Source organism: Stenotrophomonas sp. 93052_Sma (assembly GCF_056481145.1).
Genome location: NZ_CM151134.1, coordinates 3,531,011 through 3,587,087, shown reverse-complemented (window position 1 = coordinate 3,587,087; position 56,077 = coordinate 3,531,011). Strand labels below are relative to the sequence as shown.

At 67.5% G+C, this 56,077-nt stretch carries 43 protein-coding genes, 1 tRNA gene and 12 pseudogenes (2 of these 56 cut by a window edge); 24 read left to right on the top strand and 32 right to left on the bottom strand.

The genetic code is table 11. From position 1 onward, the window contains the following. Positions 1 to 779: pseudogene (locus ACZK2V_RS16910) on the bottom strand (ATP-dependent DNA ligase); it reaches 827 nt to the left of the window's first position. Beyond that, positions 776 to 1,772, bottom strand: a pseudogene (locus ACZK2V_RS16905) (ligase-associated DNA damage response exonuclease). The pseudogenes ACZK2V_RS16910 and ACZK2V_RS16905 overlap by 4 nt, the downstream one beginning before the upstream one ends. Before the next feature lie 113 nt (positions 1,773 to 1,885). Between ACZK2V_RS16905 and ACZK2V_RS16900 the strand changes: the two are divergent. Next, positions 1,886 to 3,520, top strand: coding sequence for an acyl-CoA dehydrogenase family protein (locus tag ACZK2V_RS16900; protein ID WP_486322605.1), 1,635 nt, complete (start codon positions 1,886 to 1,888; stop codon positions 3,518 to 3,520). A gap of 293 nt (positions 3,521 to 3,813) precedes the next feature. On the opposite strand, the gene ACZK2V_RS16895 is transcribed toward ACZK2V_RS16900, so the two are convergent. The 3 genes and pseudogenes from ACZK2V_RS16895 to ACZK2V_RS16885 form a co-directional block, all read right to left on the bottom strand. Then, positions 3,814 to 4,224: a hypothetical protein gene (locus ACZK2V_RS16895; RefSeq protein ID WP_014647982.1), complete on the bottom strand. Its 411-nt coding sequence runs from the start codon at positions 4,222 to 4,224 to the stop codon at positions 3,814 to 3,816. Positions 4,225 to 4,381: 157 nt separating this feature from the next. Next, a complete protein-coding gene (locus ACZK2V_RS16890; protein WP_004153024.1) occupies positions 4,382 to 4,723 on the bottom strand; it encodes a hypothetical protein in 342 nt (113 codons plus the stop codon). Positions 4,724 to 4,847: 124 nt separating this feature from the next. After that, a pseudogene (locus ACZK2V_RS16885) lies at positions 4,848 to 6,021 on the bottom strand (thiolase family protein). Between the two features lie 183 nt (positions 6,022 to 6,204). Here ACZK2V_RS16885 and ACZK2V_RS16880 point away from each other — a divergent pair. Beyond that, positions 6,205 to 9,043, top strand: a pseudogene (locus ACZK2V_RS16880) (S8 family serine peptidase). Between the two features lie 44 nt (positions 9,044 to 9,087). On the opposite strand, the gene ACZK2V_RS16875 reads toward ACZK2V_RS16880, so the two are convergent. Then, positions 9,088 to 10,185, bottom strand: a complete 1,098-nt coding sequence (locus ACZK2V_RS16875) for a Glu/Leu/Phe/Val dehydrogenase dimerization domain-containing protein (RefSeq protein ID WP_010482852.1) — start codon at positions 10,183 to 10,185, stop codon at positions 9,088 to 9,090. Between the two features lie 278 nt (positions 10,186 to 10,463). Between ACZK2V_RS16875 and ACZK2V_RS16870 the strand changes: the two genes are divergently transcribed. Continuing rightward, positions 10,464 to 11,540, top strand: a complete 1,077-nt coding sequence (locus ACZK2V_RS16870; protein WP_049421268.1) for an HDOD domain-containing protein — start codon at positions 10,464 to 10,466, stop codon at positions 11,538 to 11,540. Between the two features lie 3 nt (positions 11,541 to 11,543). Here the strand turns inward: ACZK2V_RS16870 and ACZK2V_RS16865 are convergent. The 3 genes and pseudogenes from ACZK2V_RS16865 to ACZK2V_RS16855 form a co-directional block, all read right to left on the bottom strand. Then, positions 11,544 to 13,107, bottom strand: a pseudogene (locus ACZK2V_RS16865) (phospholipase D-like domain-containing protein). A gap of 93 nt (positions 13,108 to 13,200) precedes the next feature. Beyond that, positions 13,201 to 13,899, bottom strand: a complete 699-nt coding sequence (locus ACZK2V_RS16860; protein WP_154264151.1) for an RNA pseudouridine synthase — start codon at positions 13,897 to 13,899, stop codon at positions 13,201 to 13,203. A 47-nt stretch (positions 13,900 to 13,946) separates the two neighbouring features. Further along, positions 13,947 to 14,447 carry a M48 family metallopeptidase gene (locus ACZK2V_RS16855; protein ID WP_049421271.1) on the bottom strand — a complete coding sequence of 167 codons (501 nt, stop codon included), beginning with the start codon at positions 14,445 to 14,447 and terminating at the stop codon, positions 13,947 to 13,949. A gap of 62 nt (positions 14,448 to 14,509) precedes the next feature. Here ACZK2V_RS16855 and ACZK2V_RS16850 point away from each other — a divergent pair, with 62 nt between their 5' ends. Continuing rightward, a complete protein-coding gene (locus ACZK2V_RS16850) occupies positions 14,510 to 15,067 on the top strand; it encodes a DUF2058 domain-containing protein (protein ID WP_032129357.1) in 558 nt (185 codons plus the stop codon). A gap of 160 nt (positions 15,068 to 15,227) precedes the next feature. Further along, positions 15,228 to 15,494 carry a DksA/TraR family C4-type zinc finger protein gene (locus tag ACZK2V_RS16845; protein WP_032129365.1) on the top strand — a complete coding sequence of 89 codons (267 nt, stop codon included), beginning with the start codon at positions 15,228 to 15,230 and terminating at the stop codon, positions 15,492 to 15,494. Between the two features lie 429 nt (positions 15,495 to 15,923). On the opposite strand, the gene ACZK2V_RS16840 is transcribed toward ACZK2V_RS16845, so the two are convergent. From ACZK2V_RS16840 to ACZK2V_RS16830, 3 genes are all read right to left on the bottom strand, one after another. Beyond that, a protein-coding gene (locus ACZK2V_RS16840) for an IS3-like element ISStma2 family transposase (protein WP_486322604.1) occupies positions 15,924 to 17,275 on the bottom strand; the annotation gives its coding sequence in 2 pieces (ribosomal slippage) (positions 15,924 to 16,828 and positions 16,828 to 17,275; 1,353 coding nt in all). A 170-nt stretch (positions 17,276 to 17,445) separates the two neighbouring features. Further along, entirely contained in the window at positions 17,446 to 18,039 is a 594-nt protein-coding gene (locus ACZK2V_RS16835) for a mechanosensitive ion channel family protein (RefSeq protein ID WP_080291803.1), read from the bottom strand. 35 nt (positions 18,040 to 18,074) lie between these two features. Continuing rightward, positions 18,075 to 18,254 carry a hypothetical protein gene (locus tag ACZK2V_RS16830; protein WP_189720790.1) on the bottom strand — a complete coding sequence of 60 codons (180 nt, stop codon included), beginning with the start codon at positions 18,252 to 18,254 and terminating at the stop codon, positions 18,075 to 18,077. A gap of 127 nt (positions 18,255 to 18,381) precedes the next feature. On the opposite strand from ACZK2V_RS16830, the gene ACZK2V_RS16825 reads away from it, so the two are divergent. The 3 genes and pseudogenes from ACZK2V_RS16825 (at position 18,382) to ACZK2V_RS16815 (ending at position 20,380) form a co-directional block, all read left to right on the top strand. Then, positions 18,382 to 18,960, top strand: a complete 579-nt coding sequence (locus ACZK2V_RS16825; RefSeq protein ID WP_032129359.1) for an RNA polymerase sigma factor — start codon at positions 18,382 to 18,384, stop codon at positions 18,958 to 18,960. Next, positions 18,957 to 19,488: pseudogene (locus tag ACZK2V_RS16820) on the top strand (hypothetical protein). The gene ACZK2V_RS16825 and the pseudogene ACZK2V_RS16820 overlap by 4 nt, the downstream one beginning before the upstream one ends. Before the next feature lie 10 nt (positions 19,489 to 19,498). Further along, positions 19,499 to 20,380 (top strand): DUF4097 family beta strand repeat-containing protein, encoded by an 882-nt coding sequence (locus ACZK2V_RS16815; protein ID WP_032129361.1) that lies wholly within the window; start codon positions 19,499 to 19,501, stop codon positions 20,378 to 20,380. A gap of 49 nt (positions 20,381 to 20,429) precedes the next feature. On the opposite strand, the gene ACZK2V_RS16810 is transcribed toward ACZK2V_RS16815, so the two are convergent. The 3 genes and pseudogenes from ACZK2V_RS16810 to ACZK2V_RS16800 form a co-directional block, all read right to left on the bottom strand. Then, positions 20,430 to 20,612 carry a hypothetical protein gene (locus ACZK2V_RS16810; protein WP_005410566.1) on the bottom strand — a complete coding sequence of 61 codons (183 nt, stop codon included), beginning with the start codon at positions 20,610 to 20,612 and terminating at the stop codon, positions 20,430 to 20,432. Positions 20,613 to 20,623: 11 nt separating this feature from the next. Further along, on the bottom strand, positions 20,624 to 20,875 hold the full coding sequence (locus tag ACZK2V_RS16805; RefSeq protein ID WP_005410565.1) for a YkgJ family cysteine cluster protein: 252 nt from the start codon (positions 20,873 to 20,875) through the stop codon (positions 20,624 to 20,626). Between the two features lie 271 nt (positions 20,876 to 21,146). Beyond that, a pseudogene (locus tag ACZK2V_RS16800) lies at positions 21,147 to 22,507 on the bottom strand (Hsp70 family protein). 184 nt (positions 22,508 to 22,691) lie between these two features. Here ACZK2V_RS16800 and ACZK2V_RS16795 point away from each other — a divergent pair. Next, entirely contained in the window at positions 22,692 to 23,027 is a 336-nt protein-coding gene (locus tag ACZK2V_RS16795; protein ID WP_010482882.1) for a zinc ribbon domain-containing protein YjdM, read from the top strand. Positions 23,028 to 23,033: 6 nt separating this feature from the next. Here ACZK2V_RS16795 and ACZK2V_RS16790 read toward each other — a convergent pair. After that, a pseudogene (locus ACZK2V_RS16790) lies at positions 23,034 to 24,187 on the bottom strand (tetratricopeptide repeat protein). Between the two features lie 228 nt (positions 24,188 to 24,415). On the opposite strand from ACZK2V_RS16790, the gene ACZK2V_RS16785 reads away from it, so the two are divergent. The 4 genes from ACZK2V_RS16785 to ACZK2V_RS16770 all read left to right on the top strand — a co-directional run bounded on the left by ACZK2V_RS16785 (position 24,416) and on the right by ACZK2V_RS16770 (position 27,281). Beyond that, positions 24,416 to 25,018 (top strand): HD domain-containing protein, encoded by a 603-nt coding sequence (locus ACZK2V_RS16785; RefSeq protein ID WP_049421037.1) that lies wholly within the window; start codon positions 24,416 to 24,418, stop codon positions 25,016 to 25,018. Positions 25,019 to 25,068: 50 nt separating this feature from the next. Then, complete coding sequence (locus ACZK2V_RS16780; RefSeq protein WP_049398321.1) at positions 25,069 to 25,242, top strand: oxidoreductase-like domain-containing protein; 174 nt, start codon at positions 25,069 to 25,071, stop codon at positions 25,240 to 25,242. Further along, positions 25,239 to 25,856: a DUF998 domain-containing protein gene (locus ACZK2V_RS16775; protein ID WP_032130397.1), complete on the top strand. Its 618-nt coding sequence runs from the start codon at positions 25,239 to 25,241 to the stop codon at positions 25,854 to 25,856. Before ACZK2V_RS16780 ends, ACZK2V_RS16775 begins: the two co-directional genes overlap by 4 nt. A gap of 78 nt (positions 25,857 to 25,934) precedes the next feature. Then, entirely contained in the window at positions 25,935 to 27,281 is a 1,347-nt protein-coding gene (locus ACZK2V_RS16770; protein WP_486322603.1) for a virulence factor family protein, read from the top strand. Positions 27,282 to 28,203: 922 nt separating this feature from the next. On the opposite strand, the pseudogene mprF reads toward ACZK2V_RS16770, so the two are convergent. Continuing rightward, positions 28,204 to 30,766 (bottom strand): annotated as a pseudogene (gene mprF, locus ACZK2V_RS16765) (bifunctional lysylphosphatidylglycerol flippase/synthetase MprF). 192 nt (positions 30,767 to 30,958) lie between these two features. On the opposite strand from mprF, the gene ACZK2V_RS16760 reads away from it, so the two are divergent. After that, complete coding sequence (locus ACZK2V_RS16760; RefSeq protein ID WP_005410556.1) at positions 30,959 to 31,306, top strand: RidA family protein; 348 nt, start codon at positions 30,959 to 30,961, stop codon at positions 31,304 to 31,306. A 149-nt stretch (positions 31,307 to 31,455) separates the two neighbouring features. Here ACZK2V_RS16760 and rnfB read toward each other — a convergent pair. The 9 genes and pseudogenes from rnfB to ACZK2V_RS16715 form a co-directional block, all read right to left on the bottom strand. Continuing rightward, a pseudogene (rnfB, locus tag ACZK2V_RS16755) lies at positions 31,456 to 31,867 on the bottom strand (Rnf electron transport complex subunit RnfB). 25 nt (positions 31,868 to 31,892) lie between these two features. Then, positions 31,893 to 32,483 (bottom strand): HAD family hydrolase, encoded by a 591-nt coding sequence (locus ACZK2V_RS16750; RefSeq protein WP_049421042.1) that lies wholly within the window; start codon positions 32,481 to 32,483, stop codon positions 31,893 to 31,895. 76 nt (positions 32,484 to 32,559) lie between these two features. After that, positions 32,560 to 34,653 (bottom strand): methionine--tRNA ligase, encoded by a 2,094-nt coding sequence (gene metG / locus ACZK2V_RS16745; protein WP_486322602.1) that lies wholly within the window; start codon positions 34,651 to 34,653, stop codon positions 32,560 to 32,562. A 102-nt stretch (positions 34,654 to 34,755) separates the two neighbouring features. Then, the gene (locus ACZK2V_RS16740; protein ID WP_486322601.1) at positions 34,756 to 35,199 is read right to left on the bottom strand and encodes a DUF2147 domain-containing protein; all 444 of its coding nucleotides are present in this window, start codon (positions 35,197 to 35,199) and stop codon (positions 34,756 to 34,758) included. A 196-nt stretch (positions 35,200 to 35,395) separates the two neighbouring features. Next, the gene (gene gloA2, locus ACZK2V_RS16735) at positions 35,396 to 35,800 is read right to left on the bottom strand and encodes an SMU1112c/YaeR family gloxylase I-like metalloprotein (protein ID WP_049463208.1); all 405 of its coding nucleotides are present in this window, start codon (positions 35,798 to 35,800) and stop codon (positions 35,396 to 35,398) included. Continuing rightward, positions 35,797 to 36,867, bottom strand: coding sequence for a serine hydrolase domain-containing protein (locus ACZK2V_RS16730; RefSeq protein ID WP_486322600.1), 1,071 nt, complete (start codon positions 36,865 to 36,867; stop codon positions 35,797 to 35,799). The genes gloA2 and ACZK2V_RS16730 overlap by 4 nt, the downstream gene beginning before the upstream one ends. A 16-nt stretch (positions 36,868 to 36,883) precedes the next feature. After that, positions 36,884 to 38,824 carry a DUF885 domain-containing protein gene (locus tag ACZK2V_RS16725; RefSeq protein ID WP_049421047.1) on the bottom strand — a complete coding sequence of 647 codons (1,941 nt, stop codon included), beginning with the start codon at positions 38,822 to 38,824 and terminating at the stop codon, positions 36,884 to 36,886. Positions 38,825 to 38,918: 94 nt separating this feature from the next. Further along, a complete protein-coding gene (locus ACZK2V_RS16720; RefSeq protein WP_049421048.1) occupies positions 38,919 to 39,704 on the bottom strand; it encodes a queuosine precursor transporter in 786 nt (261 codons plus the stop codon). Then, positions 39,701 to 40,396 carry a DUF502 domain-containing protein gene (locus tag ACZK2V_RS16715; RefSeq protein ID WP_049421049.1) on the bottom strand — a complete coding sequence of 232 codons (696 nt, stop codon included), beginning with the start codon at positions 40,394 to 40,396 and terminating at the stop codon, positions 39,701 to 39,703. The genes ACZK2V_RS16720 and ACZK2V_RS16715 overlap by 4 nt, the downstream gene beginning before the upstream one ends. 76 nt (positions 40,397 to 40,472) lie before the next feature. Here ACZK2V_RS16715 and ACZK2V_RS16710 point away from each other — a divergent pair. Continuing rightward, positions 40,473 to 41,787, top strand: a pseudogene (locus tag ACZK2V_RS16710) (hypothetical protein). Between the two features lie 7 nt (positions 41,788 to 41,794). Here ACZK2V_RS16710 and ACZK2V_RS16705 read toward each other — a convergent pair. Then, positions 41,795 to 42,247 (bottom strand): DUF4442 domain-containing protein, encoded by a 453-nt coding sequence (locus ACZK2V_RS16705; RefSeq protein ID WP_032128978.1) that lies wholly within the window; start codon positions 42,245 to 42,247, stop codon positions 41,795 to 41,797. Between the two features lie 223 nt (positions 42,248 to 42,470). Between ACZK2V_RS16705 and ACZK2V_RS16700 the strand changes: the two genes are divergently transcribed. Next, positions 42,471 to 42,923, top strand: a complete 453-nt coding sequence (locus ACZK2V_RS16700) for an REP-associated tyrosine transposase (protein ID WP_486322599.1) — start codon at positions 42,471 to 42,473, stop codon at positions 42,921 to 42,923. Positions 42,924 to 42,975: 52 nt separating this feature from the next. On the opposite strand, the gene ACZK2V_RS16695 is transcribed toward ACZK2V_RS16700, so the two are convergent. The 3 genes from ACZK2V_RS16695 to trxA form a co-directional block, all read right to left on the bottom strand. Further along, a complete protein-coding gene (locus ACZK2V_RS16695; protein ID WP_277779249.1) occupies positions 42,976 to 44,598 on the bottom strand; it encodes a CHASE2 domain-containing protein in 1,623 nt (540 codons plus the stop codon). Further along, entirely contained in the window at positions 44,595 to 46,295 is a 1,701-nt protein-coding gene (locus ACZK2V_RS16690; protein ID WP_049421053.1) for a FecR family protein, read from the bottom strand. Before ACZK2V_RS16690 ends, ACZK2V_RS16695 begins: the two co-directional genes overlap by 4 nt. 107 nt (positions 46,296 to 46,402) lie before the next feature. Then, positions 46,403 to 47,260, bottom strand: coding sequence for a thioredoxin (trxA, locus tag ACZK2V_RS16685; RefSeq protein ID WP_049421054.1), 858 nt, complete (start codon positions 47,258 to 47,260; stop codon positions 46,403 to 46,405). Positions 47,261 to 47,385: 125 nt separating this feature from the next. Here trxA and ACZK2V_RS16680 point away from each other — a divergent pair, with 125 nt between their 5' ends. The 8 genes and pseudogenes from ACZK2V_RS16680 (at position 47,386) to ACZK2V_RS16645 (ending at position 54,274) form a co-directional block, all read left to right on the top strand. Then, positions 47,386 to 47,988, top strand: a complete 603-nt coding sequence (locus ACZK2V_RS16680) for a DUF998 domain-containing protein (protein ID WP_049421055.1) — start codon at positions 47,386 to 47,388, stop codon at positions 47,986 to 47,988. A 105-nt stretch (positions 47,989 to 48,093) separates the two neighbouring features. Continuing rightward, positions 48,094 to 50,736 carry a leucine--tRNA ligase gene (gene leuS, locus ACZK2V_RS16675; protein WP_032128983.1) on the top strand — a complete coding sequence of 881 codons (2,643 nt, stop codon included), beginning with the start codon at positions 48,094 to 48,096 and terminating at the stop codon, positions 50,734 to 50,736. Positions 50,737 to 50,872: 136 nt separating this feature from the next. Then, on the top strand, positions 50,873 to 51,457 hold the full coding sequence (locus ACZK2V_RS16670; protein ID WP_032128984.1) for an LPS-assembly lipoprotein LptE: 585 nt from the start codon (positions 50,873 to 50,875) through the stop codon (positions 51,455 to 51,457). A gap of 9 nt (positions 51,458 to 51,466) precedes the next feature. After that, positions 51,467 to 52,502, top strand: a pseudogene (gene holA / locus ACZK2V_RS16665) (DNA polymerase III subunit delta). Positions 52,503 to 52,505: 3 nt separating this feature from the next. Beyond that, on the top strand, positions 52,506 to 53,171 hold the full coding sequence (nadD, locus tag ACZK2V_RS16660; RefSeq protein WP_049421058.1) for a nicotinate-nucleotide adenylyltransferase: 666 nt from the start codon (positions 52,506 to 52,508) through the stop codon (positions 53,169 to 53,171). A gap of 58 nt (positions 53,172 to 53,229) precedes the next feature. Further along, positions 53,230 to 53,640, top strand: coding sequence for a ribosome silencing factor (gene rsfS / locus ACZK2V_RS16655; RefSeq protein WP_005418109.1), 411 nt, complete (start codon positions 53,230 to 53,232; stop codon positions 53,638 to 53,640). 64 nt (positions 53,641 to 53,704) lie between these two features. After that, positions 53,705 to 54,175, top strand: a complete 471-nt coding sequence (gene rlmH / locus ACZK2V_RS16650) for a 23S rRNA (pseudouridine(1915)-N(3))-methyltransferase RlmH (protein ID WP_005418108.1) — start codon at positions 53,705 to 53,707, stop codon at positions 54,173 to 54,175. A 22-nt stretch (positions 54,176 to 54,197) separates the two neighbouring features. Further along, positions 54,198 to 54,274, top strand: a tRNA-Asn gene (locus tag ACZK2V_RS16645). 132 nt (positions 54,275 to 54,406) lie between these two features. Here ACZK2V_RS16645 and ACZK2V_RS16640 read toward each other — a convergent pair. Together ACZK2V_RS16640 and ACZK2V_RS16635 are read right to left on the bottom strand one after the other, a co-directional pair. Further along, entirely contained in the window at positions 54,407 to 55,828 is a 1,422-nt protein-coding gene (locus tag ACZK2V_RS16640; RefSeq protein ID WP_486322598.1) for a basic amino acid/polyamine antiporter, read from the bottom strand. Positions 55,829 to 55,966: 138 nt separating this feature from the next. After that, positions 55,967 to 56,077 carry the 3' end of a TonB-dependent receptor gene (locus ACZK2V_RS16635; RefSeq protein ID WP_032128988.1) on the bottom strand. The gene runs 2,724 nt beyond the window's last position, so the window shows 111 of its 2,835 coding nt (coding positions 2,725-2,835); its start codon lies beyond the right edge, outside the window; the stop codon is at positions 55,967 to 55,969.

Below are 56,077 nucleotides of genomic sequence, written 5' to 3'. Positions count from 1 at the left end.
CCAGTCGTTCCTCGCCACGGGACCACAGCGCGACTTCGCCACGCCGGCGCAGCAGCTGCAGGCGTATGCCATCCCATTTCCATTCCAGCAGCCAGTCGTCGATCGCGCCGAGGCGTTTGGCAGGATCGCCTTCCAGAGGGGAGGCGAGGAAGAAGGGGTAGGGCTGCTGGCGGTCGGACGGCAGCTCGTCCGGTGACAGCAGTTGAGCCAGCAGCCCGGGCGAGGGGACCCACTCGCCGAGCATGCGCTGGGCGATGCGTGCGATGTCCAGGCCGGACCATTCCGCCAGTGCCTGCTGTACCAGTCGCTGCGAAACGCCAACGCGCAGGGCGCCGGTCAGCAGCTTGTTGAACACCAGGCGTTCGCTGCTGCACAGCTGCCGCCACCCGGCGACGACCGCAGCGCGGCGTACTGCCTCGGGTTGGTTGGCCACGGCCAGCAGATGCTGTTCGATCCAATCAGCCAACGGGCGGTCGGCGGCTGGCTGCGATGGATCATCCAGCAGCAGGGTCAGCGTTTCGGCCAGGTCACCCACCTGCGCATAGCTGTCTTCCACCAACCAGGGGGGCAAGCCGGATTCTTCGGCAATCCAGCCGCGCAGTTCGCCGCTGGCGGCGATCTTCCGGCGTGCGCCGCCCACCTTGCCACCGCTGAGCAGGTACATCGCCCATGCCGCATCGTGCGCGCGCCTGGCGGAAGTAGTCGACCAGGGCTGCACGCTTGTCCAGCGTAGCCGTGCTGCGGTCCAGGCGCTGGTAGAGCGCAGCGAAGGCCTTCATTCCTCGCTCCCGAAATCGGTGCGGAAGGCTTCGGCAGCCACGCCGCGTTCGCGCAGGAACGGAATCAACGCATCGGTATTGCCATGGGTAGCGATCACCCGCTGCGCGCCTGTCTGTTCGATGGTCTGCAGCAGTGCTGGCCAATCGGCGTGATCGGACATGACGAAACCGCGATCGACATTGCGGCGCCGCCGATTGCCGCGCAGCTGCATCCAGCCGGATGCGAAGCCCAGCTGGTGGCGGCCGAAGCGGCGCATCCAGGGCGTACCCGCAGCCGACGGCGGCGCGAGGATCAGCTGGCCGGCGGCATCAGGCTGGCGGCCCTGCTCGGCCACGGTGAGCGTCTCCAGCATCGGCACCCCGGCCTGCCGGTACACCGCCACGCCATTGGCGATGGCGCCGTGCAGCCAGGCTGGTCGATCGTCCAGCGGCAGCAGCTCGGCCAGCACCCGCTGTGCCTTGCCCAATGCGTAGCACAGCAGGATCGCGGCTTCGCCACGTTGTTCGCATTCGCGGCGCCACGCCACGATCTCTGCAGCCACCGCCGGCGTGTCCGGCCAGCGGTAGATCGGCAGTGCGAACGTAGCTTCAGTGATGAAGGTATCGCAGGGCACCACTTCGAACGGTGTGCAGGTCGGATCAGGCTGTCGCTTGTAGTCGCCGGAGGCTACCCATACCTGCTGCCCGTCGTCGATGCGTACCTGTGACGAACCGAGTACGTGGCCGGCCGGATGCAGCGATACCTGCACCTGCCCCAGGCGGAACGGCACACCCTCGGCATGCGCCTGCACCGGCACGTCACCCAGGCGCCAGCGCAGGATCGGCAGGCTGCCTTCGCTGCAGTGGTACTCCCCCATGCCCGGGCGGGCATGGTCGCCGTGGCCATGGGTGATGACCGCGCGCTACCGGTCGCCACGGGTCGATATGGAAATCGCCGGCGGCGCAGTACAGCCCCTCCGGGCGCAGCACCACCAGATCGTCGTTGCCTGCCATGCGGTCACTGTGGCCTGCGTCTCGTGCAGAGGGTGAGAACCGGCCTGAACACGGGCTTGGCAGGCGATGCGGCACAATCGGGCCGCAGACCTCTTGCCGCCAGGATGGACCGGATGAGTGGACCCAGCTTCAGCAGCAACGCACCGTATGAAACCCATGTGGTGTTGAACCAGCCGCCGCCGTTCGCAGGGCGACAGTTGTGGACCGACGACGTGGCGCTGATGGAGGCCGTACAGCGCGAAGGCGCCGCGAGCTTCGCGCCGCGACTGGGTGTCTATGGTGCACTCGCCGGTGATGAACTGTACCGGCTGGGCTTCGATGCCAACCGTGATCGTCCGCGACTGCGCACGCATGATGCACAGGGCCATCGCATCGACACCGTGGAGTTCCATCCGGCCTATCACCAGTTGATGGACACGGCAAAATCGCACGGCGTCGCTGGATTGTCCTGGCATGAGCCGCAGCCCGGCGCACACGTGGCACGTGCGGTGTTGAGCTACCTGCATCACCAGGCAGAGGCGGGCACCAGCTGCCCGTTGACCATGACCCATGCAGCGGTGGCGGTACTGCATTTGCAGCCGCATCTGGCCGAGTGGGCGCGCAAGGCCGCTGCGCCGGTCTATGACCCGCGCGACGTGCCGGTGGCGGACAAGGCCGGCATCACCCTGGGCATGGGCATGACCGAGAAGCAAGGCGGCTCGGATGTCCGTGCCAACAGTACGCGCGCCGAACCGATCGATGGCGAGCGTTACCGTCTGGTCGGCCACAAGTGGTTCTTTTCCGCACCGATGTGCGATGGCTTCCTGGTGCTGGCGCAGGCGCCGGGAGGCCTGACCTGCCTGCTGATGCCGCGCCGGCTGGCCGATGGTGACCGCAATGCGTTCCGGTTGATGCGGCTGAAGGACAAGCTCGGCGATTGGGCCAACGCTTCCAGTGAGGTCGAGTTCTGCGGCGCACAGGCATGGCGCGTGGGCGAAGAGGGGCGCGGCGTGGCCACCATCATCGGCATGGTGATGATGACCCGCCTGGACTGCATGCTGGGTGCAGCGGCGGAGATGCGCATGGCGCTGGCGCAGGCGCTGCACCACGCACGTCATCGACGTACCTTCGGCAAGCTGCTGGTCGAGCACCCGCTGATGACCAACGTGCTGGCTGATCTGGCGCTGGAGTCGGAAGCGGCCACGGTGTTGGCGATGCGGATCGCGCGGCGGTGGATCGCGCCGGTGTGGATGCCAATGAAGCCGCGATGGCGCGGTTGGGGACGGCACTGGGCAAGTACTGGCTGTGCAAGCGCGCCCGCCTTCGTCAATGAAGCGCAGGAATGCCTGGGCGGTGCGGGCTACGTGGAGGAGTCGATGCTGCCGCGCCTGTACCGGCAGGCACCGTTGAATTCGATCTGGGAGGGCAGCGGCAACATCCAGTGCCTGGATGTGCTGCGTGCGCTGGCGCGTGAACCGGAGGCGATGGCGGCGCTGCGCGGTGAGCTGGCATCGGTGGCTGACCGTGATGGGCGCTATGCAGCGGCATTGCAGCGTTGGGCAGCGGCACCGCCACCGGAGGAAGCGCAGGCGCGGCTGTTCTGCGAGCGCACTGCGCTGCTGCTGCAGGCGGCGCTGCTGCTGCGTGCGCGCAGCCCGATGGCGGAGGCATTCGTGCGTAGCCGGCTGGAAGGGGAGCACGGGCTGGCGTTCGGGACGCTGCCGGCGGGGGTGGAGCTGACGGCGATGCTGGCGCGCGCGCTGCCGTAGGAGGCGGCCAACGACGGAGCCCCTCGTGGTGGGCGCTGATACTGATGGGTGGGCCGCGCCGGTAGATCGCGCAGGGGGCGCTGCAAGTACGTCGCAAGTACGTCCATGTAAGCTCGGGCGCGCCATCCATGGCGCTTACGCCCCTGCGCAACCTACCCGCGCGTCCGTGGACACTTTCCGTACGCGTCCACCACGGAATCAACAGAAAGAGCAGAGAGCGAAAAGCAGAAAAGCCGCGGCAGTGCCGCGGCTTTTCCTGTAGCGCCGAGGCCATGCTCGGCTGCCGGTAGGGCTTAGTGCTTGGCTTCTTCCTTGGCGGCGTTGGCCTTGGCGTCATTGGCGACATCGCGGGCCTTGTCGGCGACCTTCTGTGCGGCGTTCGCAGTGGCGTCGCTGGCATGTGCGGCGGCATCGGTTGCGGCGTCCTTGGCCTTGTCGGCGGCGTTGGCGGTGGCGTCTGCAGCCTTGTCCAGCGCCTGCTGGGTATCGGCGGCGGCCTGCTCGGACGCGGCAGCGGTCTTGTCGGCGGCGTCGCGGGTGGCTTCGGCGGCCTTGTCCACGGCGTCACGGGCGGCAGCGCCTGCGCTGTCGGCAGCCTGCTGTGCGTCCTGCTTGGCCTGTTCGGCTTCCGGGCCCTTGCAGGCGGCCAGGGCCAGCAGCAGGGAGGCGGCCAGCAGGGTGGTGGTGATCGGACGAATCTTCATGGCGGTCTCCGGTACTGCAATGGATGGGGACGCCAGCCTATTCATGCCGTTGTGAAGACGGGGTCGCGATGCAGCGGCTCAGTCGCGCGCATTCGAAAAAAGAAAAAGCCGCTGGCGAACCAGCGGCTTTTCCAGAACAGCGTGAAGAAAGAAGTTATTACTTCTTGGCTTCTTCAGCAGCGTCCTTGGCCTTCTCAGCGGTGCCTTCAGCAGCCTTGGCAGCGTCAGCAGCGGCGCCGGCAGCGGCGTCGGTGGCAGCAGCGCCAGCCTGGGCAGCAGCGTCAACCGAAGCGTCAGCAGCGGTGGCGGCGGTGTCAGCGGCCTGCTGGGCAGCGTCGGCGGTCTGGGCGCCAGCAGCGGCGGCCTGGTCGGCAGCAGCCTGGGCTTCGGTGGCGGCTTCGTTGGCCGAAGCAGCGGCGTCCTGGGCAGCTTCCTGCTTCGAGCAGGCGGCCAGGGCCAGAGCCAGGGACATCGCGACCAGCAGCTTGTTGATGCTCATTGTGTGAATCCTCGTCGTTAGAATTAGGCAACGCGCATGCTGCGCGCCGACAACATGATGACAAGCCAAGATTGGGTGTCAAGCGATCCCGCATTCATTTTTGCGAAATCATCGTTAAACCCATTTAAATCAATTCGATGGCGATAGCCGTTGCTTCGCCACCGCCGATGCACAGGGTGGCAATGCCGCGCTTGCCACCGCGCGTGCGCAGGGCGTTGACCAAGGTCACCACCAGGCGTGCACCGGAGGCACCGATCGGATGGCCCAGCGCGCAGGCGCCGCCATTCACGTTGAGCTTGTCGTGCGGAATGCCCAGTTCGCGCATCGGCGCCATCGCCACCACGGCGAAGGCTTCATTGATCTCGAACAGATCGACCTGGTCCAGCGACCAGCCGGTCTTGTCCAGCAGTTTGTGCAGCGCGCCGATCGGGGCGGTGGTGAACCACTCCGGTTCCTGCGAATGGGTCGCGTGGCCGACGATGCGGGCCAGCGGGGTGATGCCGCGAGCGGCTGCATCTTCCTCGGTCAGCAGGACCACTGCAGCAGCGCCGTCGGAGATGCTGGAGGAACTGGCGGCGGTGACGCTGCCGTCCTTCTTGAAGGCCGGGCGCAGGGTCGGGATCTTGGCGATGTCCGAGCGGCCCGGCTGCTCGTCGGTGGCGACCTCGACCTCGCCCTTGCGGGTGGCGACCTTCACCGCGACGATTTCATCGGCGAACGCACCGTTGGCCTGCGCCGCCTGCGCGCTTGACCGATTCGATGGCGTAGGCGTCCTGCTCTTCGCGGCTGAACTGGTATTTGTCCACGGCGCATTCGGCGAATTCACCCATCGCCTTGCCGTCATAAGCGTTGACCAGGCCATCGTGGGCCATGTGATCGACCGCCTGGAAGTTGCCGAAGCGGTTGCCGGTGCGCGAGTTCGGCAGCATGTGCGGCGCGTTGGACATCGATTCCATGCCGCCGGCGACAACGATGCTGGCCGAACCGGCCTTGATCAGGTCATGACCGAGCATGATGGTCTTCATGCCCGAGCCGCACACCTTGTTCAGCGTGGTGGCACCGGTCGACAGCGGGATGCCGGCAGCGATCGCCGCCTGGCGGGCGGGCGCCTGGCCGAGGTTGGCCGGCAGCACGCAGCCCATGAGGACTTCGGAAACGTCGCTGGCCGGGATGCCCGACTGTTCCAGGGCGGCAGCGATGGCGGCCGCGCCGAGGGTCGGGGTCGGCACGCCGTTGAACTGGCCGAGGAAGGAGCCGATGGCGGTGCGCTTGGCGGCGGCGATGACGATGTTGGACATGGCAATCTCGTTGATGCGTAAGCAATGTTCGGAAAGGAGACCGGGGGCCGTTGGATGTGCCCCGGTTTCCCGGCAGACTGCGTGGGGGTCGACCCAAGTATAGAGGGTCGGGGAGGGCCGCCGCTGGGCGCGGCCGCACGCCTGCCGGGATGAAGGCAGGACAACGTTCATGGGAAGGAATCGATGGAACGCACGATGATGGTGAGGTCTGCCCTGGGAACCGCGCTGGCGGTAGCGCTGACGGCCTGTGGTGGAGGTGGCGGGGGCGGCAACGTGCGCATCGATACCCCGCCACCACCGCCGCCACCGACTACCCCGCCACCGACGACGCCGCCCCCGGTCAAACCGCAGGAGCCGGCCTTCGACGCGCATCTGTCAGTCACCAATGCGCGCCGCACAGGCTGCCGGCCTGACCGGCCAGAACGTGCGCATCGGCATCGTCGACTCCGGCGTGCAGCGCAATGCGGTGGCGTTGAATGGCCGGGTGCTGGCCAACCTCAACTACATCGATCCGGCCAGGAACAATCTGGGTGTCGATGATGTGGTCGGCCACGGCACCGCCGTGGCCAGCCTCGCCGCCGGCGCGGCAACGGGCTCCTGGCCGGGTGGCATCGCGCCAAAGGCGCAGATCGTGTCGGCACGGATCATTGCCGACAAGCCGCCCGTCGATGACGGCAGCGGCAAGGGCAATTCCTTCAGCGGCCCGCTGGGCGTGGCGCAGGTCCACCAGGACCTGATCAGCTACAACGTGAAGGTGATGAACAATTCGTGGGGCGGCCTGTACTGGACCGATCTGCCGACCACCGCGCAGGTGGCCGCCGAATATCGCCCCTTCGTGATCAGCCATGGCGGGCTGGTGGTGTTCGCCGCGGGCAATGATGGCCGCAGCGAGCCGAGCAGCCTGGCCGCACTGCCCAGCCAGCAGGGCGTGGCCGGCACGCTGCCGGCTGCCGACCTGGAGCGCGGCTGGCTGGTGGCCACCGCCGTGGATCCGTATGCGCCCGGTACGCTGGCCAGCTATGCCAATGCCTGTGGCCAGGCGGCCCGCTACTGCCTGGCGGCGCCCGGCAGCGCGGTCTACCCCGATGCCAACGGTGGCAGCTACTACTGGAACTACGGCACGTCATTCGCGGCGCCCTTGATTTCCGGTGCGGCGGCGCTGGTCTGGGAGCGCTTCCCGTACTTCAGCAACGATCTGGTGCGGCAGACCCTGCTGGGTACCGCCAAGGACATCGGTGCGCCGGGCGTGGATCCGGTGTTCGGCTACGGCCTGCTCGACATCGGTCGTGCGATCAACGGTCCGGGTCGTTTCGACTGGGGTGATGTGGTCGCCAACGTGGATCTGGCCTCGACCGGCTCGGCGTGGCGCAACGATATCGTCGGCAGCGGCGGGCTGGTCAAGCAGGGCGGGGGCACCCTGGTGCTGACCGGCAACAACAGCTACACCGGTGCCACCCGCATCGAACGCGGCATCCTGTCGCTGCAGAACGGTGGCGTGATCCGTTCCAACGTGACCATCCTCGGCCAGTCCGATCCGGATTCGACCGGCCTGCAGTTCAATGGCGGCACGCCCCGCGTGATCGGCAATGTGGTCAACGGCAGCAGCGTATTCCTCACCACCGGCAACACCACCGGCACCATCGAGGGCAACTACACCCAGCAGGCAGGTGGCCAGCTGATGATCGCGCTCGGTGCCAATGCGCTGCAGGTGACCGGCAATGCCGCCATCGACGGTGGCGTGCGCGTGCATGGCTTCGTTTCCGGCTACGTGCCACAGAACGGCAGCCGGCAGGACCTGATCCATGCGGCAGGCGGACTCAGCGGCACCTTCAGTACGCCGGCTACCTCCAGTGGCCTGCAGGGCCTGTCGTTGCTGCAGAGCAGCTACGGCTATGACAGCAACAACGCGTGGTTGAACCTGACCCAGGTCAGCGTCACCGCAGCGGCCAGCGGGCTGGGGGCGTCCGCCCAGGTGGCAGCACAGCGCCTGGAAGGTGCATTCGCAGCGCTGGACAAAAACACAGGCCTGCAGGGATCGGCCTTTGGTGCAGCGGCCGGTGCCCTGCAGTGGACCGGCGGTGGCCCGCAGGGCCTGGCCGCCAGCCTGCAGAGCCTGTCCGGTCAAGCGCATGCGCGAGCCGAAGCAGCGACCTTCGACAGCATCGACATGTCGCGGCGTGCGATCGCCGAGCGCTTTGATCGTGTACAGGCCGCACCGCGCCTGCGCGGGAGCTGGCAGAGCGCGCTGGGTGAGGCGGGGCAGGGCAGCTTTGCCGGCAACGCTGCCGACAGCCGGGGCTGGATGGCCGGCCAGGATCTGCCACTGGGCAGCAACGGCCTGATGGGCGTGGCGTTTGGTGAGACCCGCAGCAATGGTGGCAGCAGTTTCGGCGGCGATCGTGGGCGTGATCGCCAGGCGCAGGCGCAGCTGTACGCCGGCTGGAATCTGGGGCGTGGCTACGCGCTGGCCCAGGTGGGCAGCGGTCAGTTCACCCGCGCGCTGGATCGTCAGCTGCTGCTCGGTGCGGGTGCCTATGGCGTCTCCGCGCGGTACGGCGGCCGTTTCAGCAGTGCCAGCGTGGAGGGCGGGTACCGGCTGGGGCGTGCGGGCGCATCGATGACGCCCTACGTCGGTGCCAGCACCACGCGTGTGGAGACCGACGCCTTCAATGAACTCGGCGGCTTTGGTTTCGGCCTGCGGGGCGATGCCAACCGCGTGCAGCGCAGCCAGATGCTGGCCGGTATCCGCGGCGAGCGCGGCTGGGGGCGTTGGACGCTGCGTGGGCATGCCGAATGGCAGCAACGGCTTGATGGTGCGGATGCGGACTGGCAGGCCAGCTTCGTCGGCGTCGATGCCTGGGCGCCGTTGGCGGGCTGGAACGCGCCGCGCGGCAGTGCGCTGATCGGCGTGGCGCTGGAATCGTGGTGGGGCCGCAATGGCCGCCTGAGCCTGGGCTTCGACCAGCGTGTTGGTGGCGAAGGTGCGCGGCAGGCCGCCTTGCGCTACAGCACCGGCTTCTGAAGGACGGCTCGCGCCGGGTCATGCCCGGCGCGACATCGGCAGGTTCAACCGCCGCGCAGGTTGCCCAGGCGCGGGGTGCTGCGGCCCAGCGGCATCTTCAGCTTGCCGATCGACAGGATGCGGCTTTCGGCGATGCGGTCGGCGGCACGCTGCGGCGCGATGTTCTCGCGCTGCGACAGTTCGAAGATGCGGGTGAGGTTGTGGTAGATGCTGCGGATCAGGCGCATTGCGCGTTCGCGGTTGTAACCGTCGATCTCCAGCGACACGTTCATCACGCCACCGGCGTTGACTGCATAGTCCGGCGCATACAGGATGCCGCGCGCATGCAGCTCGTCGCCGATTTCCAGGCTCGACAGCTGGTTGTTGGCGGTGCCGCAGATGATCTTCGCCTTGATCCGCGGCAGCGTGTCGGCGTTGATCGCACCTTCCAGCGCGCACGGTGCGAACACGTCGGCGTTCACCTCGTGGATCTCATCCGGCTTGACTGCTTCGGCGCCGAAATCGCTGACCGCGCGATCAACCAGCGCGCTGTCCAGGTCGGTGACGTACAGCTTGGCACCGCGGTCGCGCAGCAGCTTCACCAGTTCCATGCCGATGTGGCCCAGGCCCTGCACGGCGATGCTGGTCTTGCCCACTTCCTCATGGCCGAACTTGAAGCGCATCGACGCCATCAGTGCCTGCAGCGCACCGTAGGCGGTGAACGGGGCGGGATCGCCGGAGCCACCATGGACCTGGTGCACGCCGGTCACGAACTGGCTTTCCAGGTAGATGTTCTCCATGTCGTTGACGTCGGTTCCGACGTCCTCGGCGGTGATGTAGCGCCCGCCCAGCGAATCGACATAGCGGCCGAAGGCACGGAACAGCACCTCGGTCTTGTCCACTTTGGGGTCGCCGATGATCACCGCCTTGCCGCCACCCACGTTCAGGCCGGCCAGTGCATTCTTGTAGGTCATCGTCCGGCTCAGCCGGAGCGCATCGGCCAGCGCCTCGTCGGTGCTGGCGTAGGGGCGCATGCGCACGCCGCCCAGGGCCGGGCCGAGGGTGGTGTTGTGGATGGCGATGATCGCCTTCAGGCCGGCGTCGTGGTTGTGGCAGAACACCACCTGTTCGTGGCCGGTGGTGGCGAGGGTTTCGAATAGCATGGCGTCTCCGATGGCGCGATCAGCGGCGAACTGCAGCGAACGGCCAGTGAACGGTAGGGTCCCAAAACAAAAAAAGCGACGTCGTCGGTGCAGGGGGACGGGTCGCGCGGCGCCATTCTAGTCCATTCCCCCGGCCGGTGCCGTCGACATCGGTGGCCTTCCGGTTAAAGAAGATGAAAGTTCGGCCGATGCTGCGACGACGGCGGGTGGCCGGATTCGCGTGAAGAGGCAGGGCGGTCAGTGACGGCAAGGGCACCACAACGACAGGGCGGGCGGCGATGACGCCGGCCTGGTGGCGATCACTGCGTGGCTGGCTGGCGCGCTCGACCGGGACGGCACCGTCCCGGTTGGCGGCGGCGTCGCGGCAGGCGGTGGCGGCGGCTGCGGCCAGCCTGCAGGGCGCGGCTCTGCCCTCGGCCGAGATCGCTGCACATCTGCAGCGTGGCCTGCATGCACTGGCCCTGTACCCGCGCCTGGCCGGTGAATCCACGGCGGTGCAGGCCGCGGGGTTGGGCGAGGCGGTGGCGCGCGCGCTGCAGGACCGGGACTGGGCGGCCCGTCAGCTGCCGCGCCGCCCGCAACTGCTGCCGCAGCTGATCCAGACGGTCAACGACGATGCTGCGTCGGCGCGGGTGATGGCGGCGATCATCGGCCAGGACCCGGTGCTGACCGGCAACCTGCTGCGCATCGCCAACAGCCCGGCCTACAAGGTGCACGAGCGCCCGGTGGAAAGCCTGCAGCGGGCGGTGACGCTGGTCGGAACCGAAGGCGTGCGACAGATCATCAGCGCAGTTCTGGTGCAGCCGGTGATGCAGGTGCAGTGCGAGGTGTTCCCGCAGTTCAGCACGATCATCTGGGAGCACGCACTGCTGGCCTCGCGCGCAGCCGCTGACCACGCGCGCACGGTCACTTTCGGCGATGCCTTCGCCGCCCAGTGGCTGGGCCTGGTACAGGGGCTGGGGGCCGCGCTGGTGATGCGCCAGCTGCTGCAGGAAGCGCAGGCACGAGATGAAACGGTGGAGCCGGCGCTGGCGCTGCAGCTGCTCCAGCAGTGGTCACTGCCGTTGGCGCAACGCGTGGCTGCGGCCTGGGAGCTGCCAGAGCCGGTGCACCAGGCGCTGGCGCCCGAGGCGGATGGCCCGCTGGCCGACAGCCTGCGCCTGGCCAGCGCGGCCGCAGCGGCCAGCCTGCTGTGCCGGCACGGACATGCCAGCCAGAGCCGCATGCTGGCCCTGCTTGAACAGTTGCCTTCGGCGCCGCCGCATGCCCTGCGCTGGATCTGGCGGCGCCTGCATGGGCGCAGCGTGGAAACACGGGATGACGCCGGACAGGAAGAGGCGGGTCCTGCGCCCTGAGCGCTACAGCTGCGATTCCACCGGCAGCCAGCTGATCACCCGCGCGGTCCAGCGCTTGCCCAGGCTGGCCCCGGGTTCGGCCTCCACCCAGTGCGGCGGTGGCTGCCGCTCCAGCCAGCGCAGGTCATCATCGCGCCCCAGCGCCAGCCACCAGCTGTGCTGCGGACCGGCCAGGCGCAGGTACTCGTCGCGCAGCTGTGCACCGAGCGCCGGGTCATCGAACAGCACGCCCATTTCGGTATTGAGGTAGGCCGAACGTGGGTCGAGGTTGAACGAACCGACGAAACCGCGGCGGTCATCGACCACGAATGCCTTGGTGTGCAGGCTGGCGCCGCTGCTGCCGAACAGGCTGGCATCCAGCTGGCCGTGTGCCTTCAGTTCGTACAGCTGCACGCCGGCCCTCAGCAGCGGCACCCGGTAGCCCATGTAACCGCCGTGTACCGCTGCCACATCGTTGGCGGCCAGTGAGTTGGTCACCACGCCCACCTGCGCGCCGCGTGCGGCCAGCGCCGACAGCGCCTCGACCCCATCGTTGCCGGGCACGAAGTAGGGCGAGATCAACAGCGCACTGCGCCGCGTGCTGCGCAACTCGTCGCTGAGACGGCTGACCAGCCAGCCGCGGCGATCGTCATCGCGGTGCTTCATCGGCGGATCGGAAGCGATGCGCACGTTCGCGCTCCAGTGCAGCGGTTCCGGGCTGGGCCGCTGCAGCGCGCGCGACTCGGCCACGCGTTGCAGGTAGGGCTGTGCCTTGGCATGCATGGCATCCAGGTCCGACTGCCGTACCAGCTGCTGCAACTGTGCATCGGTATACGAGGCCAGCGCGGAAATCGGGATCGCCGTGCTACTGTTCCAGTAGTCGTCGAAGATCTGGTTGGCCTGCTGCACGGCGGGGCCGGCCACCACCAGGTCCAGGTCCTGGAAGTTCACATCGTCGCGCGCTGAAGTATTCCTCGCCGATGTTGCGGCCACCGACGATCGCGATGCGGCCGTCGGCGATCCAGCTCTTGTTGTGCATGCGGTGGTTCACGCTGAAAGCGCGTTGCACCAGCTCCAGCGTGCGCGCGATGCCGCTGCGGTTGCGGAACGGGTTGTACAGGCGGATCTCGATGTTCGGATGCGCATCGAGTGCCATCATCAACGCGTCCTTGTCCTTGGCGTTCATGTCGTCAAGCAGGATGCGCACGCGCACGCCGCGCTCGGCGGCGTCGTACAGCGCCTTGGCCATCAGATGGCCGATCAGGTCGTCGTGCCAGATGTAGTACTGCAGGTCCAGGCTGCGGCCTGCGTGCGCGGTGATCATCGCGCGCGCGGCGAAGGCATCCATGCCATCACTGAGGAACGCCACGCCGGACTGCCCGGGGTGTGCGTCCTGCAGCGGCACGATCTGCTGGTCGATGCGGGTCTGCGCCGGCTGCAGTGGCAGCACATGCGAAGGTGCGCCCTGTGCCTGCGGGGTGAGGTGGTCGGCCAGCAGCAGCCCGGACAGGACCAGCAGCAACAGCGCGGCGAGGATGATCGCAGCGACGCGCAGCAGGCGTCGCCACAGGGGCTTGGGCAGGCTCATGCCCCGATGGTAGATCCACGCCGCGTGTGGATGAAAGCCAACAGACCTATCGCTGTAGATCCACGCCATGCGTGGATGGCAGGGACTTCGCGGTCAGAACCGCTCGTCGCTGCCCAGGTAACGCCACTGCCCCGCAGGCAGCGGTCCCAGTGCCACGCGGCCAATCCGCAGCCGACGCACGGCCGCGACCTGCAGGCCGGCAGCGGTGACCGCCACGCGCAGGCCCTTGGCCGTCAGACCCTTGCCGGCGAAGCGCAGGCGCTGCTCGCTCTGCCAGCTGACCTTGGCGCCGCCCGATTCCTGCTGCAGCCGCGCCATCAGCCACGGGCCGCGCTCGGGACCGCCTTCGGCCACTTCGATCAGGTATTCCTGTTCGGTGCGGCCCAGATTGCGCTGCAGATGGGCCAGCGTGGCCGGGTCCTGGCTGACCACCACCAGGCCGCTGTCGCTGGCCGGAAGCGAGGCGGCCAGCTGCAGGCCGTGGAAGTGACGCTGAAGCGGACGGATGTCGCTGGCATCAAGTTCGCTGCGGCTGTCACTGCTGACCAGCGCACACAGGGTTTCAGCGGCAACGCCTGCCGGCTTGTGCAGCAGCATGCTGGCCCGCTCGGCCTTTTCATCGCTGGCCTGCTCGGCCACGACGATCACCGCGCTGTCATCGACCGGGCGCTGCGGCTGCTCGACCACCTCGCCATTGACGCTGACCCAGCCGCCTTCGATGTAGCGCCGCGCTTCACCGCGCGGGATGCCGAGCAGGGCGGACAGGCGTTTGTCGAGACGGATCGGTTCCATGGCGGAAAGGTCAGGCAGGGGGCGCGCAGTGTAGCCGCTGCGGCCGGTCAGCGCTGGCCGCGGTTGGCCAGCTCGGTCAGGTACAGGCGGGTATCGAACTCAAGCTGCAGGTACTCCGGCTCCATGTGCTGGCACAGCTGGTAGAAGGCCTTGTTGTGATCGGCTTCCTTCAGGTGGGCCAGTTCATGCACCACGATCATGCGCAGGAACGCCGCTGGTGCTTGGCGGAACACGGTGGCGATGCGGATCTCGCGGCTGGCCCTGAGGCGGCCGCCGTGCACGCGGGAGATGGCGGTATGGGTGCCCAGCGCGTGCTTGATCACTTCCAGCGTGTTGTCGTAGCAGACCTTGTTGAGCGGCACCGACTTGCGCAGGTAGCGGTCCTTCAGCTCCTGCGTGTAGTCGTACAACTGGCGGTCGCTGCGCACCTCGTGCGGATCGGGATAGCGCTGCTGCAGCCAGGGGCCGAGCTTGCCCTGCGCCAGCAGTTCACTGACCTGGGCGACCAGGGGTTCGGGATAGCCGGTGAGGTACTTCAGGACTGCCATGCAGGGGCGGCGGGGCGTCGGTAGAATGGGGCATCCAAGATTACACGCGGTACGCATCGACCATGGCAAAGCCCAACGCGCTGCAGGAACAATTGCTCAAGGCCGGCCTGGCCAAGAAGTCGCAGGCCAGCGCTGCCGCGAGCGCGCAGGCCAAGGCCCGGCAGGGCAAGGCCGAATCGACCTCGGCCGATGTCCAGCGCGAGGCTGAACGGGCCCGCGCCGAGAAGGTCGAGCGCGACCGCGCACTGGCCGCCGAGCGCAATGCCCAGGCCAGGCAGGCTGAACAGAAGGCCCAGGCCCGGCAGATCATCACGGCCCACGCCGTGCCTCACAAGGGCGACGACGAGTACCGTTTCAGCGATGGCGCGGCGATCCGCACCCTGCTGATCGACCCCAAGCTGCGCAAGGCGCTGTCGGTGGGCGTGCTGGTCATCGTTGCCCACGGCGAGGGCTACGCCCTGCTGCCGCGCGCCGCTGCCGAAAAAGTGCGTGAACGCGCGCCCGAGGCGATCATCGTCGACCACGGCCAGCCGGGCTCGACCGCCGAGATCTCCACCGGCAATGCCGAGGACGACGCCTACTACGCGCAGTTCCAGGTGCCGGACGACCTGGTCTGGTAAGCCAAAAAGGGGACGGAGGGGATTAAGCCGCAAATGGCCTGCTCCGGCCCGTCTGCCTTCTGCTCAGCTTGCTGAAGGCCTGCCGGTCATGGCTCGGCGCTACCGTTTACTGCGCGGTGTATTGTCCCCATATCAGGCGACACACCTGCGGAGGATGGCCATGGCCACCGGTTGGGCGGGAGACGGCGCGGTCCAGGACCAGATCGACGCCACCGTCGACGATGCGATCGCCCGCGCGCGGCGCCAGCTGCGCGAGGGGCCTGGTCTGGAACATTGTGAGGAATGCGACGCGCCGATCCCGTTGGCGCGGCGCCAGGCCGTGCCCGGGGTACGGCTGTGCGTGGCGTGCCAGCAGGCGCATGACGACGAAGCGCAGGCGCATGCCGGCTACAACCGGCGTGGCAGCAAGGACAGCCAGTTGAGGTAAAGGTTGTTCGGCAGGGCTTGCAGCCCTGCACCTGCCGAAGCCTTCAAGCCAAGGCAACAGCAACAGCAAAAGCTGGCATTCCGTGGGGGGGGCGGGGCGGTGTCGGAGTGCGGGGACGCCGCAAGTACGTCCTTGTAGGCTTGGCAGCCGCATCCATGCGGCTGACACCCCGCAATCCGACACCGCCCCACCTCTGACAGATCCCCGCGATCGGGTAGATCCACGCCATGCGTGGATGAAATCTGTCAGATATCGATAGTCAAATTGGGGTCAGAGCCCGTTGCGCAGCAACGGGATCCGACCCAGTGCCGTTCCTGTAGATCGCGGAAATCTGTCGAAGGCGGGGTGGGTCCGGTGGCGGGAGTGTCAGCCGCATGGATGCGGCTGCCAAGCCCCCAGGGTGAAGTGCCCCCCGAGACTTGGACGGGGTCAGGCGGCCGATTGGGCCTGCTCCCGGTACTTTACCGGGCTCAGACCTTTCAGTTTCAGTTTGATGCGTTCTTCGTTGTAGTACTGGATGTATTCCACCAGCCCAGCCTCCAGACTCTCGAGGCTGTCAAAGCTGTTCAGGTAGAAGAATTCCGACTTCAGCGTTCCAAAGAAGCTCTCCATCGCCGCATTGTCCAGGCAGTTGCCGCGCCGGGACATGCTTTGCTTCAACGAGTGCTTTTCCAGCATGTGCCGGTAGTTTTCATGCTGGTACTGCCAGCCCTGGTCGGAGTGGATCATGGGGCGCTCATCCGGGGCAAGCTTCTTGATGGCCTCCTCCAGCATTTGACCCACCAGATCAAATACGGGCCGACGCTTGATCTGATAAGCCACGATTTCGCCGTTGTAGAGGTCCATGATCGGCGACAGGTACAGCTTCCTGCCCTGCACCTTGAACTCGGTCACGTCAGTCACCCACTTCTGGTTGGGCCGCTCGGCATGGAACTGGCGATTGAGGTCATTGCCAACCACAACATTGGCCGCCCCCTTGAAGGCCTGGTAGCGCTTCACACGCACCCGCGATTTCAGTCCCATCTCCCCCAACAGGCGCTGAACCCGCTTGTGATTGGTCCGATGACCCTGATTGGCCAATTCCAGCGTCACCGTGCGATAGCCATAGCGCCCTTGGCTTTGATCGTAGATTGCACGGATGCGCTCGCACAGGGCTGCCTCATCCTGATCCGGATGGGCCAGGACATGGTTCTGGTAATAGAACGTACTGCGTGACAGCTCAGCTGCTTCGAGCAGAAGCGACAGCGTATGAACCTGCCTCAATCCTTGGACGGCTTGCGCTTTGCGTCCTGCGCCGCCTGCTCTTCCCGGATCAAGGCATCGAGTTTTTTTAGGTAGTCGGTCTCCGCACGCAGATAGGCGACTTCCTTGAGCAGCTCATCGCGGCTCATATCTTCAGGCGGCTTGGACGAACGGGTCTTTTTCATCGGCTTTCGGGGCGGCGGCGGAGGGGGTGCCAACGCTTGGGCACCGCCTTGAGCATACAGGCGCCGCCATCGCCCCACCGCGCCGGCATCGCCAATTTGAAAGTAGGTGGTGGCCTCCCGCCCGGACATGCCGTCCTGGCTCATTTTCTCCAGGACAGCCAGCTTGAACGGGAGGTCATAGGACCGGGCCTGGCGATGAAATCCCCGCCAACCATGCAGCCGATAGGTCGCCACCCAGCGCCTGACCGTGGAGAACTCCAGGCCGTGGCGACGGGCAATGGCTTTGACCGATGTGGAGGTCTTGCAGGCCTCTTTGGCGACCTGCAGTTTGAAACGCGCGTCGTATTTGTTCATGTATCCTCGGGGTTGGATCTGGTGTCCAACTCCCGGGGGGCACTTCAAGGATGGGTTTACGGCGTCTCCCGCCACCGGACCCACCCCGCTATCCCACGGATAGCACGCTTTCGCCGTTGCCGTTGCTCCAAGCAGGTGCAGGGCTGCAAGCCCTGCCGAAACCCCCACCCTCAGCCGTCGCCCTGGATGCCGCCGGGGGCCTGCGCCGGGTCACGCCAGCGGCGCACCGTGCGCTGGAAGAACAGGTTGTTCGGCAGCTGCAGCACCGTGCCCTCGTGGCCGTCGCCGGTCTCCTGCAGCGTGGTGTAGATCAGGTTCACGTCGATCACCCGGCCCTTCAGGCCCGGCTTCTCGCCGTTTTCCAGCACCTCGATGTAGTCGTGCAGGCGGAACGGGCGGGTGGTGAAGATCAGCAGCGTGCAGAAGATGTTGGACAGCACGCTCCACGCCGCGAAGAAGGCCACCGCGCCCACGGCTGCAAAGCCGGTGAACGCGGTCCACAACACCGACGGCTTCGCGCCGAGCAGGCTGAGGATGTACAGCAGGGCACTGAAATAGACCACGAAACTGGTGATCCGGCGCGCACCCATCACCATCTCTGGCGGCAGCGTGTAGTGCTCGGCGAAGCGGCGGATCAGGCGACGGGCGAGCACGCGCAGGAGCCATGCGACCAGCAGCACCAGTACGATCTGCAGCGCCACGCCGGCGTAGTTCAACCACGGGTGGGTCCAGGCGGGCAGGTGATCCTTCAGCGACAACATCATGGGGCGAAAACAGGCGGCGGGAACGGCCCCTGATGTTACCCGGCGCGTGCGGGGGATTCGACCGCCGGGTTCCAGGCCACGCACAACAGCTCCTGGCGGTGCTGCTGCAGGCAGGCGCGGCCATTGTCGGGACGCAGCTGCAGTGACAGGCCCAGCGCCTGCAGCAGGACACAGGCGGTGATCACCAGCAGGGCGGCGCAGGATGGGCTGGACATGGCAGGACTCCTGGACGGCAATTTCGCGAAGGACCTTTCATGGATGCAGCAGCCACCCAAAAGGTTGCATGCCATCGATCATCGATCGGCTCTAAACCTTTTTCCCGGGTCGCCGCATCCAAGCGATATGCTCGACACCACCATGCCCGCGCCGCCTGCCGCCAACGACGCCGTCGATGAACCCGCCCTGGTGCGGGCGGCGGCCGCCGGTGATACCGCTGCCTATGAACTGCTGTACCGGCGCCACGCGCCCCGTGTATTCGCTGTGCTGTGGCGGCTGTGTGGCGGCCAGCAGGCACGCGCCGAGGACGCGCTGCAGGAAGCGTTCCTGCAGGCGTGGAAGGCGCTGCCGGGCTTCCGTTTCGAGAGCAGCCTGTCGACCTGGCTGCACCGGCTGGGCGTCAACGCGGCACTGATGGAGCTGCGCGGACGTGCGGGCGGGCAGGATCACGACAGCCTCGACGAAGTGGACGGAGGGTTGCAGGAGCTGGCAGTGCACGATCGTTGCGCCGGCACCGAACGCGACCTCGAACGGGCACTGTCGACACTGCCGCCACGGGCACGTGCGGTACTGGTACTGCACGACATCGAAGGCTGGAAACACCAGGAAATCGCCGAACAGCTGCAGATGGCCGTCGGCAGTTCCAAGGCACAGTTGCATCGTGCGCGCGGCCTGTTGCGCGCACGGCTGGGAGACATGACATGAGTACACACGACCACGATTCCGACCACGATCTGCTGGCCCGGCTGCGCGCTGCCGACCGAACGCGGCGTACCCACCGATGGCTGGGCACGCCTGTCGGCGCAGCTGCCGCCGCGTGAACCGCAGGCGGCACCTGCGCCGGGCGACAACGTGGTGGCCCTGCCGATCCGCTCGCGGCGTCGCTGGTGGCTGCCGGTCGGTGCGGCATTGGCGGCCAGCCTGGCGCTCTACGCGGTGGCACCGTGGCGGCATGCGCAGCCGGAGGTGCCGGTACCTTCAGCGCTGCAGCTGCAGGCGGCGGCGATGACCGAGCAGTACCAGCAGGCCGTCGCTTCGCTGCCCGATGGACGGGCGCCGGAATGGCAGCCGGCGCTGCACGAACTGGATGAAAGCGCAGCGCAGATCCGTGCCGCCCTGGCGCAGGACCCGCGTGCGCCGCACCTGCTTGGCCAGCTCAAGCGCACCTATGCGCTGCGGCTGGAACTGACCCGGCAGGCGGCCTATGCCGCCGAGTCCGGCTTGACGACCTGAGGAGACCCCCATGACCCGAACCCTGATTTCCTGCTGTGTCGCGCTGCTGCTGGCCCCTGCCGTGGCGCTGGCCGACACCCGCATTGACGAGCGCCACACTCTGGCCGCGGGCGGTCGCATCGAGCTGAGCAATGTGGCCGGCAAGGTGACCGTGCGTGGCTGGGACCGCAATGACGTGCAGCTCACCGGCACGCTCAGCGACGGCCTGCAGCTGCGTCAGGAGAAAAGTGCCAACCGTGTGCGCTGGGAGATCGAATACCCGCGCCGCAGCAGCAATGGTGGCGCGACGCTGGTACTGAACGTGCCGCGCTCGGTGGAGCTGCTGCTGAGCACGGTCAGCGCCAGTCAGGACATCAGTGGCATCGATGTGCGACGGCTGCAGGCCGACACGGTCAGCGGCAGCCTGAGCGCGGCTGGCCGCAGTGGCGACAGCAAGCTCAACACGGTCAGTGGCAGCGTCAGCGCACGCCTGCAGACGCCGAAGCTGGACGTGAACACGGTCAGTGGCCGGATCGAGGCCGGCGGCGGCGTGTCCGGTGATATCGGTGCGCAGACGGTGTCCGGCCGGGTCGAGGTGGACGCCGGGCGCGTGCAGCGGCTGGCGGTGGAGACCGTCTCGGGCAGCATCGATCTGGCAGCGGCCGGGTTGGCTCCCGGCGGCCGCATCAACGTCGAATCGGTCAGTGCCTCGGTCACGCTGAGCCTGCCGCGCACGGTGTCGGCACAGCTGTCGGTGAACAGCTTCAGTGGTTCGATCAACAGTGACGCCGGGCAGGTGGAGCGGCCGCGCTATGGGCCGGGCAGCCACCTCGATACGCGTCTGGGCGGCGGTGATGGTGACATCCGCATCCAGTCGCATTCGGGCAGTGTGCGGGTACGCCTGGACCGCTGAACGCGATCCGGCAGGCCGCGGCGGCAGCGCCGCCGCGGTCGGTACTGGGTCAGCTGGCTTTCTTCAGCGCCCAGGTGGTGCCGAGGACTTCGATCTTGCCACCGGCCTTGCGGAACGCTGCCAGGTCCGAAGCGATCGAATCGCTGCTGACCACAGTGCTGGCGGCCGCGCCCTTGCGTTCGCTGCGGATGCTGTTGCTGGCCTTCGCGGGGGTCTTTGCCTTGCGGGGCATGGTTGCTCCTGTCAGGTGGAAGGGGAGGAAAGCGCCCAGGCATCGGCCTGGCGCAGGTAGTCCTGCCGCTCGCGGCGGCAGTCATCGCCGCCCATCGAAAACTGGCGGCAGATCGCCGGGCGCTGCGAATAGATCGTGCAGCGCAGGTGATAGGGATCGATCGCCGCGCACCAGCCTTCCTCGTTGCGCGCCATCACGGCACGGCCGTGGGTGTCGCGTGACAGGAACTGGCCGGGCACGTGGTCGCCGGGCTGCAGCAGCACGGGCAGCCGGCAACAGACCGCGTCACAACGGCGGCAGTCGATGGGTGCAGGTGCTGCGTCAGGTTGTAAGGCCACAGGGGCCTGGCGGGTGCCCAAAGCGGGTCTCGATGGCGGCTCAGGTGCTGCGCGGACCATGAACGAGCCAGGAAGGCATGGCCGCTAGGCCCGCGGGGCGGGCCAGGCTGCACTGTGGACACACACCGGCGTGGCCGGCGGAAGGTGCAGCGTGGTTCTAGCCGACCAAGAGTAACTTAGACCGCGTAACGTTTTGTTAATCCTGGCTGGCTGCCGCCAGCGCAAGGCCCTGGACCACGCCCAGCGAGGGCTCGCCGTGGACCATGCGGGCCCCCGGGAAGGCCTCGGCCACGGCCTGGCGCAGGTAGCCGGCACGGGACATGCCACCGGTCAGGAACACCGCGTCCGGGTCGCCGCCGATGTCGCTGCGGACCTGGGCCAGCAGCTCGCGGATCTGCTCCAGGTAGCCATGGGCGGCGGCGGCCAGGCCGTCGGCGCTGCTGTCGGCATGCAGGTCGCGGGCGATGTAGTCCAGCGTGCTGCGGTGCTCGCTGGCGGCGCTGAGGGCAATCTTGGCGCGTTCGACATCGCGGTACAGGCGGGCGGTATTGCCGGTGTCCTGCAGGGCCTGCAGGCGGCGCGCCCCACGGGTCGTCGACGTGATCGTATTTGTGCTGGCGGAAGTCGCGCTGGCGCGTCATGTCCTGCACGGTGGCGGCTTCCACGTAGTGGTGGGCGGGCACGCGGGTGATGCCGCGGCCGAACAGCGGCATGTAGCTGGACAGGCTCAGCGCCAGATCGATGTCGGTACCGCCACGGGCGATACCCCAGGCGCGGTGGATGCGCGGCGCAGCATCGCCACCAACCTCGGCGTGGGCGATATCGGTGGTACCGCCGCCGATGTCAACGATCACCGCCTGGTGCCGCTCGCGGCTTTCGGCGTGGTAATGCATGGCCGCCGCGGCCGGTTCCTCGAGGAAATCGATCTGGTCGAAACCGGCCTGGGTGGCGGCTTCGCGCAGGATGTCCAGTGCCTGATCGTTGCCGGCCGCGCCGATCGAGCTGCGGAACTGCACCGGGCGGCCGAGCAGGGCGGCACGCAGCGGCTGGCCAAGCTGGGCGCTGGCGGTCAGGCGGATGTGCTCGAGGATGTGCGCGGCGATGCCGGTGATGGTCTGCTTCGCGCGCGGGTGCAGGTTGTAGCCCAGCATCGACTTCGGGCTCTGCACCAGGTTGCCTTCGTGTTCCTCGAAATAGGCTTCCAGCGCGTCGTCGCCGTAGACCGCGTTCTGCAGCAGGTCGCTGGCGCTGCGCTCCTTGCCGGCGCGGGCTTCCATCCATTCCCGGCGCAGTGCGCGCAGGGCTTCGCGGCGCAGCGCCTGCGGCGTGCGTTCCTGGCCGGCGGCGCGGGCCGCGCGCGGCGCTGTCGATCATCTGCTGCAGCTCGTGTTCCTGGCCGGCGTCGAGCTGGAAGTCGTCCGGGTCGGGCACCACGCCAGGGAAGTACACGCTGGTGCGGAACTGCTCGGCGTCGCCGAAGCGGATCGGCAGCAGTTTCCCCTCATGCACGATGGCGGCGGCGGAGTTGCTGGTACCGAAGTCGATGCCGAGGCGCATGGGGAGTTCCGGGGGCGATCAGGGGCCGCGCACTCTGCTGCAGTTCGTCGCCGACTGCAAGTTCCCGTCGCTTGCCGGTGTGGAACGAGTCAAGGAGTTTCCCGGGCACCACCCCCGAAAAGAGAGGGGGGAAGGGCTGGGCGGTTACAATGGCGGCTGTTGATTCACTTTGAGGTACTTGCTGATGTCTTCTGCCCCCGCCTGCCCGCAGTGCACCCTGGAAAACACCTACGCCGATGGTGCGCTGTGGATCTGCGCCGACTGCGGTTTCGAATGGACCGCCGAGGAAAGCGCCGGTTCCACCCTGGTCGTGCGTGACAGCAACGGCAACACCCTGCAGGCCGGCGACACCGTCACCGTGATCAAGGACCTGAAGGTCAAGGGCTCCTCGATCCCGCTCAAGCAGGGCACCGTGATCCGCAACATCCGCCTGGTCGAGGATGACGCCGAGCACATCGAAGGCAACTCGGACAAGATCAAGGGTCTGGTCCTGAAGACCTGCTTCCTCAAGAAGGCCTGATCGCCTTCAGCGCTTGGCCTGCTGCTGCGCGCGCCAGCGGGCCAGGCTGTCCAGCTTGGCCTGGTAGCGCGCCTGCTCCGGCGCGCCCCCAGTTCCTGCGCACGCAGCAGTTCGCGATCGGCGCGCTTGAGCTGGCCAGCCAGGAAATAGACGCGTGCCAGCCCGAAGTGGAACTGATGCGCGGTGTCATACAGGCGCACGGCCTGCCGGTAATAGCGGATCGCCTGGTCCAGCTGGCCGGCACGTTCGGCCTTGGCGCCGAACATGTACTGCGCGAACGGGTCTTCGCGCTGCACCGACTTCAATCGGCGCTCAAGTGACTGCGCCTGCGCGGTCAAGCCCAGGCTGCGGAACAGCGCGGAGGCATTGGTCAGTGCGGCATCCTGGCGGCCTTCCAGCTGCAGCGATCGGTCCAGCGCCTGCCGCGCCGCCTCGTTGTTGCCTTCGCGGTGGTCGAGCACGCCGAGGTTGTTCCACACCGGAGCGAACCCGCTGTCCTGAGCCAGGGACGCGTCGAAGAATGCACGCGCGCCGACGAAATCACCGTCGGCGAGGCGCTCTGCACCCCGGTTGTTGTAGAAGTGCGCCAACGCCCGCGCACGGCTGACGGGAACCGGGCCGCGGCGGTCATAGAGCACATTGCGGTCCAGATCGACGGTACCGAAACGCCCACCGACGTCGACACCGGCGTTGACGTGGCCGACGCTGTAGACCACGCCCGCGTCCTGGTCCTGGTACCAGGACACCACCTGCCCAACTTCCTGCACGCGGGCCTGGATGCCAGCCTCCCGCGCAAGCGTCACGAACAGCAGGGTGAAGGCCAGGCAGTTGGCGCGGCGGTGCTGCCAGATATCGCTGACGGTGTAGGTCGCATTGGCGTCGTACTGCAGGTCCAGCCCGTGCTGGTCGAAGATCATCTCCACGAGCGCCTGCAGCCGCTGGTCGCGGGAGTAGCTGCGCTGGATCACCTGCTTCTGGAGCATCGCACGCAGGTCCGCGGGAATGGCGAACACTTCTTCCGGGGTCGGCACACGTGCGGCCGACACGGTGATGGTCGGGGTCGTCACCACATCGGCGGGCGGTGCCTGGCCTGCGCTGAAGGCAGGAGCACAGAAGGCCAGCAGCGAAAGAGAGAGGCAATGGGCGGCAGAACGGTACATGACGGTTCCCGGCAGCGGCGGGCGCTCCCGCCTGTGGCGAGTGTATGCCCATGGATGTCCGGCTGCAGCGACTGTTGGTCGGCGCCGCGTTCATCCACAACCGGTGTGGACCAGCGCTCGACAAAGCTGTGGACAACTGGCTCCGGGCCCCGCCCGGCAAGCGTTGTGAGTGCGTGGTGAAAAAACCGCCAGCTTGCCCGGCGCCGGCACAGGCGGGATGATCCGGTCATGGACTTCTCACCGCTGACGCTTGCCCCGGCGCAGTGGCAGGCGCTGCAGGACAGCTATGCAACGCCGCCACGGGCCTACCACCACTTCGGCCATGTGCGCGCGGTGCTGCAGCATTGCCAGGATGTCGCCGACGGCCCCGGCTGGAAGCAGCCGGCCGAGATCTATCTGGCCGTGCTCTATCACGATGCGATCTACCAGGCGGGGCGCAAGGACAACGAGGCGCGTTCGGCGCAGCTGGCTTTGCAGGCGATCACACAGGCGCCAGAGCTTGCCACTGTCGACGCCGCTCGCGTGGAGCAATTGATCCTGCTGACCGCCCGCCACGGCGCGCTTGGTCCGGAGGATGTGGATGCCGAGGCGGCGCTGTTCCTGGACTGCGACATGGCGATCCTGGCCGCGCCGGAACCGGTGTTCGCTGCCTATGACCGTGGCGTGGCCGAAGAATACAAAGGGGTGGTGCCGGGCTTCCTGTACCGTGCCGGCCGTCGCCGCTTCCTGCAGGGCCTGCTGCGCGCTCCGCGGATCTTCCTCAGCGAGTTCTTCCACCAGCGCCTGGACGCGGCCGCCCGTGACAACCTGCGACGTCAGCTGGGCGTTTGAGCCGGCCCGGTACACTGGTGACCTGTTTCCAATGATTGCCGTTTCCGACCGTGTCCGTCCCTGATCCCGATCCCCGCCCGCTGCCACCGGAAGAACCCGGCCCCAACGAATGCTGCGGCAGTGGTTGCCCGCTGTGTGTGCTGGACCTGTATTCCGATGAGCTGCAGCGCTACCGCAAGGCGCTGGCCGAGTGGAAGACGCGGCATCCAGAGGCCGCACCATGAGCCGTGCACGCCCGGCGGCGGTGCTGGCGCTGGTGGCACTGGTGCTGTTCGTGGCCACCGCGCTGTGGACCCAGGTTGCGCGCAGTGATCTGGACTGGGTGCGGGCGACCTTGAGCCTGTACCTGCACGGGCCGTGGGGGCTGGCATTGCGCGCTGCCTACTGCCTGCTGGCGCTGGCCATTGCGGCGCTTGGCATTGCGCTGTATCGCGGCAGCATCGGCCCGCGGCGCAGTGCGGCGGCACCATTGCTGTTCACGGTTTCCGCGCTGGGGCTGGCGACGGTCGCCATCGGCGACAGCTGGCTGCCTGAAGCAACACCGCTGCTGGCACCGTTCATCCATGGGCTGGCAGCCAACACGGCGTTCCTGTGTGCCAGCGTCGGCATGCTGCTGCAGGCCTGGTATCTGCGCCGCGAACCGGGTTGGCAGTCCGCTGCGGGCCTGCTCTGGGGCTGGGCATGGCTGGCCTTTGTGCTGCTGTGGCTGCATGTGCTGTGGCGTGGTGGACCACCGCGTGGGCTGGGACAGAAAGTGGTGATCGCGGTGATCGTTGGCTGGCTGCTGTATCTGGCGATGGCGCTGTACCGTCGCAGCCGTCGGGCCGCAGCCCACTGAATCCCCAACGGCCTGCGCCGGTACGTGCCGTGCACGCGGCGGCGGCGTATCGTGTGCGCATTCCATCGGGGATGCGATATGAAGCGTGCAGGGCTGGGCAGGGCAATGGGTGTGGTACTGGCGCTGGCCGCGCTGCCGGCAACGGCGGCCGTGACCCCGCAGCAGTTCAGCCATGGGCGGTTCGAGCAGATTCCGGTGCACATGCCATCCGGCACGCCGCAACGGGTGGTGATCTGGTTCCACGAACCCACGGCCGGTGGTGACACCAGCCGCCTGCCGATCGAGGCCCTGCGTGCCGATGGCGCGCTGGTCGCGGCAGTGGACATTGCGCACCTGCGCGGTGTGCTCAAGCGCGAGGGGGACCTGACCTGTTCGTTCGGTTCCGGTGACGTCGAGAATTTCTCACGTTGGCTGCAGGCCTCGCTGCATCTGCCCGGCTACCACCTGCCGCTGGTCGGCGGTGATGGCGAAGGTGCCGAGATGGCCTATTCGCTGGCAGCGCAGGCCGATACCCAGGTGTTTGCCGGTGTACTGACCACCGGCTTCTGCCCGGACCACAACCACCAGCGCATGGTCTGCGGCGATGGTGTGAAGCACGACAGGCTGCAGCCGGCCGAACTGAATTTTCCGTGGTTGAGCGCGGCCGGTGACCGCGGCTGCAAGGTCGGCCAGGCCAGCGCGTTCGTGCAGCAGGTCGCGATGGCACGCGAGTTCAAGCGCACCGCGCGCGGTGATGCGTCACCGGGCCTGGTGGCTGCGGCACGGGTGATCGGCGCGCAGGCCGGCGTCAGCCTGGCACCGCCGCCTGCTGCACTGAAGGGCCTGCCCGTGGTGGAAATGCCGGCGACCGGCAGCGGCGATACGCTGGCGGTGTTCGTCTCCGGTGACGGTGGCTGGGCTGGCCTGGACAAGAACGTGGCGTCGTCACTCAACGAGCATGGCGTGGCGGTCGTCGGCATCGATTCGCTGCGCTACTTCTGGAGCGAGCGCACACCGAAGGGCTTTGCGGGCGACCTGCAGAAGATCATCGACCACTACCGCCAGCAATGGCACCGCGACAAGGTGATGTTGATCGGTTTCTCGCAGGGCGCCGACGTGCTGCCGGCCACCATAAACCAGCTCGACGTCGGCACCCGTGAGGCGCTGGAGCGCATCGTGCTGCTGTCGGTGGGCAGGAAGGCCGACTTCGAATTCCATGTCAGCAACTGGCTGGGCGGTGGCGGCGACGGCCTGCCGATCGCACCGGAAGTGGCCAGGCTGCCGGCGGAAAAAACGCTGTGCGTGTACGGCGACAAGGATGAGGACGCGCTGTGCCCGGATCTGCCGGCCAATGACGGCGTGAGGAAGGTGAAGCTGCCGGGCGATCACCATTTCGGTGGCGATTACGACCGCCTCGCCGAAGTGATCCTGAAGGGCGGGGTGTAGCGTTTGGTAGACGCCGATCTTGGTCGGCGCTGGGGCTGAAGGCGCCGCGGGATGAGCGTGTCGACCAGGGTCGACACCTACCAGGCGCATGTAGCGTCGAGCCACGCTCGACGGCTGTTGGTAGACGCCGACCTTGGTCGGCGCCGGGGCTGAAGGCGCCGCGGGATGAGCGTGTCGACCAAGGTCGGCACCTACCAGGCGCATGTAGCGTCGAGCCACGCCCGACGGCTGTCGGTAGACGCCGACCTTGGTCGGCGCCGGGGCTGAAGGCACCGCGGGATGAGCGTGTCGACCAAGGTCGACACCTACCGGGCGCATGTAGCGTCGAGCCACGCTCGACGGCTGCTGGTAGACGCCGACCTTGGTCGGCGCTGGGGCTGAAGGTGCCGTGGAATGAGCGTGTCCACCAAGGTCGACACCTACCAGGCGCATGTAGCGTCGAGCCATGCTCGACGGCTGTTGGTAGACGCCGACCTTGGTCGGCGCCGGGGCTGAAGGCACCGCGGGATGAGCGTGTCGACCAAGGTCGACACCTACCAGGCGCATGTAGCGTCGAGCCACGCTCGACGGCTGTTGGTAGACGCCGAACTTGGTCGGCGCTGGGGCTGAAGGCGCCGCGGGATGAGCGTGTCGACCAAGGTCGACACCTACCAGGCGCATGTAGCGTCGAGCCACGCTCGACGGCTGTTGGTAGACGCCGATCTTGGTCGGCGCCGGGGCTGAAGGTGCCGTGGAATGAGCGTGTCGACCAAGGTCGACACCTACCAGGCGCATGTAGCGTCGAGCCACGCTCGACGGCTGTTGGTAGACGCCGACCTTGGTCGGCGCCGGGGCTGAAGGTGCCGTGGAATGAGCGTGTCGACCAAGGTCGACACCTACCGGGTGGCAGGTAGCGCCGGGCCATGCCCGGCGGATCGCGGCTTCAATTCCGCCGCGGATCCAGCGAGATCAGGCGCGTGGCATCCAGCAGCGCGGCCGGCAGATGCATGCCGCCGGGCGCGGCGAGATAGCGCGGCCGCCACTGCGGATCGAACTTCGATTTGAAGCGGCGCAGGCCACTGAATCCGTAGAAGCGTTCGCCGTGCCGCGCCAGCAGTCCGGCCAGTCGGTTCCAGCGACCGGCCAGCCGATGCTGTGCCAGCCCGGACAACGGTGCCATGCCAAGCGAGAAACGCGCATAGCCCTGCGCGCGGCCCCACAGGAACAGTTCGATGAAGAGGAAGTCCATCGTGCCCTTCGGTGCTTCGTTGACGTGGCGCATCAGGTCGACCGACAGCTCGGCGCCGGCCGGTGCCTGCCACAGGTTGGCGAACGCCACGATCTGGCCCTCGGCCTCAACCAGCGCCACCGGGAAGCGCACCAGGTAATCCGGGTCGTAGCTGCCCAGCGAGAAGCCCTTCTCATCGCCGGCCTTGTCTTCCAGCCATGCGTTGGAAATTGCGTGCAGGCGCGGCAGCAGGCTGGGAATTTCCTCCACCGGTGCCACGCGGAAGGTCAGGCCACCGCGCTTGCCCCGGTTCCAGGCTTGGCGCAGATCGGCGCGTTCGCGGCCTTCCAGGCCGAAGTCATGCAGCGGCACCATCGCTTCCTCGCCCAGCTTGACCAGGCCCAGGCCCAGGTCGAGGTAGGTCTGCCAGTAGGTCTCGCCCACCTGGTAGAACACCGGGCGCAGGCCCAGCCGGTCGGCTTCCTCGCGGAAGCGCCAGATCAACGCGCGCCACGTCAGGCGGGCCGACCGGATCGCCCATCGCGATCAGCGAACCGCCGTAGCGCTGCATCATCACGAAGCCCTGTTTCGCGTCATCGCGCAGCACCGCCTTGTCGGCGGTCAGTACCAGGCAGGCCTGGGTATCGGTGGCACCGGCCAATACCGGCGCCAGCGACTGCAGCGTGGCTTCGTCGGCGGGTTGCAGCGGGCTGCGCGTGCTGTGCAGCAGCCGCGCCAGGCCGAACATCACCAGCGCGATGGCGACCACCAGCAACGCACGCAGTGCGCGCGGTGCATTGCCCGACACCGCGAACTGCCACCACAGCTCGTTCTGGTATTCGACATGACTGTAGGTGAAGAACAGCAGCCAGGTGACCGCCACCAGCACCAGGCCGAGATTGCGCAGCCACGGCCACGACCAGGCTTCGTCCAGCAGGGCACCCTGGCGGTAGAACTCGCGGCGTGCGGCCCACAGTGCCATCGCCACCAGCACTGCGGAAACTGCGATCAGCCATTGGCCACCACGCAGCCACAACGGCAACGGGGTGACCACGCACACCACCATCGCCAGCATCCACGCCGCATGGCTGCGCCGGGCCAGGCCCTGGCCGATCAGCAGCAGCGCGACCCCGCTGAGGCTGCCGATCAGGTGCGAGGTTTCCAGGATCGGCAGCGAGGCGTTGACCAGGTGACGGCGCGGCGTCGGCAGCGTGCCGTCGATGACCAGCGCGGCGCCGATGCTGAACACCGCCAGCGCGATGATCTGCGGCAGCCACGGGCGCAGCGCGTTCCAGCCGGCGCGGGTTGCGCCGGCACTGGCCTGTAGCGGCTGACGCAGTGCCGGCGCGAGCGCGAGGAGCGTGGCCAGCACCAGCGGCAGTACGTAGTAGGTGACGCGGTAGATCAGTGCAGCCGCCAGCACCGCAGCCGGTGCCACCTGTGGCAACAGCTTCAACAGGCTCCATTCGAATACGCCCAGGCCCGCGGGAACCGTCGAGACCAAGCCGGCCAGCACTGCCACCAGGTACAGGCCGACGAAGCCCGGCAGGCCGGTCGGCGTGGAGTCCGGCAGCAGCACGTAGAACGCGGCACTGGCCAGCACCAGTTCGATCACGCTGAGTACGGTGACACCCAGCATGGTGCGGCGGTCGGGCAACCAGAGTGCATGGCCGAACACGCTGAACTGCCGTCCCTCGCGGCCGACCAGCAACACGGTGCCCACAAATGCGAGCAGGGCGGCCACGCCGACCACGCGCACCGCGTCTGGATTCAACGGCAACGCCAATGCCGCCGCTGCAGGCTCCATGCACAGTGCCACGCTGATCAACAGCCACGCACCGAACACGAAACCGAGCGTACTCATCAGCACCACCTGGCCGATCTGCGCCAGGTCCAGGCCGGCGCTGCGGTAGCCGCGCAGACGCACGGCGCCGCCGGTCAGTGCGGCAAAGCCCACGGTCTGGCCGAGGGTGTGCGCGAGGAAGGCGGTGATGCCGATGCGCGCGGGGTGCACGCGGATGCCGCTGCGACGCAGGCCGATGGCATCGAAACCGATCAGGCAGGCGTAGCTGGCCAGGCCGAGTACCACGGTGAGCGCGATCTGCGTGCCGCTGAGCTGCCGGAACGCCTGGCGGATGGCGCGATAGCCGTGCTCGTCGAACTCGTTGGCCAGGCCGTGCAGGGCCAGGGCGAGGATCAGCAGGGGGATGACGATGGTGGCAACCCGCTTCCAGGTTGGCGTGGAAGAGGCAGTGGTGGAATCGACGGGGGCGGTCATCGGCGCAAGGGTGCGGCAGGAGGGGCGAGGGCGGTGTCAACGCGGGCGTGGCGCATCGTGCGCCTGTCATCGTCATTTGACCAGTGGGACCGTCCGAGTCCGGTAGTGACGTGTCGCGGAGGACGCCCGTGCACCCACCGTCGACCGGTTTGGAGGACAATGCAGGCCTGATCAACCGCAGGAGCCACGCCCATGATGGAGCGTTACGACGTCGGACCGCGCATGTCCGAAATGACCGTATACAACAAGGTCGCCTATCTCTCCGGCCAGATTCCGGAAGACACCAGCCAGGACATCACCGGCCAGACCCGGCAGGTGCTGGCAGAAATCGACAAGCTGCTGGCGTTGGTCGCCAGTGACCGCCAGCACGTGCTGCGCGCCGAGGTGTTCCTGGCCGACATGGCTGACTTCGACGGCATGAACAAGGCGTGGGATGAGTGGGTGGTCGAGGGTGCGACCCCGGCGCGTGCCACGGTCGAGGCCAAGCTGGCCCACGCTGACTGGAAGGTCGAGATCGTAGTGACGGCGGCGGTACCGTAACGGCAGGCAAGGTCAGGTCCCACCAGCGGAGGGTAGAGTCGACGGTTAGTCGACTATCGCGCGCAGCGCGGGGTTTTGCGCCGCCGGAACGAAGAGCAGTCGCAACCGTCGACTCTACCCCGCCGCTCGACTGCCGGTTGGTCTGGTGGCTACGTTGGCACCAGCTCGATGCAGTCCACCGGGCACGGTGGAATGCACAGCTCGCAACCGGTGCACAGATCGGCAATGACCGTGTGCATGTACTTGGCGCCACCGACGATGGCATCCACCGGGCAGGCCTGGATGCACTTGGTGCAGCCGATGCAGTCGGCTTCCACGATCAATGCCACCTGCGGCGCCTTGTGCTCGCCGCGCGAACGATCAAACGGAATGGCGGGTACGTCCAGTACCTGCGCCAGTGCGCGCGCCAGCGTCGCCGCCCGGCGGGCAGCGGTCCACGCCTGCCTCGCCGCGCGCCATGGCCTGCGCGTACGGGCGGCAGCCGTCGTAGCCGCATTGCCCGCATTGGGTCTGCGGCAGCAGGCGGTCGAGGCGTTCGGTCAGGGGAGGAATCAGGCTCATGCGTGGCGAAGGCTGCGCGTTGGGGTTACTTCAAGGGTTTGCCACGGAACCAGCGCTCGTGGGCCAGCGCCAGCATCGGCTTGTCCTCGGAACTGTCACCGTAGGCATGGATGCGCACGTAGCGTGACAGATCGAACTGGCGGCGGATGTGCTCGACCTTGCGCGGGCCACAGTCGCCACCGGCATAGCGACCTGTGAGACGGCCGTCCTGGCTCTCCAGCCGGTTGCAGATCAACTGCAGGTCCAGCTGTTCGCACCACGGCCGCAGGTACAGGTCCAGCGAGCCGGACACGATCACCACGGTGTGCTGCTGTTCCTTGTGCCAGCGGATCTGCTCCAGCATTTCCGGGCGCACCACGTCGGGCAGGAACTCACGCGAGAAGCCGGCGGCCAGCGTGGCGATGTCATCGCTGTGGCGGTCGCTGAAGGTCAAACGGGTGACGTGCGCGCGGATGCGCTCGGCCGAGATCAGTTTCAGCTTGTATGCGGCCAGCCACGGGCCGACTTTCCACCACGCCTGCGCCAGCTGTTCGGCCGTGGCCACGCGGCGCAGGAATCGGCCATAGGTATCGCAGGTGGTCACGGTGTGGTCGAAGTCGAACAGCGCCAGTTCCATTCCGTTGCCTCCCATCGCGTTGCCCCGAGGCCGGTGCTGCCGGCGGGCGTGGCCGCAACCACGCCCGCTGCGGGCATCAGCGGACCGGCATGCCCGGCTGCGCGCCGCCGTCGGCGTCCAGCAGCGCCAGCGCGCCGCCGTCGAAACCGGCCGACAGGATCATGCCTTCGCTCAGGCCGAAACGCATCTTGCGCGGGGCCAGGTTGGCGATGAACACCACACTGCGGCCGACCAGCTTCTCCGGCTCGCCGTAGCTGGCGCGGATACCGGAGAAGATCTGGCGCTTGCCCAGCTCGCCGGCGTCCAGTTCGAAGCGCAGCAGCTTGTCAGAACCTTCCACGAACTCGCAGACCAGCACCTTGCCGATGCGCAGGTCGAGCTTGGCGAAATCGTCGATGCCGATGTAGGCCGGAGCATCGGCACCCTTGGCTTCGTCCTTGGCCGGTGCCGGTGCCGGTGCCGGTGCGGCCGGCTTGGCGGCGTCGCTCTTGGCGGCGGGGGCGGCAGCGGCGGCCGGCTGCAGGGTGTCCTTGGAGGCGTCGATCATGGCGTCAATCTTCTTCGGGTCGATACGGGTGAACAGCGGGGTGTAATCGGTGATGCGATGGCTCAGCAGCGGCTGCGCCAGTTCGGTCCAGTCGTTCACCGGTGCGGCCAGGAAGGCTTCGGCCTGTGCGGCGGTGGCCGGCAGCACCGGCTTCAGTGCGGTGACCAGCACGCGGAACAGGTTCAGGCCCTGGCTGCACACCGCCTGCAGCTGCGCGTCGGCGCCTTCCTGCTTGGCGATCACCCACGGCTTGACGTCGTCGATGTAGCGGTTGGCTTCATCGGCCAGGGTCATGGTCAGGCGGATCGCCGCGGCCGGATCGTTGCGCTCGTAGGCTTCACGGATCGGCGCCAGGCCGTCGACGAAGCGCTGGTACTGCGCCGCATCGGGCAGCTGTGCGGCCAGCTGGCCGTCGAAACGCTTGCTGATGAAGCCGGCACAGCGGCTGGCCAGGTTGACGAACTTGCCGACCAGGTCTGCGTTGACGCGGGCGATGAAGTCACCCAGGTTCAGGTCGAGATCGTCGACGCCACCGCCGGACTTGGCGGCGTAGTAGTAGCGCAGCGCTTCCGGCTCCAGGCCGGCGTCGAGGAAGGTACGCGCCATCACGAAGGTGCCGCGCGATTTGCTCATCTTGGCGCCGTCTACGGTCAGGTAGCCGTTGACGTGCAGGCGGGTCGGCGCGCGGTGGCCGGTGCCATGCAGCACCGCCGGCCAGAACAGGCCGTGGAAGTTGACGATGTCCTTGCCGATGAAGTGGTGCAGCTCGGTGGCGGTGCCGGCGCGCAGGTGCGCTTCGAAGTCTTCGCCGAGCTTGCTGCACAGGGTCTGGAAGCTGGACAGGTAGCCGATCGGCGCGTCCAGCCAGACGTAGAAGTACTTGCCCGGCTGGCCGGGAATCTCGAAGCCGAAGTAGGGTGCATCGCGCGAGATGTCCCACGCGCGCAGGCCACCTTCGGCATTGAGCCACTCACCCAGCTTGGCCTTCACGCCCGGGAGGGCGACATCGCCGGCCAGCCATTCGCGCAGGAATGCATCGAAGTGGCCCACCTCGAAGAAGAAGTGCTCCGAATCGCGCATTTCCGGCGTGGCACCGGAGATGACCGAACGCGGCTCCTTCAGGTCGGTCGGCGCATAGGTGGCGCCGCAGACTTCGCAGTTGTCGCCGTACTGGTCGGGGCTGCCGCAGTTCGGGCAGATGCCCTTGACGTAGCGGTCGGGCAGGAACATGCCCTTGGCCGGGTCGTAGAACTGCGCCACCGAGCGACGGCTGATGTGGCCGGCCGCTTCCAGCTTCAGGTAGAACTGCTCGGTCAGCGCCTTGTTGGCCGCCGAGTTGGTCGAGTCGTAGTGGTCGAAGGCCACGCCGAAGGCGGCGAAGTCACGTTCGTGGCTGGCCTGGATGTTGGCGATGAAGGTTTCCGGGGTGACCCCGGCCTTTTCCGCAGCCAGCATGATCGGCGTGCCGTGGGTGTCGTCGGCGCAGACGAACCAGGCCTTGCCGCCGCTCATTCGCCGCGCGCGCACCCAGATGTCAGCCTGGATGTAGCCGACCAGATGGCCCAGGTGCAGGGGGCCGTTGGCGTAGGGCAGGGCGGTGGTGACGAGCGCGGTACGGGTCATGGTCGCGGGGTGCAGCCGAGGGGAACCGCAGAGTATCGCATGCCTGCAACGAGGTGACCCGGCCGGGGCCGGGTCACGGGGATGAAGCGGGGGCCGGGGCGCTTACTCGCGCTGCCAGGTCTGCGCGCGGCAGATGAAGGCAATGCAGCCGGACACATCCAGCTTGGTACCGCCGGGCTGCAGTTCCATCTTCGACTTGTAGGTCTTGCCGTTGGCCGGGTCGAGGATGGTGCCGCCGGACCACTTGTTGGTGCCGTCGGCCTTCAGGTTCCAGAGGATGGTCATGCCCTTCACGGGCTTGTTCCTGTTGGCGCCTTCACAGCCGTCGCAGACCGGGTTCGGGCCCTTGTCCGAGTGCAGGATGTCGACCACCTTGCCGGTCAGCGTGCCGTTGGCGGCCTGGCTGATCTCGACGATCGACTTCACCTTGCCGGTTTTGTCGTCGATGGTCTTCCAGCGGCCGGCGGCGCCGTCGGCGGCCTGTGCCGACAGGGCGGCCAGGCACAGCGGCAGTGCCAGCAGCAGGGTCTTGAAGGTCTTGCGCATGGTCCCCTCCCAGGGTTCATTCCGGCACGATGCCGGTACGGGTCGACTGTATACCCATTCGGCGGGGTATGGGGAAGGGGGGCTTTGCAGGGCTGCGCCCCGCCTCTGACAGATTTCTGCGGCTGTTGGTAGGTGTCGACCTTGGTCGACACGGTAGATCCACGCCATGCGTGGATGAATCTCGATTGAAGAACGCTCAACCGACTTCGTACAGCTCCAGCGGCAGGTCGTCGGGGTCGGCGAAGAAGGTGAAGCGGCGGCCGGTGTATTCGTCCACGCGGATCGGTTCGCACACCACGCCATGCGCAGCCAGACGCTGGATGAAGGGTTCCAGCCGGGCGACGCGGAACGCGAGGTGGCGCAGGCCCTGGGCTTCCGGGCGGCTGGGACGGGGCGGCGGCGAGGGGAAGGAGAACAGTTCCAGCTGGCCACCGTCGGGCAGGGCCAGGTCCAGCTTCCAGGAATCGCGCGCGGCACGGTGGTTCTCGGCCAGCACGCGCAGGCCGAGGATGCGCACGTAGAAGTCCTTCGAGCGTGCGTAGTCGCTGCAGATCAGTGCGGCGTGGTGGATGCCCAGCAGGGCGTCGGCATCGCGGGTCATTGCAGGGTGTCCAGCCAGCGCCGGGCGATCTTCAGCGCCAGCGGATAGGGTTCGGGGTCGTTGCGGTTGGTCAGCACGATCACGGTCAGGTGCTTCTCCGGGTGGCGCACGATCACGTTGCGGAAGCCGATGCTCTCGCCGCTGTGCCATTGCACCGGGCCATTCAGGCGCCAACCGAAGCCGTAGTGCGGCGCGTCCGGCTCAGTGGTTGCGGTGGACGGGCTGAACATGGCGCGGCGCGAGGCCTTCGACAGCAGGCGGTCGTCGTACAGCGCCGCATCCCAGCGGGCCAGGTCGTCCAGCGAGGAATAGATGCCGCCATCGCCGAGCACGGCGCTGGTGGTGCTCTGGTCGGTGCGTTGCCAGCGGCCATCGATCCAGCCGTAGCCATAGGCGCGTGCGGCGATGGTATCGACGCCGTCCTGGTGGGCCACGGTGTGGGCCATGCCCAGCGGGCGGAAGATGCGCTGCTGCAGGAAGGCTGCGAAGTCCTGCCCGGAGGCGCGACCGACGATCAGTGCCAGCAGGGCATAGCCGCTGTTGCTGTAGCGGTACTGCGTGCCGGGGGCGAAGTTCAGCCGGTCCTGGCGCGACAGCAGGGCCAGCACATCGGCATCGTGTACCTGCCGCGTGTCTGCCGGGTCCATCAGGTCTTCGTAGTCGAGCAGGCCGCTGGTATGCGAGAGCAGGTGGCGGAGGGTGATGCCCGCTGCAGCCGGTGGCAGCTCGGGCAGCCACTGCCGGGCCGGCTGGTCCAGCCCGAGCCGGCCGTCTTCCACCAGCAGCAGCACCGCCGCAGCGGTGAACTGCTTGCTGACCGAGGCCAGCCGGAAATTGCTGGCGGCTGTGACCGGGGTGCCGTCTTCGACCACCGCAAGGCCGTAGCCACGGCGGAACACCGGCTGCCCGTCATGCAGCACCAGCACTGCGGCGCCGGGCACCTGGCCATCGTAGGCCTGCATCAGGCCGTCGATACCGGCATCCGGTGGGGTCAGCACCGGTGCGGCGGAGGTGGCCAGCGGCAGCAGGCCCAGCACGGCGGCGAACAGGACGACGGCAGGGCGCATGGCGGCTCCGGAGGGGTCAGGGTGAAGGCGCGGGTGTGGCGCTGGCCGGCTGCGCCATCCAGCGCTCCATCTTGCGGTCCAGCACGTCCAGCGGCATCGAGCCATCCTTCAGCAGTTCGGCGTGGAAGCGGCGCAGGTCGAAGGCGGCACCCTGGCGTGCCTTGGCCTTGTCGCGCAGGGCGACAATGGTGGTCAGGCCGGCCACGTTGGACAGCGCCTGGCCGGGCTGGGCCATGATCCGCTCGACTTCGGCGTTGGCGTCATCGCTGCTCATGTCCACGGTCTTCTGCAGGTATGCCACGGCCTGCTGCTTGCTCCAGCCCTGGGCGTTCACGCCGGTGTCGGCCACCACGCGGGCAGCGCGCAGCAGGCGCGAATACAGGTAGCCGATGCGGTCGTAGGGATCGGTATAGATGCCCAGGTTCTCACCCAGTGTTTCGGCATACAGGCCCCAGCCTTCGACGAAGGCGAGATCGCCACCCAGGCGGCGGAAGCGCGGCAGCTTGGCCAGCTCCTGCTGCAGGCCCAGTTGCACGTGGTGGCCGGGGATCGCTTCATGCAGGTACTGCACCGGCACGTTCCAGCGCTTGCGGCTGGCCAGGTCGCGGGTGTTCACGTACAGCACGCCCGGTTGCCCGGCCGCAGACGGCTGGTAGGCCGCTGCTGCGGCGGTCAGTGCACGCTCCGGTTCCACCGCGCGCACGTCCAGCGTGGACTTGGGCAGGGTATCGAGCACCTGCGGCAGGCGTGCGTTGACCTGCTGCTGCACCTGGCGATAGCGGTTGATCAACGCATTGGCGTCGCCGTACTGGAACTGGCGGTCGTTACGCATGCTGCGCAGCAGCTTGGCCGGCGTGCCGCGCAGCTTGGCGTCCTTCATCACCGTGGCGATCTGCGCCTGCAGTTCCTGCACGCGCTGTTCGCCCAGCGCGTGCAGCTGCGCGGCGGTCTGGTCGCTGGCCGTGGTCTGCACGATCAGGTTGGCGTACCAGGCCTGGCCATCGGGCAGTGCGCCCAGGCCGCTGCTGGTGCGCGAGGCGGGCAGGTATTCGGTGGCGATGAAACCGCGCAGGGCGCGATAGGCCGGCATGATGCGCAGTTCGATCATGCGCTTGTATTCGGCGCTGATGCGGGCCTTGTCCTCGGCCGCGATGGTGTTCGGCATGGTGCGGATCGGCGACCAGAAGATGCTCTCTTCGGCGGTCGGCTTGATCACTGCATCCAGCTGCGGCAGCACTTTTTCCATCAGGTCGCGTGGCTGCACCACGCCGGCCTTCATGCCCTGGCGCATGTTGTCGATGGCCTGGTCGAACAGCTCGGGAATGCCGAGCGAACGGCGCGACCAGGTGTCGTAGTCCTGCACGGTGTTGAACGGCTGCGCGCCGGCACCTGCACCGAGGATCGCCATGATGCTGCCGACGTTGTAGTACTGGCTGATCGGCATCATCCAGCTCGGGTAGCGCTCGGCGGCCAGCGAAGCGCGCGCGTCGCGCACGAAGATCTCGTAGCTGAGCAGGTCCTGGCCCTGCAGGCCGTCGCTGCCGAGTTTCTCGACCTTGCCCAGCCACTCGGTGGTGAAGTCGTGCGATTGCTGGCGCCACGCGGCGGACAGGATGTTGGGCAGCTGGTCGTTGTAGCGGGCCTCGCCCTGGAAGGTTGCCTGCAGCGGATTCAACCGCATCGAGGCATCCCAGTATTCGTCATACAGGCGCTCCAGCTGCACCTGCTTGGGTACGGCGCGGGCCGGTGCGACCGGACGCGGCGTGGCGCGGCGCGCCGAACTGCCACGGGCCGGCGCGGTAGCGCGGGCAGGCCGGGCCTTGGGCTTGGCGGCCTGGCGGGTCTGCGCGGCGGCAGGGCGGCTGGCCTTCTTTTTCGCTGCTTCGGCCGACGGCACGGCGCTGAACAGGAACAACGCGGCGATGGCGGCGGCCAGGGCGCGGGTGGGATGCGGCATCAGGAGCTTCCGTGGAACACAGACCGTGGAGCTTGCACGATCCGGCCGCGTACGGCCAGCGTGAAGGCGCAGTCAGCTTTTTGCTGCTGGGGCTTCAGTCAGCCGCAGCGGCGGCGCGCAACGATGCGGCTCGCTCGGCACCCAGATAGCGGGTGATGGTACGCCGCATCAGGTACAGCAACGGAATCAGGGCGATCGCAAAGCCCATCTTGTAGATGTAGTTGACACTGCTGACCGCCAGGAACAGCGAGGTCGGCCAGTGCTGCGGTCCGAGCACGAAGGCGATCCAGATCACCACGAAGCTGTCGACTACCTGCGAGACCGCCGTCGATCCGGTCGCGCGCAGCCACACGTGGCGTTCTCCGGTGGCCTGGCGGATACGATGGAACACCGCCACGTCGATCAGCTGGCCGAGCAGGAAGGCCACCAGCGAGCCGGCGATGGTCCACATGCCCTGGCCGAACACCGCTGCGAATGCCGCCTGGTAGTCGGGCACGCCGTGGCCATCCATCGACGTGACCCACCAACTGGCCGGCGCCAGCGAAATAGCCGCGAAGGCGAACAGGAAGCCGTAGCCGATCAGCACCACCGCCAGCCACGAGATGAAGCGCACGCCGCGCTTGCCGAAGAACTCGTTGATGGTGTCGGTCATGATGAACACCACCGGCCACAACAGGGTGCCGGCGGTGAAGCTGAGCGAGCCGGTCTGGCCGAACAGGTTCCAGTTCAGCGGAGCGATGCCCAGGGTGTCTTCCAGCGCGAAGATCTTCACCCCGATCAGCTCGGCCAGCACCGCATTGCCGCAGAAGAACGCAGCCAGCACGATGAACAGCAGGACCGCGCGGTCCTGCAGCGGGCGCTCGATCGGCGCCGGGGTCATTCGCTGCGTTCGCCGGTGCGATCGCCGGCACGGGTGAACGGCACGCTGGACGGCGCCACGGCACCGCCGGAAATGATGAAGCTCATGGCCTGGTCGACGGTCCAGTCGGTCGGCGTCAGCAGTTCCACCGGCACGATTTCCAGGTAGCCCGAGGTCGGGTTCGGCGTGGTTGGCACATACACCGCGGCCAGCTCACGGTCGGTGCCGTGTTCCTTGATCACGCGGGTGACCAGGCCGACCGATTTCATGTCGCGGTGCGGGAAGTCGATCAGCACCACGCGCTGGGTGCTGCCCGGCTCGGTCTGCAGCATGTCCAGCAGTTTCTTGGCGCTGTCGTAGATGATGCTGGCCAGCGGAATGCGCTTGATGACCGCGCCGACCCAGCGCAGCAGGCGCTGGCCCAGCACGCGGCGGCTGGCGACGCCTACCGCCAGGATCACCAGCAGGGTGGCCAGCAGGGCGATGGTGTTCTGGATCCACTCGGCACGGACCCAGCCGAGGTAATGCGGGAAGCTGGTCGCGATCTGCTCGGAGAGCGGCACCACCAACGGGCTGGAAATGCCCGACAGCAGCACGAACACGAACTTGACCACGACCCAGGTCAGCCAGATCGGCAGCAGGGTGAGCAGGCCGGTCAGGAACAGGCGCTGCAGGGAGGGGCGGGGGACCAGGGCGGGGGCTTCGAGCGACATGGGCGCATTGTAGCGGTCGCGGCCGGTCGATTACGCTGGGGAAACGACTGCGGTAACGGCACATGGAAGGGAAGCTGTGTTGAAGATTCTGCGCGGACTGGGCTGGATTCTGGCAGGCCTGTTGCTGCTGGCCATGGTGGTGTGGTGCGCCTCGCGCATGTGGCCGGTGCCCGAATCGCGGCTGCAGGCGCAGCAGCGACTGGAAGCACGCCTGCCGGCGACCGGCCACAACGGTTATGCCCTGTTGTGGACGCTGCCGTTCGACGATCTGAATGCCCGCCAGCGCGAGCAGGCGCTGGCCGAGGACGTGCGCCGTTGGGAGGCCGACCTGCGGGGCAGCAGCGGCGCCCAGACACACCTGGTGGCCAACCATGCCGAGCTGCGCTCGCGGCCCGGTGCCAGTTGCGGGCCGGCCGCCAGCGGCTGCCTCGCCCAGGTCCGCGCGGACCCGCAACGCTTCGTGGAGGCCCACGCCGGCCACCAGCAGTTGCATGCGCGGCTGGATCAGCTGGCCGAAGCGGACTACTTCATGTCGCCGTTCCCGCCGAAGGGCGAGGGCATTCTGGTTCCGTTGCCGACCTATGGCCTGGTGATGGACGCCACCAGTGCGCGCGCTGGCCTATGTGCAGGGCGATATCGACGGTGCCCTGCGAGGCGCCTGCCGTGGCCTGCAGCTGGGCCGGCGGCTGGTGCCCGGCGGCAGCTATCTGGTCGAGAGCATCATCGGTGCCAGCCTGGTGCAGGCCAATGCCCAGCTGCTGGCCGACATGCTGGTCGAACTGCCGGCCGACCACCCCTTGCCGACGGAGTGCGAACAGGCCATGCAGCCGCTGCGGGCCGAGGAACAGAGCCTGTGTCGTGCCATGCAGGGTGAGTACGCGATGAGCCGGGCGGCGATCGAGAGATCGGCGCGGGAGTTCGGCGGCGTGCTGGTGCTGGATCGCAGCAGCACCCTGGCCCGCGCGGCCGGCAATCTTGGCTGGGCCTGTGGCGCGGCAGCCACATCGGCGCTGGAAGCGGATCGCCCGTTGCCAGTGCCGGCGCCACCGCAGCATGACTTCGGCTGCCTGTCGAACGTCATGGGCTGCGTGCTGACCGATATCGCCGCGCCGATCTATCCTGCCTATTCGTCACGGCCACAGGATGCCGCGGCGATGGTGCGGCTGCTGGGGGCGCAGCGTTGGCTGCGGCAGCAGACGGATGATCCGGTGGACGCACTGCAGCGGCTGCCGGTGCAGTTCCGCTCGCCGGTGCGGGCGCCGCAGCTGTCGGCCGACGGCCGCCACCTGCAGGTGCCGCGTCGCTCTCCAGCGCGCAGCGCTGAAGAGAACCCGTGGCTGTCGGTGCCGTTGCAGAAGGAATCGGCTTCGACTGCTGCGGGACGCGACTGATGCGCGCTCAGCGTGCGTGTGGCTTCAACCGCAGGTAGACCTGCTTGCGCACCTGGGCGACCACCTCGCCGCTTTCATCGACGACATCATTGCTGAACCATCTCAGCACTTTGTCACCAGCGGCGGCTTCGGCGCGCAGTTCGTCCAGCAGTGCGTCATCGATGCGGAACGACGTACGTACGGTGCCTCTGCCGGGCTTGAGGAAATCGATGGCACCGGCACGGTCCCACACGTAGTAGTCGCGGCCGAGGATGTGCAGCAGGCCAAGCATCCAGAACGGATCGGTCATCGCAAACAGGCTGCCGCCGAAATGCGTGCCGACGTAGTTGCGGTTCCAGGGCCGCATGCGCAGTTCGACGTCGATCTGCCGGTAGTCCGGCGAGACCCGGGTGACGTGGATGCCGGTGAACAGGAACGGCGGCCAGAGATTGATACCGAAGCGGAACAGACGGGCGTTCATGCGGGTCCGGGGGCGCAGGGCGAGGCGCCCAGTCTAACCATTCGCATGCGTATGTTGCACCCCGGGCGAGCGTCCGCATAATTCGGGGGTGGTCCGGCGAATTGTAGAGTCGAGCTTGCTCGACTGCTTTCAAGGGCAGCAGCGAATACGCTCGACGCCATCCGATAGCTATTTCAGGGTTTTCCCGATGGGTACGGCTCGGTCCCCGGTCCATGCTGTTTACATGCCCAGCCCTGCCTTGTTGCGCGGTCGATTTTCCGCAATCGGATGCTTCTACGTAGTCACCACTGTCACTGCGGGTCGTCGACGCATCTTTGCAGATGCGCGACACGCGGCGACCCTGATGGACGGCCTTCGTGACAGCGACCGCCGTGGACTCACGCGATCATTTGCCTGGGTGGCAATGCCCGATCATCTGCACTGGGTCATGCAGCTGCGTCAAGGAACCCTGGGACGATGCATGCAGTCACTGAAGTCCAGAGTGGCCATTGCAGTCAATGCGCACTCCGATGAAGAACTGCCGGTGTGGCAGCGGGGCTACTACGATCATCTGATCCGGAATGAGGAGGATGTTCGGCAACAGTCACTGTATGTACTGGCCAACCCCGTGCGCGCGGGCCTGACATCGCGGCTGGGAGACTATCCGCTTGCGTGGTGTCGCTGGCCGCTGGAATGAGGCGGAGGCGGTCGAGCAAGCTCGACTCTACAGGTGGTGTGCATGTCCTGCTTCATGCGCCGTCGATGACATACCCGTCGCGGCCGTTGGCCTTGGCCTGGTACAACGCGGTGTCGGCGCCTTCGACGAAATGGTGTGGTTGCAGCGTGCCGTCGGGTACGCGGGTGAACACGCCGATGGTGAGGGTGACGCCTGCTTCGCTGCCGTCACCGGGCGCCGGCAGTGCGCGCACGCAGGCAATCAGGTCCTCGATGACCTGACGCGCGCCCTCGGCCGGGGTATCGGGCAGCACCAGTGCGAACTCGTCGCCACCGTAGCGCGCGGCCATGTCGCGTGGGCGTCGCGCATGCGCACCGATCAGGCGTGCAACATCGCGCAGCACGCGGTCGCCGACCTGATGGCCGTGGCGGTCGTTGTGGCGCTTGAAATGGTCAACGTCGATCAGTGCGAGGCTCAAGGACTTGCCACTGCGTCGCGCGGCATCGCATTCCTGTTGCAGCGACTGCTCGAAACGCAGGCGATTGCCGAGACCGGTCAGCGCATCGCGGTTGGCCAGGCGGTGCCAGGCCGAGACGCGCCAGGTCGCCCAGGCAAGCAGCACCAGCAGGATGCCCAGCATGGCGCTGGCCGGTGCCCACCACAGGTCACCGGCGCGCAACAGCAACCAGCTCAGCAGCGGTGGAAGCGGCAGCGAGCACAGCGCCGCGAGCCATGGCAGGCGCAGGCCGAGCAGGATCACGCACAGTGCCACCAGTACGCCACTGATGGCGTGCTGCCAGAGGCGGGGCAGCAGGTCGATCTGCTTGTGCTGCAGCAGCATCGAAGCGATGTTGGCCTGGTACTCACTGCCGCTCATCCAGAATTCGCGGGTGGTCGGGGTCAGCAGCCGCGGTGCGATGCCGCTGGCGGTCATGCCCACCACGATGCGGCGGCCGTGCAGCATCGCCATGTCCACGTGACCATCCAGCACATCGGCATAGGACACCTGCGGCAGGCGTTCGGGCGGTCCGGCATAACGCACCCGCACGTAGTCGTTGCGCCGCCATTGATAGGGCGAACCGATCTCCGGGTCGGGGTCGGGCAGGCCGTGCACCGCGCCCGCGGGCAGGTCGGCCAGCGCCAGGCCCAGTGCTGGCCAGTGGGCCTGGCCGATGCCGGCACGCAGGTACACGCCGCGCGCGACACCATCGCCATCCACTTCCACATCGGTGTGGCCGATCGCTGCGGCACTGGCCGCGATCTGCGGAATCGGCAGCATTTCCTCGGCCATGCGGTCGCCGGCGGCCGGTGCCGCGAGTACCGGCAGCACCACCCGGCCGTTGCGGCGTATCGCGGCGGCCAGTTCATCGTCCTGGTGGCTGTCGCGACGATCAGGTTCGGACAGCATCAGGTCCAGTGCGACGCGCTCGGCACCGGCATCGGTCAGCCGGTCGAGCAGGCGGGCATGGATCGAGCGGGGCCAGGGCCATTGGCCGATGCGCTGCAGGCTGCCCTCGTCGATGGCCACGATCAGCACGCTGGGGTCGGGGCGGTAGTCCCAGTTGCCGACCATGGCGTCGTAGGCCGCTTCGTCCTGTCGCCACAGCCACTGGCCCTGGCTGGCGATCACCGTCAGCACCCCGGCCAGCAGTGCCAGCAGGATCCGCTTCGGCCACGGCAGCGGCGAGCGCCTCATAACAACAGCAACAGCAGCAGGGCGCCACCACCGGCGCCGTAGCACAGGCGGCAGGGCAGCTTGATCTGCTGGGCCGGTGAGTACTCACCCGCATGACCATCGTCGTCGATGTACTGCACACGCACATGCAGGGTGCCGCTCCACGGCCGCTTGAAGCTGACCTGCGGCTCGCTCACGGTCTGGTCGACCAGGGGCGCCCTGAAGTCGCCACGACGGTCCACCTGCACCCGGTACTGCTGGCCTTCGCTGCCGGCCTGCCAGCGCAGGGTCAGTTCGCCATGCGCGGCCTCAGGTGGCTGCAGGGCAGGGTCCACCGGTTCATTGCTCAGTTGCAGGGGCAGGGCCTGGCCGTAGCGGCCCTGGTGGCCGTTGCCATCGCGCGACGCCACCCGCCAGAAGTACTCGCCGGGCGGCAGCGGCTGCGCCAGGCGCAGGTCGGTGCCTGGGGTGCTCTGTTCCTGCAGTGGCTGCACGAAGCTCGGCTCGGCGGCGATCTGCAGTACGCTGCTGCGCGCGCCGGGCGCCTGGCTCCAACGGAAGCGCGGGCGGTCGCTGTTGACGGTCTGCCCATGCAGGGGGGCCACGGTGAGCGGCGGCGGGGGCTGGTCGCTGAGTTCGAAATCGGCGCTGGCGTCGAGGCCTTCCACGCCCTGCGCATCCACCGCGCGCAACAGGATGCGCAACTGGCCGGGGGGCAGGTCACCGATCGCCAGCCGGGTGTCGGCAGTGGTGGCGGCAAACAGCAGGATTTCCGGCGTCGCTGCCTGTACCACTTCCACGCGGTAGCGCGCGGCGCCGTCGACGGGGTCCCAGGCAAGCAGGGTCGGCAGGGGCGCCAGGCGCACCTCGTCGCTACGCAGCTGCGGCGCTGGAAGAAGGGCGGAGACAGCGTCCGGTGCGGCATCGGCGCTGCTGCTGCGGCTGGCCTGTCCAGGCTGGACCAGGCGCTTGCCGTGGGTGTTGCCGACCTGCACCTTGCCCTGCAGTACTTCGGTGGCAGCCACCTGGCCGGTGTCACCGGCGCTGACCCGGAAGACGGTGCCGCGCACGCTGCTGGTCGCCGTAGGTGCATCGATGATGTAGCGCGAGGCCGGGCCACGGGCAGGTGTCACCCGATTGCTGGCGCGGCCCTGCTGCAGGCGCAGGCGGGTATCGACCATGCCGGTGTGGCCGTAGCGGCTGAGCTGGTCCAGGCGCAGCCGGGAGTACTCGCGCAGCTGCAGGCGCGAGGCGTCAGCGAATTCAAGCGTGACGCTGGAGTCGCCTTCGGTCTGCACGGTGTCACCGATGCGAAGTTGTTCCCCGGCGAGTATCGCGCGCGAGGCGCTGCCATCGGCACCTGACAGTTCGACCTTGCCGCGCACCGACAGCACGCGGGCAGGTGCCGGTTCGATGCGCAGCCAGCTGATCGGGAAGCGCAGCAGCTGCCCCGGTGGCAGCTGGTAAGGGTTGTCGATGCGGTTGTGCTGTTGCAGCTGCTGCCAGCGCACCGAGGGCTTGAGGTACAGGCCTCCCAGATCCCACAGGGTATCGCCGGGACGGACCCGGTAGTTCCAGTCCTGGGCGGCGGCCATGGCCGGCAGGAAGAGAAGAGCGCAGAGCAGCGCGCCCTGGAAGCGCATGGCGAACGACAGCGAGCGGACGAAGGTCACAGTTTGCAATCCCGGCAATGCGGGGGCGCAGCTGCAAGACCCCATGGCCCCGACCTCATCCCCCCGAACGGATCGTGGCGACCGTACGGCCGCCATCCCTCGCATTATTGCCCGCGTTCAGTGCAGGGATTCTGAACGAAGTGGGTTCCCGTTCAGAACAGCAGGGAGGCCATCCGGCGGCGGTACTGGCCGACCAGGTCCTCGTCGGAGATCACATTGAAGGCGTCGATCAGGGCCTTGCGCGGCAGTCCGTCCTCGAACGTGCGGTCGATCCGCAGCATTTCCAGAAACTGGGCCAGCGCGGCTTCGTCGTGGCCACCGAGCAGCAGCTGTACGCCACGCAGGTGGCGTGCGTTGAGGTCCTTGCCATCGGCGGCGATGCGCGCGTCCAGCACTTCGGCGGCCGGGGCGTCCTTCAGGGCCGAGGCGAAGGCCAGCCGGGCGCGTGCACGCACGGCACGGTCGTCGGTGGCCAGATTGGCGGGCAGGCCATCGATCAGCAGACCGGCTTCATCCACGCCACCGATCTGCAGCAGGGCCAGCGCCAGGTCGAGCTTCAGCTCGTCCTTGTCCGGCTCGGCGGCGATCTGCGCGCGCAGCACGTCCACCTGCGCCTGCGGGTCCAGCGGCGCTTCGTCTTCGGCGACGGCGTCGCCGATGTCGGCCGGCACGATGCCGTGCTGGGCCAGGAATTCACGCAGCTGGCCTTCCGGGATGGCCCCCGGGAAGCCGTCCACCAGCTGGCCGCCCTTGACCAGGAACACGGTCGGCACCGAGCGGATCTGGAAGGCGGCGGCGATCTGCTGTTCCTTGTCGACGTCGACCTTGGCCAGTTCGAAGGCGCCGTTGTACTCGGCTGCCAGCTTTTCCAGCATCGGCCCCAGGGTCTTGCACGGCCCGCACCAGGTGGCCCAGAAGTCGACCAGCACCGGCGTCTGCAGCGACTTCTGCAGGACTTCGGCCTCGAAGGTCGCAGTGGTGGCGTCGAATACGTAGGTCGTCTCGGTCATGGGGGGAAGCATCGTTTGGCGTCTGGAGACTGATTCTATGGTGACGATCGATGCCGGTCTCAACCCGGGTTGTAGTAAATGCCTGACAATGCCGCCTTCCTGTCGCCGTCCTTTCCGGAGCCTGCATGTCGTCCCTGTCCCCGTTGCTGCGCCTGTCCGGTCTGGTCGCCGCACTGCTGTTCGTGCTGGCGGTGCTCGGTTTCGGCGCCGGCCTGGAAGGCTACGCACAGGCTCGCCACCCGGTGGCGCTGCTGGGAGCACAGGGGGTGCCGCATGCGCTGGCCTTCAATCTGCTGGGCTTCGTGCTGCCGGGCCTGCTGGCGGTGGTTGTGGCCGAGTGCCTGCGCCGTGGGCTGTCGGCAACCGCCGGCTGGGCGCCCCGGGTGGGCAGCCAGATGCTGCTGCTGGCCGGGTTGGCGTTCGCCGCGATGGGGCTGCTGCCGCTGGATGTGGATGACCTGCACGGGCCGGCCAGCCAGCTGCATGCCAGCGCCTGGATGATCTGGGTGCTGGGTTTCGTTGCCGGGACCCTGTTGCTGGGCACGTCGCAGTTGCGCCAGGCGCATGGCCGCGCGCTGGGCGCAGTGGCGCTCGCCTGTGGCGTACTGGCCGCGCTGGCGGCGTTTGCCCTGCAGGGCGTGTTGGCGGCGCCGCTGGCACAACGGCTTGCGTTCGCCTGCTGGACGGCCTGGCTGGCCCTGGCCCTGCCGTTGTCGCGGCCGCGCTGAGACCGGCCTCGGGCGCTCGCGGAGCCGGCCTTCAGCGGGCGGGATTGGAGACGTTTGCCGCACTGCGGTACGCTGTACCGCTTTGCCGCCGCATCCGCGTGTTCCATGACCAGCGCTGAAACCAACGCCTACGACCCGCAGCAGGTTGAATCCGCCGCCCAGCAGTACTGGGACGCCACCCGTGCCTTCGAAGTCGACGAGACTTCGGACAAGCCGAAGTACTACTGCCTGTCGATGCTTCCGTACCCGTCCGGTGCGCTGCACATGGGCCACGTGCGCAATTACACGATCGGCGACGTGATCAGCCGCTACAAGCGCATGACCGGCCACAACGTGCTGCAGCCGATGGGCTGGGACGCGTTCGGCCTGCCGGCGGAAAACGCCGCGATCAAGAACAAGACCGCACCGGCGGCCTGGACCTACAAGAACATCGAGCACATGCGTGGCCAGTTCAAGGCCATGGGCTATGCCGTTGACTGGTCGCGCGAGTTCGCCACCTGCCGCCCGGACTACTACGTCCACGAGCAGCGCATGTTCACCCGCCTGATGCGCAAGGGCCTGGCCTACCGCCGCAATGCGGTGGTGAACTGGGACCCGGTCGACCAGACCGTGCTGGCCAACGAGCAGGTGATTGACGGCCGCGGCTGGCGCTCCGGCGCCCTGGTCGAGAAGCGCGAGATTCCGCAGTGGTTCCTGCGCATCACCGATTACGCCCAGGAACTGCTGGACGGCCTGGACGAGCTGGACGGCTGGCCGGATTCGGTCAAGACCATGCAGCGCAACTGGATCGGCCGCTCCGAGGGCCTGGAAATCCAGTTCGACGTACGTGACGTTGACGGCGGCGTGCTGGATCCGCTGCGCGTGTTCACCACCCGTCCGGATACCGTGATGGGCGTGACCTTCGTGTCGATCGCCGCCGAACATCCGCTGGCGCTGCATGCGGCGAAGAACAACCCGGAACTGGCCGCGATGCTGGCCGACCTGAAGCAGGGTGGCGTGTCCGAGGCGGAACTGGAAACCCAGGAAAAGCGCGGCATGGACACCGGCCTGCGTGCGCTGCATCCGGTCACCGGCGAGCCGGTGCCGGTGTGGGTCGCCAACTTCGTGCTGATGGGCTACGGCACCGGCGCGGTGATGGCCGTGCCGGGTCATGACCAGCGCGACAACGAAGTGGCCAACAAGTACGGCCTGCCGATCAAGCAGGTGATCGCGCTGAAGGATGCGCGCACCGAAGAAGAGCGCACCTGGGATGGCAGCCGCTGGCAGGACTGGTACAGCGACAAGAGCCGTGCCTTCGAGCTGGTCAACTCGGCCGAGTTCGATGGCCTGGATTTCCAGGGTGCCTTCGAAGCCCTGGCCGAACGATTCGAGCGCAAGGCCCAGGGCCAGCGCCGCGTCAACTACCGCCTGCGCGACTGGGGCGTGAGCCGCCAGCGCTACTGGGGCTGCCCGATTCCGGTGATCTACTGCGCCAAGTGCGGCGCGGTGCCGGTGCCGGAAGAACAGCTGCCGGTGGTGCTGCCGGAGGACGTGGCATTCTCGGGTACCGGTTCGCCGATCAAGACCGATCCGGAATGGCGCAAGACCACCTGCCCGGACTGCGGTGGCGCGGCCGAGCGCGAGACCGACACCTTCGACACCTTCATGGAGTCGAGCTGGTACTACGCCCGCTACACCTCGCCGGGTGCCCGTGATGCCGTCGACAAGCGCGGCAACTACTGGCTGCCGGTGGACCAGTACATCGGTGGCATCGAGCACGCGATCCTGCACCTGATGTATTTCCGCTTCTACCACAAGCTGCTGCGCGACGCGCGGATGGTGGACAGCAACGAACCGGCGCGCAATCTGCTGTGCCAGGGCATGGTGATTGCCGAGACCTACTACCGCCCGAACCCGGATGGCTCGAAGGACTGGATCAACCCGGCCGATGTGGAAGTGCAGCGCGACGAGCGCGGCCGCATCACCGGCGCGACCCTGATCGCCGACGGCCAGCCGGTGGTGGTCGGTGGCACCGAGAAGATGTCCAAGTCGAAGAACAACGGCGTGGACCCGCAGGCGATGGTCGACAAGTACGGCGCCGACACCGTGCGCCTGTTCTCGATGTTCGCCGCGCCGCCGGAACAGTCGCTGGAGTGGAACGAAGCCGGTGTGGATGGCATGGCCCGCTTCCTGCGCCGCCTGTGGGCCCAGGTGCAGAAGCATGCTGCCGATGGCGCCGCTCCGGCGCTGGATGTTGCAGCACTGGATGCCAACCAGAAGGCACTGCGCCGCAAGACCCACGAGACCATCGGCAAGGTCGGTGACGACTATGGCCGCCGCCACAGCTTCAACACCGCCATTGCCGCGGTGATGGAACTGATGAACGCGCTGGCCAAGTTCGAGGACGGCAGTGCGCAGGGGCGCGCGGTGCGCCAGGAAGCGCTGCAGGCCATCGTGCTGCTGCTCAACCCGATCACCCCGCACGCCAGCCATGCCCTGTGGCAGGTGCTGGGCCATGGCGAGACCCTGCTGGAAGACCAGCCGTTCCCGCAGGCCGATGCCGGTGCGCTGGTGCGCGACGCGCTGACCCTGGCCGTGCAGGTCAACGGCAAGCTGCGTGGCACAATCGACGTGGCGGCCGACGCCGCGCGCGAGCAGGTCGAGGCGCTGGCCCTGGCCGAGCCCAACGCGGCCAAGTTCATGGAAGGCCTGACGGTGCGCAAGATCATCATCGTGCCGGGCAAGATCGTGAACATCGTCGCCGCCTGATGTACCCCGTACCGGCCACCCGCGTGGTGGCCGGTACCATTCCGGTGCAGGGCCCGGCGTTTGATGGCCCTGCATTCACGCGGCTTCGGGCACGCTGTGTGTTGCCGTGATCGCCCGGCTCCGCCAGACTGTCTCCATGACCCGAATCCTGCTTGCCCTCGTTCTTGTCCTCGGCCTTGCCGGCTGCGGTTTCCATCTGCGCAACAAGCTGATGCTGCCGACCGACACGGCACCGGTGAAGGTGGTTTCCACTGCGCCGTACAGCGAACTGGTCAAGCTGCTCAACCGCAGCCTGCTGGCCTCCGGCGCCAGGCTGGCCGATGAGGACAGCAAGGAGCCCAGCGCCCAGCTGCAGGTACTGTCCGAGCGCTGGGGCGACCTGCCGATCGCCATCGACTCGCAGGGCCGTGCGCAGGAATACAGCCTGCGCTACGCGGTGATCTTCATCTTCCGTCGCGAAGACGGCAGCGAACTGGTGCCCCAGCAGGTGATCGAGCTGTCGCGCGACTACGTGTCGCCGCCGACCGACGCCACCGGTACCACCACCGAACGTGAAATCCTGGCCAATGAACTGCGCCGGGAAATGTCCGCCTCGATCATCCGCCGCATCGACAGCGTGGTGCGTGCCGAGATCGAGAAGGGCGGCAGCCTGTCGGCGCCGAAGGACAAGCCGATCGAAGGCGCGGTACCGGCCGAGCCGGTCCCCGCAGCCAAGCACTGAGCCGCGCGCATGGAACTGCGTCCGGAGCAGCTGGCCAGCCAGGGCGCTGATACCGCGCTGGCGCCGGTCTACCTGATTGCCGGCCCGGAAACCCTGCGCGTGCTGGAGGCGGCCGACGCCATCCGCGCGCGTGCGCGCGCCTCGGGCATTGGCGAACGTGAAGTGTTCGACGCCGATGGGCGTGATTTTGACTGGAACCAGCTCGACGCCAGTTTCAATGCCCCCAGCCTGTTCAGCGCCCGTCGCCTGGTCGAGGTGCGCCTGCCCAGCGGCAAGCCGGGCAAGGACGGTGCCGAGGTGATCAGCCAGTTCTGCGCCAATCCGGCGCCGGACGTGGTGTTGATGATCACCGCCAACGAATGGAGCAAGGCGCACCAGGGCAAGTGGGCCGAAGCGGTCAACCGCATCGGCGTGCTGTCGGTGGCGTGGGCGATCAAGCCGCACGAACTGCCGGACTGGATCGAGCGCCGCCTGCGTGGCAAGGGCCTGCGCGCGGACCCGGCCGCCGTGCAGCGCCTGGCCGAGCGGGTGGAAGGCAACCTGCTGGCTGCCGCCCAGGAAATTGACAAGCTGGCGCTGTTGGCCGATGGCCAGCAGCTGGATGTGGAGCGCATGGAGTCGCTGGTGGCCGACGCCGCCCGCTATGACGTGTTCCGGCTGGTGGAGGCGACATTCTCCGGGCAACCGCCGGCGGTGCTGCGCATGCTGGCCGGCCTGCGAGGCGAGGGTGAGGCGGTGGCTGCGTTGATGCCGATGGTGATCCGCGAGCTGCTGGCCGGTGCTGGCCTGGCCCGGGTGCAGGCCCGGGGTGGCAACCTGGCCGCCGAAATGAAATCGCGCGGCATCTGGGAATCGCGGCAGGCGCCGTACAAGCGCGCTGCAGCGGCATCCGGAAAGCAAGCGCTGGGAGCGCTTCGTGGCTGAAGCGGGACTGGTCGACCGTATCGCCAAGGGGCGCGCCGACGGCGATGCCTGGCTGGCGCTGGAGCGCCTGCTGGTGGCTGTGGCCGAACCGCGTGCCGTGCGCCTGCTGGCGCGGGCCTGAGCAATGAGCCTGCGGATCTACTACGGGGGCACCTTTGATCCGGTGCACCTCGGGCACCTGGCGATCGCGCGGGCTGCCCGTGACGAACTGCAGGTTGCCGTGCGCATGCTGCCGGCGGCCGATCCGCCGCACCGTGCCGTGCCCGGCGCCACGGCCGAGCAGCGCTGCACCATGCTGTCGCTGGCCATCGGCGACGAACCAGGCCTGCTGCTGGACCGGCGCGAGCTGGAACGCGCGGCGCGTTTCCCCGGTCGGCCGTCCTACACCGTGGACACCCTGCGCGAGCTGCGCGGCGAGCTGGGGCCGAGCCGGCCGCTGGCCTGGCTGGTCGGCGCCGACAGCCTGCTTGGCCTGTCCAGCTGGCACGAATGGGAGGCGTTGTTCGGGCTGGCTCATTTCGTGGTGGCGGAGCGCCCGGGTAGTCCGTTGCAGGCCGCGGTGGATGGCGAGCTGGGCCGGGCGCTGGAAGGGCGTTGGGCCGACACCGAGCAGGCCCTGTTCGCCAGCCCGGCCGGGCGCATCCTGCGGCTGCACCACCCGCTGCGCGAGGAATCGGCCAGCGCCGTGCGCTCGCAGATCGCCGCCGGCGGCCCCTGGCGCGCCCTGCTGCCCCCCGGCGTGGCGGACTATGTGGCTGCACACGGGCTGTACCGCCCGGCCAGGCCGTGAATGGCGCAGCGGCGCCATCCCCGTATAATCGCCCCCACGTTTATCGAGTCGATCCACTTTGAGCAACCAGACCCAGCCCCAGACCATCAAGGTCGATCTGCCCAGCCCGCCGCCGTCCGTGCCGGAACTGCTGGCCAGCGTCCGCCAAGCCACCGAAGACTTGAAGGCCAAGGACCTGGTCGAGATCGACGTGCGCGGCCGGTCCAGCGTTGCCGACTACATGATCGTCGTTTCGGGCACCTCGACCCGCCACGTCAAGTCGATTGCCGACGAAGTCGTGCGCTTCGCCAAGAACATCGACGTGATGCCGCTGGGCGTGGAAGGCGAGCGCGAAGCCGAGTGGGTGCTGGTCGATCTGGGCGACGTGATCGTCCATGTGATGCTGCCGCGCGTGCGTGAGTTCTACGCCCTCGAGCGCCTGTGGACCGTCGGTGACCAGCCGCCGTCCAGCGACGACGAAGTGGCCTGAGCCACACGTTGATGCATCCCTTCGACGGCGCCGATGGCGCCGTCGACGTTTTGGAGGACCGTTGATGAAAGCCCGCCTGATCGCCACCGGTGAACGCGCCCCCAGCTGGGTGGCGCAGGGCTTCGCCGAGTACCAGAAGCGGCTGTCGCACTGGCTGCCGTTCGAGCTGGTGGAAATCGAGCCCGGCCTGCGTGGCAAGGGGCGCGATCCGCGCCGCGCCACCGAAGATGAAGGCAAGCGGGTCATCGCTGCGCTGCCGAAGAATGCCTATGTAGTGGCGCTGGATGTGCCAGGGCGACAGCTGAGTTCCGAACAGCTGGCGCAGCGCCTGGAACACTGGCGTGGGCAGGGAAGGGACCTGGCGTTCCTGATCGGTGGCCCGGAAGGGCATTCGCCGGAGGTGTCCGCGCTGGCCGATGAGAAGTGGTCGATCGGCCCGCTGACGCTGCCGCACATGCTGGTGCGCCTGGTGGTGGCCGAGCAGCTGTATCGGGCTGCCGCAATGATTGCCAATCACCCCTACCATCGCGCGTGAAGAGTGGTTATACTAGTCGTCTGCCCGAATAGCTCAGCCGGTTAGAGCACTTGACTGTTAATCAGGGGGTCGTTGGTTCGAGTCCAACTTCGGGCGCCACCTTGAAAAACCTGCATCGCGAGATGCAGGTTTTTTTTTGCGTCTTTGTAGCGTCGAGGTTGCGCGACTGCTGTTGTGGAGCCGAGCCATGCTCGGCTGCTGCGGATGAACCAGCCGAGCCTGGACTCGGGTCTACAGCGTGAGATTGCCTCGCCAGAACGCCACCAGCGTAGCAACCGCCACAACCAGGATCGCAGCGAACAATACCCCTTCCCAACGCGTAAATACCTGTTCGCCGCGTTGGTGCCGGGTCAATGCGAACAACACCACGCCGGGCACGTACAGCAGTACCGACAGCAGCAGGTTGTCCAGCCCGCCTGCATACACCAGCCACAGCGCATAGGCGCTGGCCAGCAGTGCGACCACGAAATCGCGCCAGCGCACGCCTGGTTCACCGGCATAGGCCTGCCCACGCCAGGCCAGCTGTACGCCGAATGCCGTGGACAGGAAGTAGGGCACCAGGCTCATCGACGCGGCCAGCAGCACCAGCCCGGTATAGCTGCCGGAATTGACCAGCACCAGCAGCAGGAACAACTGGATCAGCCCGTTGCTCAACCACAGTGCATTGGCCGGCACCCCGCGCGCGTTCTCACGCCCCAGGAAGGCCGGCATGGTGCCGTTACCTGCGGCGGCATAGAGCACTTCGGCGCACAGCAGCACCCAGGCCAGCAATGCACCGAGAACGGAGATGATCGAACCGATGATGATCACCGTCGCGCCCCATTCGCCGACAATGGCGCGCAGCACATAGGCCATCGACGGATTGGGCAGCCCGGCCAGTTCCGCCTGCGACAGCACGCCCATCGACAACAGGCTGACCAGCACCAGCAGCAGCCACACGCCGAGGACGCCGATCACCGTGGCGCGACCCACGTCGGCACGGCGTGCGGCGCGCCGCGAGTAGATGCTGGCGCCCTCGATGCCAATGAACACCCACACGGTCACCAGCATCATGCCGCGCAGCTGCTGGCCGAGGTCGCCGAGTGCAGGCGCGCCGAGGAAATCGGCGCGGAACACGTCCATGCGGAACGCGCCGGCGGCCAGGACCAGGAACAGGGCGATCGGCAGCAGCTTGGCCACGGTCACCAGGCCGTTGACGATGGCGGCAGTGCGCAGGCCACGCAGCACCAACAGGTGCACGGTCCACAACAGCAATGAGGATGCGGCCACGGCGGCCGGGGTATTGCCTTCGCCGAACACGGGCATGAAGTGGCCGAGGCCACTGAAGATCAGCACGAAGAAGCTGGCGTTGCCGAGCACCGAGGCAACCCAGTAGCCCCACGCAGCGGAGAAGCCGATGTAGTTGCCGAAGCCTTCGCGTGCGTATGCGTAGATGCCGGTATCGAGATCAGGCCGGCGGTTGGCCAGGGCCTGGAATACGAAGGCCAGCATCAGCATGCCCGCGCCGCTCAGGGCCCAGCCGATCAGCGCGGCGGCAGGCCCGGCGCTGCGCGCCACGTTCTGCGGCAATGAAAAGATGCCGGCGCCGACCATCGAGCCGACCACCAGTGCAGTCAACGCGGGCAGGCCCAGGCGTTGCGAAGTTGCGGCCATGCAGATCCCCTGCGGCGGTGATGCCGCGTGCACACGGTAGCCATGTGCCCGTGAACATGCCTGCAAGGGGCGGAACGACGAAGGCCCGGGCAGCTGCCCGGGCCTTCGAAGTTGCTGCGTTGAAGTGTATTGCCTGTATTACTTGAAGGTGTACTTGGCACCGACGGTGAAGTAGCGACCGATGGCACCACTGAAGTGCAGCGGGTTGTAGTTGACACCGCCGTAGGTGGACGGATCCAGCGGCGCGAT

Bases quoted from the DNA above. Each gene is read 5' to 3' on its own strand.
- ACZK2V_RS16900 (WP_486322605.1), top strand. From the start codon at position 1,886: ATGAGTGGACCCAGCTTCAGCAGCAACGCACCGTATGAAACCCATGTG.
- ACZK2V_RS16895 (WP_014647982.1), bottom strand. From the start codon at position 4,224: ATGAAGATTCGTCCGATCACCACCACCCTGCTGGCCGCCTCCCTGCTG.
- ACZK2V_RS16890 (WP_004153024.1), bottom strand. From the start codon at position 4,723: ATGAGCATCAACAAGCTGCTGGTCGCGATGTCCCTGGCTCTGGCCCTG.
- ACZK2V_RS16875 (WP_010482852.1), bottom strand. From the start codon at position 10,185: ATGCTATTCGAAACCCTCGCCACCACCGGCCACGAACAGGTGGTGTTC.
- ACZK2V_RS16870 (WP_049421268.1), top strand. From the start codon at position 10,464: ATGACGCCGGCCTGGTGGCGATCACTGCGTGGCTGGCTGGCGCGCTCG.
- ACZK2V_RS16860 (WP_154264151.1), bottom strand. From the start codon at position 13,899: ATGGAACCGATCCGTCTCGACAAACGCCTGTCCGCCCTGCTCGGCATC.
- ACZK2V_RS16855 (WP_049421271.1), bottom strand. From the start codon at position 14,447: ATGGCAGTCCTGAAGTACCTCACCGGCTATCCCGAACCCCTGGTCGCC.
- ACZK2V_RS16850 (WP_032129357.1), top strand. From the start codon at position 14,510: ATGGCAAAGCCCAACGCGCTGCAGGAACAATTGCTCAAGGCCGGCCTG.
- ACZK2V_RS16845 (WP_032129365.1), top strand. From the start codon at position 15,228: ATGGCCACCGGTTGGGCGGGAGACGGCGCGGTCCAGGACCAGATCGAC.
- ACZK2V_RS16835 (WP_080291803.1), bottom strand. From the start codon at position 18,039: ATGATGTTGTCGCTGAAGGATCACCTGCCCGCCTGGACCCACCCGTGG.
- ACZK2V_RS16830 (WP_189720790.1), bottom strand. From the start codon at position 18,254: ATGTCCAGCCCATCCTGCGCCGCCCTGCTGGTGATCACCGCCTGTGTC.
- ACZK2V_RS16825 (WP_032129359.1), top strand. From the start codon at position 18,382: ATGCTCGACACCACCATGCCCGCGCCGCCTGCCGCCAACGACGCCGTC.
- ACZK2V_RS16815 (WP_032129361.1), top strand. From the start codon at position 19,499: ATGACCCGAACCCTGATTTCCTGCTGTGTCGCGCTGCTGCTGGCCCCT.
- ACZK2V_RS16810 (WP_005410566.1), bottom strand. From the start codon at position 20,612: ATGCCCCGCAAGGCAAAGACCCCCGCGAAGGCCAGCAACAGCATCCGC.
- ACZK2V_RS16795 (WP_010482882.1), top strand. From the start codon at position 22,692: ATGTCTTCTGCCCCCGCCTGCCCGCAGTGCACCCTGGAAAACACCTAC.
- ACZK2V_RS16785 (WP_049421037.1), top strand. From the start codon at position 24,416: ATGGACTTCTCACCGCTGACGCTTGCCCCGGCGCAGTGGCAGGCGCTG.
- ACZK2V_RS16775 (WP_032130397.1), top strand. From the start codon at position 25,239: ATGAGCCGTGCACGCCCGGCGGCGGTGCTGGCGCTGGTGGCACTGGTG.
- ACZK2V_RS16770 (WP_486322603.1), top strand. From the start codon at position 25,935: ATGAAGCGTGCAGGGCTGGGCAGGGCAATGGGTGTGGTACTGGCGCTG.
- ACZK2V_RS16760 (WP_005410556.1), top strand. From the start codon at position 30,959: ATGATGGAGCGTTACGACGTCGGACCGCGCATGTCCGAAATGACCGTA.
- ACZK2V_RS16750 (WP_049421042.1), bottom strand. From the start codon at position 32,483: ATGGAACTGGCGCTGTTCGACTTCGACCACACCGTGACCACCTGCGAT.
- metG (WP_486322602.1), bottom strand. From the start codon at position 34,653: ATGACCCGTACCGCGCTCGTCACCACCGCCCTGCCCTACGCCAACGGC.
- ACZK2V_RS16740 (WP_486322601.1), bottom strand. From the start codon at position 35,199: ATGCGCAAGACCTTCAAGACCCTGCTGCTGGCACTGCCGCTGTGCCTG.
- gloA2 (WP_049463208.1), bottom strand. From the start codon at position 35,800: ATGACCCGCGATGCCGACGCCCTGCTGGGCATCCACCACGCCGCACTG.
- ACZK2V_RS16730 (WP_486322600.1), bottom strand. From the start codon at position 36,867: ATGCGCCCTGCCGTCGTCCTGTTCGCCGCCGTGCTGGGCCTGCTGCCG.
- ACZK2V_RS16725 (WP_049421047.1), bottom strand. From the start codon at position 38,824: ATGCCGCATCCCACCCGCGCCCTGGCCGCCGCCATCGCCGCGTTGTTC.
- ACZK2V_RS16720 (WP_049421048.1), bottom strand. From the start codon at position 39,704: ATGACCCCGGCGCCGATCGAGCGCCCGCTGCAGGACCGCGCGGTCCTG.
- ACZK2V_RS16715 (WP_049421049.1), bottom strand. From the start codon at position 40,396: ATGTCGCTCGAAGCCCCCGCCCTGGTCCCCCGCCCCTCCCTGCAGCGC.
- ACZK2V_RS16705 (WP_032128978.1), bottom strand. From the start codon at position 42,247: ATGAACGCCCGTCTGTTCCGCTTCGGTATCAATCTCTGGCCGCCGTTC.
- ACZK2V_RS16700 (WP_486322599.1), top strand. From the start codon at position 42,471: ATGCCCAGCCCTGCCTTGTTGCGCGGTCGATTTTCCGCAATCGGATGC.
- ACZK2V_RS16695 (WP_277779249.1), bottom strand. From the start codon at position 44,598: ATGAGGCGCTCGCCGCTGCCGTGGCCGAAGCGGATCCTGCTGGCACTG.
- ACZK2V_RS16690 (WP_049421053.1), bottom strand. From the start codon at position 46,295: ATGGGGTCTTGCAGCTGCGCCCCCGCATTGCCGGGATTGCAAACTGTG.
- trxA (WP_049421054.1), bottom strand. From the start codon at position 47,260: ATGACCGAGACGACCTACGTATTCGACGCCACCACTGCGACCTTCGAG.
- ACZK2V_RS16680 (WP_049421055.1), top strand. From the start codon at position 47,386: ATGTCGTCCCTGTCCCCGTTGCTGCGCCTGTCCGGTCTGGTCGCCGCA.
- leuS (WP_032128983.1), top strand. From the start codon at position 48,094: ATGACCAGCGCTGAAACCAACGCCTACGACCCGCAGCAGGTTGAATCC.
- ACZK2V_RS16670 (WP_032128984.1), top strand. From the start codon at position 50,873: ATGACCCGAATCCTGCTTGCCCTCGTTCTTGTCCTCGGCCTTGCCGGC.
- nadD (WP_049421058.1), top strand. From the start codon at position 52,506: ATGAGCCTGCGGATCTACTACGGGGGCACCTTTGATCCGGTGCACCTC.
- rlmH (WP_005418108.1), top strand. From the start codon at position 53,705: ATGAAAGCCCGCCTGATCGCCACCGGTGAACGCGCCCCCAGCTGGGTG.
- ACZK2V_RS16640 (WP_486322598.1), bottom strand. From the start codon at position 55,828: ATGGCCGCAACTTCGCAACGCCTGGGCCTGCCCGCGTTGACTGCACTG.